Origin of the sequence: Facklamia sp. P13064, assembly GCF_050409425.1 — a bacterium.
Classification (GTDB): domain Bacteria; phylum Bacillota; class Bacilli; order Lactobacillales; family Aerococcaceae; genus Facklamia.
On the sequence record NZ_JBNUPM010000012.1, the window covers coordinates 1 to 57,671 of the forward strand.

A 57,671-nucleotide genomic window follows, 5' to 3' on the forward strand; every position below is an offset into this window, starting at 1 on the left:
ATAGCTAATGAACTCTGCGTTTATTGAACGTTGCACTTGTTATGATAATTTATCTTTTTAAAACAAACCAAGCATACAGTGCAAATCCTCCTATCATAATAATCAAAGTTAAAATTTGCTTTAACTCGTAGGGAAGAGGCGATAGATTTAAAAGATATTCTGGTAGTGTAATTAACAAAAGTGTTACGAGTAAAACCGCTGTTTTGGACCAAATTGATAATAAAATTAAGTTCAACACCATAATAGACCCAATGAGAAGGCTGACGGTGGAGTCTAATGTTATAATTGGTGTTTGAGTCATACTATCTACATAATATAAAGCAACATAGGCAGCTATAGTTACAAGTGAAATAATAGCAAATACTAAATACTTCATTTTGTCTGATAATCTAGCTGGAATAATATTTCTAAAAGCAGCAAGCACTGCAACAATAAATGCTCCAGCAATAACTAAATGACCCATAATCTCTAGAATCGAAAAAGAGAATTCGCCTCTCATCAAATTAGGTAAGATAATGAAAGAATAGGATGCAACCATAATGCCAATAATATTCTTAATAGCAGAACGGTGATCAACTAACATTTCATTGGCTATTGACCTCATATAATCTTTAGGCGACGAACCAATAATATGCTCAATCGGCTTCCCTTGGCCTTCAGCTTGTATGAGATGATCTTCTAACTCACTAACTATCTCCTCAATCTCATTCGTTTCCTTACCTTTAGAAACTAAGTATACGGTTAGATTTTCTAAAAACTCTTTACTTTGTTTCGATAGTTGAGTATTATTTTCCATTTGTTCCATCTCCTTTATCACTATCCGTGTACGACTCTCTATTTAAAACCTTGTTAACGCTACTTTGAAGGTTTTCCCAGCGCTTAATAAAATGATCCAATTCATCTGCGCCTTTTTCAGTCAGGGAATAATATTTCCTTTTGGGACCTGCAGTGGATTTTTTTAGTGTCGATGATACTAAACCCTCTCTTTTCATTCGCATTAATAAAGGATAGATCGTACCCTCACTCATCGAATGAAAACCATAACGGGATAATTTTTCTGCCAGTTCATAACCATATGCTTCTTTATTTTTTATAATCATCAGAATGCATCCATCAATGACTCCTTTTAACATTTGTGTAGAAGACAAATTACCCCTCCTTTTACAGAACGAATTCACTATCTTGTATTACATAGTATTTTAAGATTATTATACAGCTAGCTACCTTGTAATGCAAGAGTTAGTTTAAAATTCAATTACCCCTTCTTAAAGATGAGGTGACTCTTCTAATATTAAGTTTTGGTGAATTGTAAAATGAACTTAGCCATATAAATTAGAAAAAGAGCCAGTGAGTCTGCTAATCTATGTAGTAACAACACAGACATAGAATAGCAGACTCCACATGGCTCAAACCGAGCAATCGCTCGGTTACTCGGACGTTCACCTCAGACCATTCATACAAAAGTGAAACGCGGGACAGTTACTCAGAAACGCAAACAATCTGTAAACGGAAAGACTTATCTCTACTTCAGGGATGTCTATAGTGCTGCTGCGGGACAAGCGGCGTATGACCCCTTGCATGAGGGAACGGGACGACAACCTAAGTGGGTCAATAGTAAGGACTTTATCGATTGGGCGGATAAGGCTACTCAGTGAGAGGTGGAGCCCTGATGTGGTTGTTGGTTACGCTGAACGTCATAAATTGTTCTGTGAAGACTTGATCCCTTGCACAAAAACGCTTTATAACTGGATCAATAAGGGGCTCATGCGAACGAAGAACATTGATTTACCTGAAAAGGTATCACGCAAACCGCACAAGGCTTTTGAACCTGGACCCAGACGTCGCAAAATCCTGGGCAAATCGGTTGAAGAACGCCCCCAGAAAGTGGAAGACCGTGAGGAATGGGGACACTGGGAAATCGATACTGTGGTAGGTCCGCATGGTGAAGAGGACCCTGCCTTATTGACGTTGGTTGAACGACACTCACGCTTTGAGTGGCTTATTTTGATTAAGAATCAGACAAGTCAGGTCGTTTATCAAGCGATCACTCAACTCATAAACTCCCTAGGAGAGGAAGCTGAGCGACTTTTTAAGACTTTTACAAGTAATAACGGTTCAGAATTCAGCTCACTCACAAAAGCCGTCTCCTCTGTAGCTGAGGTCTACTTCGCTCACCCTTACTCATCTTGGGAGCGTGGCACCAGTGAAAACCAACACCGTCTCGTTCGACGCTATATACCAAAAGGGGAGTCTTTAGCTAGGTATACACAGGTAGATATTGATCGCATTCAACAATGGATGAATGACAGGCCCCGGAAGCTATTAGGTTACGCCACGGCTCACGAAGTGTTTGTTAAGGCGTGGAAGAATGAACAGAAAACAGCTTGACGTGATGGCTTGACAAGGAGCCTCCTTCGCCATGGTTTCCTAGCCTAAACGCCAGATAAACCGCTCAGCCCATCAGGCTACCATGGCTCAGCTCCTTATCAAACCCTCACAGAAAGATTAAACAACTACACGGATCATTGAACTCACACTTCTCATGGGCGAGGACTCCTTTGTACTAGGTGGCTAAGTTGTATTTGCAATTTATATCTAAATAACAATTATAGTACGCGTCATAAGCAACATCTCTATTTTTAGTTTGCGTCTTGGTCGCGTATAAGGAACACCAGTGTATTTTCATATTTTTATAGAAAATGTGCATTGATAGGCGTTGTGTACCCTGCATCTGCTATTAAATAAGTCGGATTAAAAGAAGGGATTTTTTCAAATAAGAAGGGGAAAGCCAATGTATCGTAGGTATTTCCTGAATGGACACTATAAGCTAATACCCATCCCCTTGCGATCGCAAGCTGTTTGAATAGTATAGGCAAAAACTTGGCCATGATCCCCTTTATGAAACCACCCTACCTCCGGATCATTGGGACTGATTGTTTGGGACTTTGTTAAGGTCTCCTTTTTTGTGTTTTTTAGCGACTTTTTTCTATGAATCATCCGATCTGCTTGAACAGCTTCCAGCATTTCATCTGCCAACCATTTGGCTTGTACCGGCACTTCTTCGTTGGTATATTTCCGGCCATTCGCACAAGCTTTGACGTGAGTACATCCATAAAAACTGCTTGGGTATCGACTGCTCCTGCCTCCAAACACTGCGTGAGTATCTGGCTAAAAATCTGTTGGGCGATACTTGTTCCTTCAAAACGCCACTTGTAATTCTTTCCAAAGGTTGAAAAATGGGGCACTGAATCCGTGAGAGATAATCCTAAGAACCAGCGATAAGCAACATTCACTTGAATTTTTTGAATGGTTTGGCGCATGCTTAGAATACCTTAGAGATGTTGAATGATGAGATTTTGATAAGCGTAATCGGATTAAAACTTGGACGTCCACTATCCAAACAATAGACATCTTCTACTAAAGCATAGTTGAATGAAAAATTTATAGGGCGATCAATTTTTCTCAGAAGATGGTCTTCAAGAACGAGTTCTTCAAGGGCATGAAAAGCGATCTGATTACGTGCTTCAAATGTTTTACTATCGGCATTAACTGACATCATGGAAATCACCCATTTTCTTTTTATTATACATAAAAAAGCCCTCTAAATCACTATAAGCTGTGATCTAGAGGGTTTTATCTACATACTGATATCTCCCTAACGGAAGATGTTTAAGTATAAATGATATTCATATAATAAAAATAGGTGCATCATTTATTTACGTTTTGGTCCCAAATATTCTGAATCATCAAAGCCTAAAATTACTGAAAAAAGTGGGAATCCGAAAAGAAGCCCGAGACCATATCCAACACCCTTTCCAAACACTTTTGCTAAGTCTAAACACTTTTGCTAAGTCTAAACAAAACATGATGATAAAATAGATATTTGCTAGCGGAACTAATAGCCATAACACTTTCCATCCATTACCGTATACAATTTTAAATTGAATATATAGTTGATAAATAGGGATCAGTGACTTCCACCCAGCTTCACCAGCCTTTTCAAAAAGTTTCCACATACCTACAATAAAAATAATTACAAATACCATGTATAGTATACTTGAAAAACCGTCTGACATATTTCCCATTTACTCACTCTCCTTCTTATATTTTTTAAGTATACTATATAAAATTAAAAATAACAAATAAAATTTAAAAACAAAAAACACCTTCCAATAAAGGAAAGTGTCTTGAATATCTGCTGTAATAATGATTGGTACTCGATTCCTGCGGAATCTCCGTCCCATAGCACATTCGTAAGGGAACAAGTTCGCAACGACTGTCCTAACGTTTTGAGAATTGAGAAGCTTTACGAGCTTTCTTAAGACCTGGTTTTTTACGTTCTACCATACGAGGGTCACGTGTTAGAAGTCCAGCTGATTTTAATGCAGGACGGAAGTCTGGATCGACGTTTAATAATGCACGTGCGATTCCGTGACGAATGGCACCTGATTGACCAGAGAAGCCTCCACCTTTTACGTTCACAATAACATCATAAGATCCTAAAGTTTCAGTAGCGTTGAATGGTTGGTTGATTACTTCGTGTAAGTGAGCAAATGGAATGTATTCTTCCAAAGGCTTACCATTCACAGTGAATTCACCAGTTCCTGGTACTAAGCGTACGCGTGCTGATGAGTTTTTACGACGACCTGTTCCTAAGTATTGTACTGTAGCCATTTAATCCCTCCTTATATTAATGTATTGATGTCTAATTTTTTAGGTTGTTGAGCGGCATGGTTATGCTCTGAACCTTCATAGACAAAAAGTTTAGTGAATTGTTTGCGACCTAAACGGTTGTCTGGTAACATTCCTTTTACTGAACGTTCGATTAAGCGTGTAGGTTTCTTGTCGCGCATTTCACCAGCTGTAGTGACACGCATTCCACCAGGATGTCCTGAGTAATTATAATATTTCTTGTCTGTTGCTTTTTTACCAGTTAAGGCAATTTTTTCAGCATTAATTACGATTACAAAGTCACCTGTATCCACGTGTGGGGTATAGGTGGGTTTATTTTTTCCGCGTAAGATTGATGCAACAACAGTTGAAAGGCGTCCCAATGGGATATCTGTGGCATCTAATAATACCCAGTTGCGTTCAACTTCGTTCTTTTTAGCCATATATGTTTGACGCACGTTGTTTTCCTCCAATATTTGTCTAGTTGTTTACGGTTACGATGAGTTTCCGGGGCTCATGTGTGGGGTAAACAATACCGTCAACTATTATATTCCTTATTAACCCCTAATGTCAAGCGATTTTCTCACACTGCTTCAAATTTATTTTGCTTTCGATCAACAGTCATTTGCCTTCATGGTATAATCATTTCAAAGGAAGTGAAATTTATGAAAGCTCAAGAAAGACGCCAAGCCATTTTAGCATTCTTAAAAGAACAAAGCGAAGCGATAACGGCCAATGAGTTAGCTAGTCGTTATCAAGTCAGTCGTCAGGTAATTGTTGGAGATATTGCTTTATTACGTGCCCATCATAAAGTAGAAATTTTAGCCACTAATCAGGGATATTTAATTCCTTCTTCCCCGATTAACAATACTGCTACTAAGGGGTATACGGGGGTGATTGTTTGTCGTCATGATGATAGTCAAATGCGGCTAGAGTTAGAAACAATATTAGCCTATCAGGGTAAAGTGCTTGATGTGCAAATAGAGCATCCGGTTTATGGTTTATTGTCTGCTGCCCTTCATATTCATTCGCAAGCTGATCTTGAAGCCTTTCTAGAACGTATGGCAACTTATGAAGGTGAAATGTTAGCATCCTTAACGGATGGTATTCATTCACATACCATACAGGTGCCTAGTCTAAAAGAATTTAAGCTAATCGAAAATGCTTTGTCACAAGAAAAAATCCTCTATGTGTAGATAGGTGTCTTGACACCATTATAGATTGTTGTTAAACTGCTTTTATAGTAAATTTTTTGGAGGTTCTTATGTCTCAAACTACTCGCTTATCTAAAACACGCCAATTGACGTTCGCTAGCTTACTCACAGCAATTGGTATTATCATACCAATGGTTATGCCACTTAAAATTGTGATTCCTCCTGCTTCTTATACTTTGGCTAGTCATGTGGCAATTTTTATGGCCATGTTTATTTCGCCTTTTACAGCTGTTTTAGTAAGTTTAGGTACTAGTCTGGGATTTCAATTAGCTGGCTTTCCTATGATTATTGTTGCAAGAGCTGCTTCGCACGTTGTATTTGCTTTTGTTGGCGCTAAAATGCTTCAACAAAAACCGCAATGGTTAGCAACAAGTCGCAATAAATGGACGTTTTCTTTCATCATCAACTTAATTCATGCAGTTGCTGAAGTATTCGTCGTCTATGTGATCACCCAAGTAGGTTTTAGCCAAGCCAGTGAAAACTTCTTATATGTTTTAATTGTTCTAGTGGGTGGAGGAACTCTTATCCACGGCATGGTTGATTATTTCTTAAGTGATTATTTCGCTAAACAATTAGCAACACGAGCTAAAATTCCTGTCTATCCAATGGTATAGTAAATTCTATATACTAAAAGGCAAGTGGAAACACTTTGCCTTTTATTTTTTTCCTATGATACAATCAAAACAAATGCCTAGCGAGGAGGAAAATGATGAATCGCCCTGATGTTATTGTTATTGGTGGAGGCACTAGCGGAATGATGGCAGCAATCCACGCTGGCATGAATGGCGCGCGTGTGCTGTTACTTGAAAAAAATTATAAATTAGGACGCAAATTAATTCTTACCGGAGGAGGCCGCTGTAATGTCACCAATCGTTCACCTCGTGAAGTATTCATTGACCATATTCCAGGTAATGGTAAGTTTCTTTATTCTGTATTAGAACAATTTGATTCACAAGATATAATCGATTTTTTTCAAACACGAGGTGTTCGCTTAAAAGAAGAAGATCATGGGCGGATGTTTCCCATTTCGAACTCTGCTCGCACCATTCGCGACTGTTTAATTAATGAGATGAGACATTATGCCATTGAAGTAATTGCTGGTGAACCTGTTGAAGAAGTTCTTTATAATCAGGAAACAGCTTCTGTTAGAGGTGTTCAAACCAGCAAAGCGACATATACTGCCAAAGCTGTCATCTTGGCCTCAGGCGGCAAGGCCTATCCTCGCACCGGTTCGACGGGAGATGGCTATCGGTGGGCCAAAGACGCTGGTCACAGTTTGACGGATTTTTATGCCACTGAAGTCCCCTTATTATCCAACGATTCCTTTATTCAAGACAAGTCATTACAAGGTATTTCATTGAGGGACGTTAATGTCAAAGTACTAGATAAAAAAGGGAAAACAATTGTTTCCCATCAAATGGATATGATTTTTACCCACTTTGGTTATTCAGGACCAGCTATTTTAAGATGCTCCGGCCATGTCAATTTATACCTTAAAGAAAGCCAAGAAAAAATTGCGAATCTAACCATTGATCTTATCCCATATATTTCATATGAAGAGCTCAAGAAACTGGCAGAAGAACAAAGAGAAAAGCAAGTTGATAACATTCTGCGCCAATGGTTACCTGACAAACTAAATGGCTTGATTCAAAAACAAGTAGGAATCCAAGAAAAGTCAGCTTATAAGCAAGTCAACCATTCTATTCAAGAAGCGCTGTGGAAACGAGTCAAAGCTTTTCCACTCACTGTTTATGGCAGTCAACCACTTGAAAAAGGTTTTGTAACGGGTGGAGGGGTTAACTTAAAAGAAATCACCCCTCAAACCATGGCGTCTAAATTAATGAAAGGCCTCTATTTCTGTGGTGAAATCATTGACATTAATGGATATACAGGTGGCTATAACATTACAGCTGCTTTTGCAACAGGTGCTGTTTCTGGACAACACGCGGCTTGGTTCAGTCTTTCTTCGTAAAGAGTTTATATTTTTCATTGCAATAAAAAACATCGCAGCCAAGGCTTGCGATGTTTTTTGTCTTTATCTATTTTTATTCAGCACTTGTTTCTTCAGTTCTCTCAGCGTCGCTATCCTTATCTTCATCTTCTAATTCAAAAGCTTTCGGATTCGATACAATTAACACGCCATTTACAACCATTGATTCAGCTGGTAAATCGTTCCACTGTCTCAATTGGTCAATACTTACTTCATACTTGTCTGCTAAAACTTCGAGTGTCTCGCCAGGAGCTACTTGATGGTAGTCTACCCATGGATTAGTGACAGCAATTTCTTCACCAATATAGACCACGTTGTCAAGTAAACCGTTCCATTCACGAAGCGCTTCAACCGAAACTTCGAATTGATTCGCTATACTTTCTAAGGAATCTTCTTCAGTCACCTTATAAATACTCGGTGCCTTTTCAGGATGGGAAAGGGTTAATTCTGTTCCTTGCTCAATTTCTTTACCTTCTTCTAATTCGCTCCATTCAATAATTTGAGCTTCTGTTACTGGGTAAACCTCTAATAAGTCTTGAATTCTTTCGTCTTCCATTAAAGTATGCTTAATTGGATAAATTTCTTCTAATGGGCGAGCTTGTTTAAAGACTGTAATCGCTTGGCTTGGATCCTTCAAGTAAAGAATATCTCCTACTTCAATCGCATCATTTAAGAGGCCGTTCCATTGGCGTAAATCATTTTCATTAATGTCATTAGCCTTTGCAATATCAGCCAATTTTTCCCCTTCAGTCACTTCATGAGTCGGCAAGTCAATACTTTCAGGATCTAGCGCCTTGGTTCTCGGATCAGTGAGTTTATCTTCATCTTTTTGTAAAGTTTTAGGTTTGCGAATATTCACTTCGCGCGGCTCCTTTTTAAGAGTCTTTGGTTTTTCATTATTAATACCTAGCCCATCGCTTTGTGGTTGAGAATCACTGGATGTATCTGGCGTGGTGGTTAATTGATTACCTGTTGAGTTATTAGAAGTTGTGTTAGTTTGACTTGGTACATAATTGGAGCCTGAGCTTGGTAAATAAATCACTTCACCAGGGTAGATCATGGTATCTGTTCGACCATTAAAAGCCATCAGTTGACGGCCAGTCATACCATAGGCTTGAGCAATAGTATCAAAGTTGTCCCCCGCCACAACCGTGTAAGCATTGGATGAGTAAGACGGTTGACTTGGACGGTTGGGATTTGTAAGATCAGTTGATCCGTTAGATGTTACTGCTAGTTTATCTCCCGGATAGATTAAATCTGAAACTAAGCCGTTCCATGCCACTAACTGATTAACAGTCACACCATATCTTAAAGCAATGGTATAAAGGCTATCGCCTTTATTAACAACATACGAACCTTGATTGTTGGATCCTTGATTAGATCCCCCAGGTGTTACAGAAGTAGTTCCTCCATCAGCTACTGCTAATAAGTCCCCTACATCAATAAAGTCGGAGGACAGCCCGTTCATAGCCTTTAACTGACTAACCGTTAAGCCGTAGGCATTAGCAATTTTATAAAGACTGTCGCCTTTTTGAACCACATAAGTGGCTGGATCTTCTTTCACTACCGGTGGCTGACTTGGTTGATCTGTTGTATTTGAACCATTTAAAGCTAAACGATCACCTACATCTATATAGTTACCTGTGAGACCATTAAAAGATCGTAATTGATCGACGGATAAACCGAATTTATTTGCAATGGAATAGAGGGTATCCCCTTTTTTTACGACATAATAACCTGCCTCCTCTTGATTACTACTTTTGTCTCCTCCATCCATACTCACAATCAATTGAGCACCTATATCGATAGTTGTACTTGATAAGCCATTTAAAGCCATTAAGTCTTGTTCAGACAAACCATATTTACGAGCTATGCTATAAATCGTATCGCCTTTTTCGACCACATGGGTGGTATTGGCTGATGCTTGAGTCAAGCCCATTAAAGTGATAACAGACAAGCAAATAGCCGATTTATTGATCAGCTGTTGAATTGTTTTCTTCATCTATGAGAACCCCCTTTTTTTTAATAGTTTTGTTTAGTAACTATAGTATAACATGACCCAATAAGCAGGCAAAGTTATTCTAGCGGAAATCATTTTAGATTCATACTTTTGTCATTAATTATTAACACGACAGTAAGATTATCTATTCAATTTATTATTTTTTTATATGAATCCTTATGCTATATAAAATTTTATATAAGTGGCTATTTTGGTTCGCCTTTCTATTGAAATAAGAATTACTATATGGTATTTTCAACTTGTTTGATAAATATTTTTTGGTGGTGATATTCTTGTCGTTAAATTTTAAGATAAGTATTAAAGTTGCTCCGTGTCATCGTCATTATTTTGCATTTCTTCATCAAGCGCTAAGTAAAGCTCATTACCTCCCATCTCATTATTCAATTATCCCCATACTCTTATGCGACTTAAGTTCAGCCCATATCAATGTTAATACTCTAATCATTGATAGCAACGGAGATTTTTGGTACTCCAACCAATCCTTAGAACAAATTTCACACAATATACTCCAAGACCAACACCTCTTCATACCTTTTAATAGTTGTTTAGATAGCCTTCTTTGGCTCAATTTACGCTATTGCTCCTATTTTAATACACTCGAAGATCATACTAATCGACAAACGGTTATCAAATACGGCTTCTTCTACTATCAATTAAATACTGATCGTAACTTATCTTTTATCTATCCCTTATCCATTCGATACCAAGCTTTATCTTTTAATAGCAATCGCCCTCATAACCCTCCTTCTATCTACTCTTTTAATCGCTTTGTAGATTTCAGCCTATAAATAGGCATAAACTTTTTAGTTAGAAAATAAAAAAACTTGATTGTCGCTACTAAACGACAATCAAGTTTTTTAAAAGAGTCCAAAGAATCTTTTTTTCTTTTTTCTTATTGATTTTGAGCGTTTAGCTTCTAACTTATGAATGGGATCTCCGTTAAAGATATCCCGAGCATTTTGTAAGAAATAGTCGACCTTTGCCTGACCAAAATCTTGTTCTAGTTGATTAAATGCAGCCTTCATATTAAATGGTCGAAAATCCACATGGTGGACGTCAGAAGCAATAACATGTGCTAAATTAAGTTCAATCATTTCTCTTGCTGTTTTTTGAAATTTTTCACCATATAAGCCCACATAAGAAGAAGAAGTGATTTGTGATAAACATCCCATCTGAATTAAGTCATATAAATCCTCATAATTTTCAGCTAATTGATGATTTCTTTCTGGATGCGCAATTAAAGGTGTTATTCCCATATCAATTAACTGCAATAGCATTTTAGGCGCAAATTCTGGGACTTTAGCAGTTGGAAATTCAATCAAATAATATTTATCCGATCCATCTAGAGATAATAAATCACCATTATAATAATCTTCCATAAATTGCTTGGTTAAGCGTATTTCTTGACCGGGATACACTTTAACTTGTAGGCCAGCTCTTTCGTAATCAGCAGATAATTTGTCCGTAAATTTTATAACATCCTCTTTATGATTAATAAATTGACCATTACGATGGTGGGGGGTTAAAACAATATGTTGGACCCCTTCTTCTTGACCCATTTTAGCTAGGTAAATAGAATCTTCTAGCGTTTGCGCCCCATCGTCTACTCCGGGTATAAGATGTGAATGTAAATCAACAATCATTTTTATTACTCACCCTTGCTATCTTTTTCGGAATCATGACCGTAACCATAACCATAATATGAATAATAGCCTGATCCTTCTTCACGCGGAACACCATTCATAACATATCCTAAAATATTCGCATTGACATTATCTAAGATTTCTTTCGCTTGGCGTACTTCCTCACGACGAACATAGCCATAACGTAATACCATCAAAATACCATCCACACGTGTTGCTAAAATTTGTGGATCAGCCACAGCAGTAATAGGTGGCGTATCATAGATTATCAAATCAAAATATTGATTCAACTCATGCATAATGGATGTCATACGAGCTGAACCGAGTAATTCTGAAGGGTTCGGCGGAATAGGTCCACACGGCAATAAGTAAAGACCTGTTTCGGGATTATGTTGAACTACCTGATTAAATTTGACCTCAGGATTGGCAATTAAGGTTGACAGTCCTTCTTTATTATCGATTCTAAAAGTTCGATGAAGGGTTGGCTTACGCATATCCGCATCAACAATCAAAACCTTTTTCTCTGTTTGAGCCATAACAACCGCTAAGTTTGCTGAAACGGTCGACTTGCCTTCAGCCGGAATACAAGAAGAAATTAGTAAACTCTTAAGCTTCCGATCGACTTGAGCAAATTCAATATTCGTACGGATGGCACGAAATTGCTCCGCATTAATAGATTGAGGAGATGTATAAGTAATTAAAGAGGTTCCAAATTCTTGATCTTTTAATAATTTGCTTTCTTTTTTCTTTCGAGTATTAAACATGCTAAACCTTCTTTCTAGTCCGTTTTTGTGATTTACTACTTGCTATACGAGAACTTTTCATTTCTTTATTTGAAAGTTGATAAATATGTCCTAAATCATTCATTCCTAGACTTGCCATAAATTCATCATCTTTGACGGTTGTGTCAGAAATTTCGGATAATATAATAATTAAGATGGCTATCGCCAGACCCATTAGGGCCCCAATAATTGAATAAATTGGCAAACTAGGAGAAACTCGGTTTGGGTTAAAAGAAGCTGGAGAAAGAATAAAAATGTTGGTATCTTCTCCCCCATAAATATCGCTGACTGTTTCTTCAAAAACTGTAATCACATTATAAAGAACATTTTGAGCAGCTTGAGGAGACTCAAGCTGAACGGAAACATAAAAAGCTTGTGAGTTTGGTGATTGTTCCACCGTAATAGCATCTTTTAAATCTCCTACCGAATAAGCCTTATTGGCATCATCGCTCACTCGATTAAGAACACTGTCACCCGTGATAATATCGCGGTAAGTATTAATCAACTGTGAGTTAGCTTGTAATTCACTGTATTGGATAGGCGATTGTCCCATTCGCTCTTCTGATTGATTCACTAAAAGCTGAGCCGTTGAGCGGTAATTAGGTGTTACAAATAAAATCATAAAAGCAATCGCCAAAATAATCCCTAAGAGTATTAAACTAAATATTTTAAAAGCATGCTTAGTAAATAATTTCCATAAATCTTTTAAGCTAATTTCTTCTTGTTGCATGTTAACCTCCGTATTGTGTGCTATCATTAGCAAATTTTATTATCTTTTCTTTCATAATTTTAGGCTGATGAACCGACTCTTTCAAACTTTCGACAAATTCCAAAGTCTCTTGTAGTGGAATTGGTACAACTTTTCCAACAAATATTTGATCATTTAATTGATTTTCAACAAGTTCTGATCCGGTCAATAATTCTTCATAAAGCTTCTCACCTGGTCGAATACCTGACTCTCGAATACCGATTTCTTCAACTGTATGCCCGGAAAGGAGAATCATTTTCTTGGCTAAATCAAGAATTTTAACAGGTTCCCCCATGTCAAGGATAAAAACTTCACCATCTTGGGCAAAAGTTCCAGCAAAAACAACTAATTGGCTGGCTTCTGGAATAGTCATAAAATAGCGAATCATTCTAAAATCTGTAACTAACACAGGACCTCCAGCGGCTATTTGCTTTTTAAAAGCAGGAACAACACTGCCTCGACTGCCCAGTACATTTCCAAAACGAACTGCACAATAAAGGGATGCTGACTGCTTGTTCATGCCAGTGATAATTAACTCAGCTACTCGTTTAGTCGCTCCCATAATATTAGGGGGATTGACCGCTTTATCCGTAGATATCATTACCATTTTAGACACTCTAGCTTGATCGACAGCTCGTGCGACATTGTATGTGCCCAAAATATTATTTTTATAAGCTTCGACCGGGTTAGCTTCCATTAAAGGTACGTGTTTGTGAGCAGCCGCGTGATAGATAATATCAGGTTGATATTCTTTAAATATTTCTAATAGACGGTCATAGTCTTGGATATCCGCAATAACCGGAATATATTGAATCATACGTTCGTTATAAGTTTTAATCATCTCATGATAGATAAGATAGATAGAGTTCTCCCCATGCCCTAATAAAATAACTTTTGCTGGATTATGTTTAGAAATTTGACGGGTTATTTCAGATCCGATAGACCCTCCTGCTCCCGTTATTAGAATGGTTTTCCCTTCTAATTCCTTTCTCATAGCAGTTTCGTCTAGTTCGATTTCCTGACGGCCCAAAAGGTCTGAAATCTTAATTTCACGCATGGATTCTTTTGGTTGATGGATTCCTAATAAAACGTCTTCAACTTTTGGCATATTATAAACGCGCACACCTAATTCGTTACAATAACGAAGTATTTCTTCATATTTTTCTGGTTTCAGGGAAGGAATAGCAATGACAGCTTTTACGATATTGTACTGCTTAGTTAATTCCGTAAGTTGTTCTAAGCCCCCTACTACCTCGACGCCTCCTATATTCATACCAATTTTAGAGTGGTCTTCATCTAGGATAGCAACCACTTTTTCGTTTCTTGGATGACGTTGGTAAGCATTCATAAAAAGTGATCCACCGTCTCCTGCTCCAATTAATACAATATTTTCTCTATTTTTGTTATCGATATTAGTGACTCTGTTTTTAGTGTGATAAATATATTGCCATAATATTCGTAAAGCACTGATTGCAACTCCTGCTAGACCTGCTACTATAATTAAATAGCGAAAAGAGAGCCATTTAAGCACTATAGATAAAATCAACCCAGAAATTAAATTGGCAAAAATAACAATTAAAAATAAAAGCGAAAAGTCGACCATAGTCGCATAGCGCTTTATACGTGAATCGACTTTAAAATGCTTAGAGACTGCATAATATAAACCAAAGGACAATAATAAATGTCCCACATAAAACTGCATTGGGACTTTGAATATACCTAAAAAAATGACTAAAGCAACAATTGTTGCTAGACAAAAAGCTAAAAGGTCACTGACTGCCCATATCAATCGTTTGTGGGCAAAAGGTAGGTTTTCTACCCATTGAACGAAACGAAGTGATAACGTCTCTTGGTTTCTTAACATGCTTTCATTCCTCACTATAATCTATTAGCTATATAGAACATTATCTTTCTCTAGTACGTCCTAATTTTGATAGCCATATTATCTCTATCATTTTACCGATATTATTAGGCACTTTCAATGTGTTTAAGGACAAATTTCATTAAAACTATCTAATTATAGTCAGGAAAATAAAAAAAGCAAACGATTTAAGGTTAAAACCACCTTAAATCGTTTGCCTAATCAATTTATTTAATTGACTTACATCATACCCATACCTGGTTGGGCAGGCATTTCAGGTTCGTCTTTAGGAATTTCAGCTACGACAGCTTCAGTTGTTAATAATAAAGCGGCTACTGATGCAGCATTTTGTAAGGCTGAACGAGTTACCTTAGTTGGATCAACAATACCAGATTGAATCATATCTTCAAACTGATCCGTTGTTGCATTATAACCTGTTCCTTCTTTTGAAGAAATAATTTTATTGACGATCACTGAGCCTTCACGACCTGCATTTTCAGCAATTTGACGAACAGGTTCTTCTAAAGCACGAACCACAATCTTCACCCCAGTTGCTTCATCATCAGTTTCTGTTTCTGTGGCAGCTACTTGATCTTTAATGATTAAGTAAGCTGCTCCTCCACCCGCTACGATTCCCTCTTCAACAGCAGCGCGAGTGGCATTTAATGCATCTTCAATACGTAATTTAACTTCTTTTTGTTCGGTTTCAGTTGCTGCTCCGACTTTAATGACTGCTACACCACCAGCTAATTTGGCTAAACGTTCTTGTAATTTTTCTTTGTCATAGCTTGAAGTAGTTTCTTCTGCTTGGTGACGAATTAAAGCTACACGTTCTTTAATAGCTTCGGATGAACCAGCACCTTCAACAATCGTTGTGTCATCTTTAGTCACAGTCACTTTTCCAGCTGAACCTAAGTGGTCGATGGTTGCATCTTTTAATTCAAAGCCTAATTCTTCAGAAATTACAGTAGCTCCAGTAAGAATCGCAACATCTTCTAACATCGCTTTACGACGGTCTCCAAATCCTGGTGCTTTAACTGCAGCTACATTTAAAGTTCCGCGTAATTTATTTAAAACTAAAGTTGGTAAAGCTTCCCCTTCAACATCTTCAGCAATAATCAATAACGGACGGCCAGATTGCATTACTGCTTCTAATACTGGAAGCGCATCTTGAATGTTAGAAATCTTGCGGTCTGTAATTAAGATATATGGATTTTCTAAATCTGAAATCATTTTTTCATTATCGGTTACCATATATTGTGATAAGTAACCACGATCGAATTGCATACCTTCTACAACTGATAATTCAGTCTCAATGGTTTGAGAATCTTCAATAGTGATTACACCATCGTTGCCGACTTTTTCCATAGCATCAGCAATCAATTCGCCAACCTTTTGGTCTCCTGATGATACAGCTGCTACTTGTGCAATCGCTTCTTTAGAAGATACAGGTTGTGATAATTCTTTTAAAGCTGCTACAGCTGTCTTAGTTGCTTTATCAATTCCACGACGAATACCAACTGGGTTAGCACCTGCTGTAACGTTCTTCATTCCTTCACGTGCAATTGCTTGAGTTAAAACAGTGGCAGTCGTTGTTCCGTCTCCAGCTATATCATTGGTTTTTGAAGCTACTTCTTGCACTAATTGAGCACCCATATTTTCATAACGGTCTTCCAATTCTATTTCACGCGCAATGGTTACCCCGTCGTTTGTAATAAGTGGAGAACCGTAAGTCTTATCTAAGACAACGTTACGTCCCTTAGGGCCCATTGTTGTTTTAACCGTATCTGCTAATAAGTCTACCCCGCGCAATAAAGCTGCACGTGCGTCTTCTGAGAATTTCAATTCTTTTGCCATTTATACCGCTCCTTTATATCTTTTTCTATTGAGTTCTTTATTAAATATCTTTTATTCAATAATTGCTAAAGCTTCTTTTAATTCGATAATAATAAATTTTTCACCTTGGTCTTCAATCTCGGTCGCTGAATAAGATTTATAGATAACTTGATCGCCAACTTTAATTCCGTCTTCTGATTCTATTTCAGGACCAACCGATACTACTTCACCAATTTGTTGTTTTTCTTGAGCAGAGCTAGGTAACACAAAGCCGCTTGCTGTTGTTTCTTCGACTTCCTTTGGTTTTAGAACAATACGTTTTGCTAAAGGTTTCAACATGAAAATCCCTCCAAATTTTATTATTTAGCACTCTGTTGATATAAGTGCTAATCACAATTAATATATTAGACCATCTTTGATTAAAAAGCAAGAAATAGATATAAAAATCTCATTATTTTTTCCTAAAACCATAAAAAAACTTCTCACTATAAATAGTAAGAAGTCCAATCATTTTCTATTCTCTTGCTAACTGATCAGCAATTTCTTCTTGGTTAATGAAATAAATCAAGGTCTGCAGTTCATTGGTTAAATCAACATTTTGTACGCGAACACTTTCAGGTACTTCAAAACGTAATGGGGTAAAGTTCAAAACTCCCTTTATACCAGCAGCTATTAATCGTTCCATTATTTCGTCTGCATATTCTTGAGGAACAGTTAAGATAGCCACATCGATTGCTTGGATTTCTAATTGCTCTTCTAACTCATCAATCGAATAGATAGGAATGCCCGAATGGACAGTTCCAATCAAATCAGGATTGACATCAAAACCGGCACCAATTCTGACATTATTAGATTTTCTAAAGTTATAGTTTAATAAGGCATTCCCTAATGATCCAACTCCGATCAAGGCAGTGGTTGTTAGACGATCTTGATTGAGTGTCTTCCCAAAAAACTGAAGCAAATATTCCACATCATAACCATAGCCTCTTTTCCCAAGGGCTCCAAAATAAGAAAAATCACGCCGAATGGTCGCACTGTCAACTTTAACAGCATCACTGAGTTCGGTTGATGAAATGCGCGTCTTACCAGCATTGTATAAGTATCGCAAATAACGATGATAAATTGGCAAACGCTTGGCCGTCGCTCGTGGGATTTCTTTCACCATTCTACTTCCTCCGTTCATCCTAACTTTCACTTGTTTGTGTGTTTTCTCACAATTTGATAAGTCTAGTATATCATCAAACGAAGATAATGCCAATCAGTAGAGAGTCTTTTTTAAAAAAAATTCACAAACTTTTTAAAAAGCCAGTTGAATCGAAACTAGTGAGAGTTTAATAAGCGTGCTATAATGGGAGAGATTGAACAAAGGGGGATGGCCCGTGATTTTACTACAAGCAAACAATATCAGTCGTCGTTTTGCCGATGTGACTTTATACGAAGACGTTAACTTTTCGATTCAAGAACGTGACCGAATTGCATTGGTCGGACGTAATGGAACGGGTAAGTCAACTCTAATTAAACAAATCATTGGTGATGAACCCATCAATGATGGTCAATTTAGTCGTGCTAAAAAGCTAAACATCGGTTACTTAGAACAACATATAGCAGTAGATTCTCTTTTAACTGTTTGGGATGAAATGCTGTCTCTTTTTTCTAAAAAATTAGTTATGAGAGACCAAGCCCAAGAAATTGCTGACAAACTAGCGAATCTAGCTGATCAAGGTGATACTCAATCTATTTTATATCAAGAGACCTTGGCCCAATATGATCAAATTCAAATGGAATTACAAGCAAAAAATGTCTATCAAATCGAATCTACTATTCGAACTGTTCTTCATGGGTTTGGTTTTTATCCGGAGGATTATGATCAACCTATTCAAAGTCTATCTGGAGGCCAAAAGACTCGTATCGCCTTAGCCAGACTCTTATTACAAGACTATGACTTATTAATTCTGGATGAGCCTACCAACCATTTAGACATGCAGACTTTAAGCTGGTTAGAAAAGTTTTTAACCACCTATCAAGGCGCACTTTTAATCGTTTCTCACGATCGCTATTTTTTAGATAAAGTCGCAACTCAAATCTATGAAATTCGCGACCACCATCTACATCATTATCAAGGTAATTATTCTTTTTATGTCCAAGAAAAAGCAGCTCGCATGGAACACGCTCAAAAACAATATCTCAAACAGCAAGCTGAGATTAATCGTTTAGAAGAATTTGTCCAAAAAAACATTGCCCGTGCTTCCACTACTAAAAGAGCCCAAAGCCGACGCAAACAGTTAGAAAAGATGGACCGCATTGAAGCACCTAAACAAGATGCTAAGGCTCCTCGTATTCAATTTTCAATTGCCAAAGAATCGGGTGAAAAAGTTATTCAGGCAGAAAATTTGAGTATTGGTTATTCTCCTACAGATGTTCTTTGTCAAAACATCAACCTTGACCTGACCAAGCAAAATGCTATCGCTATTGTTGGTCCTAATGGAATTGGGAAAACAACTCTTCTAAAAACTCTTTTAGGCTATCTTCCAGTTATCGATGGTACAATTAAGAAGGGAACCAATGTCCAAATTGGCTACTACGACCAAAACGTCAACCATCTGTCTGGCGACGTTACCGTACTCGAGACCCTTTGGCGTGCTCATGATACAACAGATGAGTGGAAAATCCGTTCCATTTTAGGCTCTTTTCTTTTTAGTGGAGAAACGGTGGAAAAGAAAGTCAGTCTGCTCAGTGGTGGTGAAAAAGCTCGTTTAGCCTTAGCTCTTTTAGCGGCTGATCACGATAATACCCTATTGTTGGATGAGCCAACCAACCACTTAGATATTGATTCGAAAGAAGTCTTAGAAGAAGCACTCATTAACTTTAACGGAACGCTGCTATTTGTTTCTCATGATCGTTACTTTATTAATCGGATTGCTACTCATGTTTTAGAAATAGCTGCTGACAAGAGCCAGCTTTATCTTGGCGATTATGATTACTATTTAGCTAAAAAAGAAGAATTTGAAGCCTTTGAAGCAGCTGAGGAAAATAAGAATGGGCAAAAAGAAGAACTTATCTCTGCTGGTCAGCTGTCTTATGAAGAAAATAAAAAAATAAAAAGTGAACTAAGAAGACTACAGAAATTAGCAGACGAAGCTTGGACTGATAACGAAGCTCTTGAAGAAATGATCGAAAAAGATAAAGAAATGATGCTCGAAGCAGCAAATGCTAACGATCATCAAGCATTAATTGCTATTGATCAGAAAATAAAAGAAAAGCAAGAAACTAGTAATCAGTTAGTTACACAATGGGAAGAATACAGTCTGGCTATTGAAGACTATCTTGAAAAATACCCCGATTTAAAATAAATTTAAAAACACACACTGAAAATTTCAGTGTGTGTGTTCTTTATAGAGTCATACCTGGTCTGGCATTGGCTGCTAAATCCGTATATTCTTCCTTTAATAACTTTGGATAGGCAGCTGCTCCAATCATGGCTGCATTATCTCCGCATAATGCTAAAGGTGGAATTAAAAGTTCTACATTAGGGTAGTGAGCTTCAAACAGGCTTTGTATGCTTGCTCTCAATTCACTATTGGCGGCTACTCCGCCGGCTAAAACAAATTGCTTAATCTCTGGACGATTTTCCAAAGCCTTGCTAACTTTTCCCGTTAAAACATCCACACAGGCACGTTGAAAACTCGCTGCTAAATCAACTGGCTGGATGCTTTCTCCTCTTTGGTTAGCGTTGTGAACCAGGTTCATCACCGCACTCTTCATACCTGAAAATGAAAAATCTAAGTTATTCTCATTTAACATGGCACGAGGGATTGAATAAATTTCTGGGTTTCCTTCTTTAGCCATTTGATCAAGATACTTACCTGCTGGATAAGGTAAGTCTAGCAAGCGGCCTACCTTATCATAAGCCTCTCCTACCGCATCATCTTGCGTTTCACCAATGACTTGATAATTATTCGCCGACTTCATAACCACCAACTCAGTATGTCCACCACTGACAATTAAAGCCATTAATGGAAACTCTAAGTTTTTAATAAAGCGGCTGGCATAAATATGTCCAGCTAAATGGTTGACAGCAATTAAAGGCTTTTTATATAAATAGGACAATGTCTTAGCTGCAGTAACTCCAATTAATAGAGGGCCAACTAGCCCAGGACCTTGGGTCACTGCGATCGCATCTACCTGATCAATCGATTCTAGTTGGGCTTCTTCTAATGCTAACTTCAAAACTTGACTGATTTGTTCGACATGGTGACGACTAGCTACCTCAGGGACAACACCGCCAAATCGCATATGACTCTTTACCTGGGAGGCAACAATATTCGCTTTAATATGACAGCCATTTTCTATCAAGGCTACACTCGTCTCATCACAAGACGATTCAATGGCTAATATTAAATTTTCTTCTTGCATTGGCTATTCCTCCTACTCAAATGTTAACTGCATAACCCAGCCATCTTCAACCGGATCATGATAATAGTTAGGCCGTTCATCAATTATCTTAAATCCCACTGCTTGATATACGGCAATAGCCACCTGATTACTGACTCGAACTTCCAAGTTAACTTTTTCTACTTTATTTTCTTGAAATTGATCTAGAAGAGCTCTTAAAAAAGCTTTTCCCCTCCCTTTGCCTCTGTATAGAGGACCAACCCAAAAATAATGTATGCTTGCTTCTTCAAAAAGGACTTGTCCGCCACAACAAGCCACTAACTCTTGGGCGTCGGTCCAAATCCATAATCTAGCATAAGGACTCTGCCATTCTTGAATGGTGGCATCCGCTGACCAATTAAAACTTTGAGCAATGGCTAAGATTTGCTGAAGTAAAGCAGGTTCTTTATCTGCTTTTGCGATTTCTTTAAGCATCATTTCTTTATCTCCTTACAAATGACAGCGGAGAAAGAGAGCCGTTTCGCCATTATCTTCATAGTAGAAAGGGTTTTTGTTCTCAAGGACAAAGCCTTGTTGATAATAGATTTTTTGGGCATGCGTATTGCTTTCTCTTACTTCTAAAGTTACCGACTTTCTATCCAATTCACGACTGATTTGAAGCCAAATCTTTAATAAATAAGAACCCAAACCGTGTGATTGCCACTCAGGATCAATGACTAATTGGCTAATATGGGTATTATTAATTAAACACCTACCCGTAATCATTCCAATAATTTTTGACTTATCAGTTGCTAAGTCTTTTGCTTCAATAACTAAGTATAAAATCTGTGGATTTTTATGCCAATCCCTTTCAAAATCAGATAAATCCCAAGCAATATAACCTGCGTAACCTTTTTGCTCTAACTGCACTAAAGCTTGTAAGTCAGTCTTTTTGGCTAATCTTACTCTGCATTGGATGTTTTTTTGTTTTTTTTGCCTTATTAGCGCTAAAGAATCAATATAAGGGCTAATTTGAGTCATTGCTTTATGTCTTACTTTAGTTTTCTCTTTAAAAGGATTAAATACTCGTTTCATTAGTTTGCTCAACATAACTTTCATTCTTTTCTTGGATTTGATTAGTTTGTTTGGCTGCCCATTCTTGTTCTGCTAAAGTCAAATGTGCATAGAAAGGCTCAAAAATATCTACATCTTCAACATGCTTTCGTTCAATGTAAGGCACTTTACCAACCTTTGGCCAAGCATATTGACCTGTTACAAATCGATGCTGAATACTTTGCTGAGAAAGGCTTTCTTTAACAAAGTTAGTAAGATTATTTTCATGGGCACTCAGGAATATTAACTGCTTAAGGTCTGTCTCGTTAAATTGTGGCAAGAGTTTCTCTTGAATCCAATCTTGCCAGTCAACATGATCATCTTTAATTTTATTTTTCAATAAACCATCTTGCCAGTGATAGGCCGCTGTGTAGGCTGTCCCTCTTCGCGCATCCATAATAGGAATAATCCAAGTTTTCCCACCATCATCGGCCACTTGACCTGCCATAATCGCTAGACTGGAAAAACTCTCTAAATGACTTTTTTTGGTGGAAGTCCAAACCTTCGCCATTGTTGCTCCAATCCTCAAGCCTGTATATGAACCAGGACCTCTCCCTAACCAAATTTGGTCAATGGTTTCCCTCTCCCACTTAACAGCAAGTAATAGCTGTTCCACCAAGGGTAGAAGGAAGGCCCCGTGTTGCTTGGAGACATTCGAATTGACTTCGATGATCAATTGATCCTCTTCAAAAAGAGCTAGAGATAAAACATCGGATGAGGTATCTAATGCTAAACTTCTCATCATGGTCTCCTTTCAACCTATTGGTTATTTTTTAATACGCTCTTGCAATCCAAACTGTTTCTTTAGCTGGCTTCCCAGATACAAGGCATTTATCTTTCTTAACCAGAGCATTTTCACCTGCAAAATAATTTTCAAATGGTAAATTACGTGTTGTAAAGCCTGTTAATTCCTTAATCTTAGCTTCTGATTCCTCACTACCATCCCAGCCAACTAATACCCAACCTGGGGTTTCATTGGCTGCCTTTTTATTTTCAATATGGTCAATCAATTCATCTAGAGTATCAATATGAGTATACATATTGGCCTGATTGCGTTGGCGAGCTTTTTCTAAAAGACGATTTTGCATTAAGGCTAAAGCTTGATGAACTTGTTCAGCCAAGCCATCCATTGTGATGGCATTTTTTTCATCTTCATCTCTGGCTTTCATAATCACTTGATTATTTTCAATGTCTCTTGGACCCACTTCTATACGAATAGCCGCTCCACGCAACTCCCACTCATTAAACTTATAACCTGCTGAGTTATCTGAATCATCAATATAAGTTCTAACACCTGCTGCTTTTAATTGAGCGTCTAAGTCTTTTACTTTTTCAAGCACTTGGTCTAATTTTTTCTTAGGTCCAACGGGAATGAAAACAACCTGCTGAGGAGCTATGGCTGGTGGTAGAACCAATCCTTGATCATCTGAATGGGTCATAATCATTGAACCGATTAAGCGGGTCGAAACACCCCAAGAAGTGGTATGGGCATAAACGTGCTCATTATCTTTATTTAAATAACGAATATTAAAAGCTTCTGCAAATTTAGTTCCCATATAATGAGAAGTTCCTGCTTGCACAGCTTTACCATCTTGCATCATGGCTTCAACTGAAAATGTTTGCACCGCTCCGGCAAAGCGCTCCGAAGGAGTCTTCTCACCTTTGAAGACCGGTACTGCTAATAATTCTTCTAATAATTCAGCATAGATTTCTAGCATACGCATGGTTCTATGACGAGCATCTTCCTCATCAGCATGAGCAGTATGTCCTTCCTGCCATAAAAACTCAGAAGTTCTTAAAAAAGGCAAAGTGCGTTTTTCCCAACGGAAAACATTGGCCCACTGATTAATTTCATAAGGTAAATCACGGTAGGAATTAATCCAATTAGAAAACGCATCGCCTATCATGGTTTCTGAAGTCGGTCTTAAGGCCAATCTTTCTTCCAAAACTTCACCAGCTGCTTCAGTTACCCATGGCAGTTCTGGACTAAATCCTTCAATATGATCTTTTTCACGAGTAAAGAAAGACTCAGGAATAAGCATTGGGAAGTAGGCATTGCGAATACCTTCTTCTTTTAAACGCTTATTAAAATATTCTTGAATATGTTCCCAGATTTCATAACCATTTGGTTTAAAGATTATACAGCCTCTGACTGGTGAATAATCCATTAAATCTGCTTGTTGAATTGTTTGTAAATACCATTTCGAAAAATCTTCTTTACGAGTAACCATTATTTTCCTCCTATAAATAAAAAATAACTGCCTTCATCCTATCAAGGACGAAGCACAGTCAGTCTCCGCGGTACCACCTTATTTGCATCTTAAAAATGCCCACTCAAGGCGATAAAGGAGCCACCTGATTTCAATAAGATAGTAGGTTCATTTGCTGAGTGGGGAGACACTTCCATCCTCTGCCTCTTGCTGGGGACCATCTACAAATTACTAGTCTATTTTCACTTCTTATTATAAAGAATCAAGGAATAAAAACAAGCCTAAGTTATTCTAAAACAATAGCATCACCTTGAGAATTGAGATCGTAATCAGGCAATTTACCAAAATTCTTTAGTGGCCAATAAATAAAAGTAGCTTTACCAATTACCGAATCAGAGTCTATCAAGCCAAAAGTTCGTCCATCAACAGAATTTTGCCGATTATCCCCCATTACAAAAAACTTGCCTTCAGGAACTACATCTTCACCTGTATATTTATACATTTCAAAATCTTCGGTAAAGTTTCCACCACCATTCGCTTGATACTCTTGCGCCTTTTCATCTAAGTAAAACTCATCCACCCTCTGTCCATTAATTATCAGCTGATCATCTTGATAAGCAATTTTATCGCCAGGAACTCCAATCACACGCTTCACATAAAGCTTGGGTTCTTTACCGGGTAGTGGATTAGGTTGAGGGAAAATCACAACATCAAAACGCTCGATATCTGATAGTTTCCACATCCAAACCTTTTCGCCATCTTCCAAAGTATGTTCCATTGAGGAACCATCTACCGAAAAGGGTTGTGCAACATAATGATAAAAGGTAAATAATACAGCTAACCAAATAGCCATATACATTAACCAAGAAAAAATCTCTTTAAAAAATCGTTTTGTCTTCTCCATAAGTCACCTCTAAACTTTCTGTTTCTTATTTTATAACTTTTCCACCAAAAATGCATCTTGTATTGGTATTCTTGTAAAAAAATATGCTATTATGATTTTAATTCGAAAATTATGAATTAAGTGTGTTATTTGAGCTGTTTTATTTTATTTGACATTCAAAAATGTTAAAATAAGTTTAATTACTTTGTTGATAGTATTGGAGGAATAAATAATGAATCGTAAACCTAACCCTGGCCCTTCGCGTAGCCGGATGCACCAAAAAAGAAAACGTCGTTTTTCTTTTTCAACTCTTATCGGTGTTCTATTAATTATTGTGGCACTAGGGCTTTTATTAGTGAACCCCTTAAAGAACTACCTCATTCAAAATAAAACCAATGATATTCAAATTTCTAATATGACTCGTGATCAAATTCTAGCTAACCAACAAAAAGATGTCACTTTTGACTTCGAGGATATTCAACAAGTAGATCCTTTTACCGTTATTTCTAGTAGTGTGAATCCTAAGGACCTACCCGTTATTGGCGGAATTTCAATCCCTGAATTAAAGATTAACTTACCAATTAATAAAGGAACATCTAATGAAGGCATGTTCTTCGGAGCAGGAACGCTCTCGGCTGATCAAAAAATGGGTGAATCCAATTATGCCCTAGCTAGCCATCACATGTATGATCAATCTTTACTTTTTTCTCCACTTAAAGACGCAAAAAAAGGACAGAAAATTTATATGACTGATTTAGATAATATCTATGTTTATGAAATTTCTTCCATTTTAGTAGTAGACCCTTCAGCCGTTGAAGTGCTAAACCCTTCATCTGAACCAATTGTTACCTTGGTTACTTGTACTCAGGATTTTGTTAACCGAATCATCGTGCAAGGAAAACTAAAGGAAAAAGTTCCAATTGACGATGCAAGTAATGAAATGATGAACGCTTTTAAAATTGAAAGAAAAATAGCTAACAATACTTAAGCAATAATTAAACTGCCTATTCACTTTATAAATGGAGTGAGCAGGCAGTTTTTATTAATTAGAATCTAAGTCCATTGCTAAATCGATGGCTAAAATAGTTGCTAAAACCAAAACTGTATCTACACTTTCAGCTAGGATGTCCATTTCAAAGGTATCTGACCAAGAAAGAAACTTTTTCTTTATACGAGCTATTGGCTGTCTTTTAGAGTCTTTAATCATGTAATCATGTTGAAAAATACTGCCATCAACTACCCAATCTACCCCTTTTACCACATACTGAGGCTTAAAGAAGGTAAATTTTTTATGAATTCTACAAAAGAATTTACCCTCTTGGATGACATCGACTGTCGGTAAAAGTGATAAAACTTTTTGATTAACTTCACATAAAACTTTTCCTGATTGAACATCAAGAATTTTTGTTTTTCGACCGATTGAAATTAATTTACTATCTACTCGATATATTGGGCTTTTATTTTGATCATAAATATCAAAATCTTGTTTAAATGACCACATTTTTTGTTTCATATAGAGCTTCATAAAATCCCTCCTCCTATTCTTATTTTATCACACGGACCTAGTTCTGCTCACCTAATTAGACATAATCAAAAAAACAGTAGGTCTTTTAAGACCTACTGAATCTTTCTGCTCTAAGTAAAAATAATTAATTTAAGTATACAGTTGAACCGGTTTCTAAATATAAAACATGTTCACAGATATTGGTAATATAATCACCTATACGTTCTAAACTAGATACTAAATCAATCGTAAAGATTCCTGCTGGAATACAATCTTCGTTGGTAGCCATTCTTAAAGTAACTTCTTCAAAAACAAGATCATACTGTTTGTCAATTTGGCTATCCATAAGGGCAATCTGACTAGCCTCTTGAATATCACCATTTTCGATGATACCTGCTAATGGTTCAAACATTAACTGTAAACGTTCTACCATTTGATTCACAATAATCATCACGTCTTGATAATTTGAAAAATCAGGCTTATTTCGCTTGATACGTTTAGCAATTGTAGTAGTATGTTCTGCAATACGCTTCAGTTCAACACTAGTATTTAGCAATGCAAATATGTAACGAAGATCTGCTGCAACGGGTTGCTGTAAAGCGACTATAAGATAGGCATCTTTTTCTAATTCAACAGATAATTCATTAATTTTCTCATTCATTTCAAGCGTTGAAACTGCAAGCTCATTATCTGAGGCAATAACTGCTTGATGGGTGTTATCAAAAATACTTTGCGTTAAATCAAACATTTGGTTAATTTTTTTAAACAAACCTTGTAATTCTTGTATATAAATTTTCCGCATATTTTGTCCTCCCTTCTAGAATTTATTTTATCATCTACTTATTATAACAACATTGTAAGCGCTTGTCAAACTGCCTAAATTGTTTTTAAAATAAAAAGTTCTCACCATTAATTATAGCGAGAACTTTAATTATCAATTAGTTATTAAATGAGACATGTACGTGGTCATAATGGTTTTGTGTCACACTACCACGATCTTCCATTTGTTGCCATTGGCCGCCTGTCCAATGGCCATAGATTTGTTGTTTCCAGATAACATAAGCGATATTACTATTACCCATATTAGCTACTGCATCTGCAGCGATTTGGTCGCCTAAAGCTGAACCTACGGGCACCATAAAGTCAACAGCTAATCCTTTACCATGGTCTCCGCTATCTCCAGGTCTTAGCCCGTATGCAGCAACTCCATATTGATTAGCAATTCGACTACCATAATTAGCCGCTGATTGTGATACACCAGCTAAGGTCGATGGTGTCGTATAATCATTACTTACTTCTTCAATGACTTCCTCTACAACTTTCTCAGTAACAGGCACTTCTTCTACTATTACTACTTCTTCAGTGACCTCTTGAATAGCTGTTGTTGTTTTTGTCAACTCTTCTGACGCTAGTGGTTGTTCAACTTCCTCAATAACACTTTCTATTTCAACAGCACTAGATTGTGTTGTCTCAACTTCAAGCTCTTCAGCTTCAATAACTTCCTCTTCACTTACAGGGTTTACTGTAATTTCTCCAGTAGTTGAAACTTCCTCAATAGTCCTGTCCACGACTTCGTCAGTTAAGACTTCTTCTACTAGAGGGAGCTCGTTTAATAACTCTTCAGATGATTCAGCAACTTCTTCTAATTGGACTGTTTCTTCAGCTATTGCTAACTCTTCTTCCACTTCAAAATCATCTGCTTCATTGACATTTAAAATGATCTCTTCAACTACAACTTCTTCTTCAAGAACAACTGCTTGATCTTCAGTTTCAACTTCTGGAGTTAGACTGACTGGAATGTCCATTTCAAATGTTTCCCCAGCGGATGTTTCAACGTTTAACTTTTCAGCTTTATGATTAATATCATATTGAGCGACTAGTTTTGTTTCTGGGTAAATAAGGTTAACATTTTCAATTTGGTTAGCTTCAGCAAGAAAAGCTAAATCAATATCCATCGCTTCAGCAATTGCTCCAAGGGTGTCTCCATATTTAACAATGTAAGTCATTTGATTATCTTCATCTACCATTAGTTCAGCACTTATTTCTTCAACCGTGCGCGCATTCCAATTCTGAGCAGATGTAATCGCCACAGGCGTAAGCATCAGCATTAGAGAAGCACCTAAACTCACTTTCTTATTAAATTTCATTTATATACACCTCAATAGTTTATTTTCTTAAGTAATTGTAGTTTAAATCAACTACTTTTCTTAAACAAGCTTTGAACAATCAAATCAAAGAATTGATTTGGATCTGTAACCTCTCAAACATATTAGGCCGTTTTATGTAATCTGTTTGTAAAATTTCACCTTTCTTTCAAATTTTTATGCTAGAATTATTTCAACAAATCAATAAAGGAGGGTTATTATGGCTAGAATTAAATCGTTTGATGGTATTAAAGGAATTGCAATTCTTTTTATTATTCTCTATCATTTATGGCCAACTATTTTCCCCGGTGGATTTTTGGCAGTCAATCTTTTTCTCGTTTTAGGAGGTTATTTTTTAACTATAAAACTTTACCAAGATAAAAGGGTAGAGTCTTGGCAATCATTATTCTTTCTTTTCAAAAAAACAGTCCAACGCTTGTTCTTTCCGATGATGTGGTTAATTATATTAATTTTATTTTTCCTTCAAATTTTTAACCCTCTCATACTTAAGTCTATGCGCAACGAACTGTTTGCTAGTCTCCTTTTTGCCAATAATTACTTTCAAATTCTAAACGGTCGCTCTTACTTTACGGATATGGCTGTAACTTCTTATTTAACACACTTATGGTATGTAGCCGTTTATCTCCAATCCTTTTTAATAACTGGACTCTTAGTCTTCTTAAGCAAAAAAATAAAAGTACCTGCTATCTATTTAGGCCTATTTTGGCTCTTTATCTTTAGTCTATGTACTTTCTTAACTGCAAATGGTTATTCCTATCAAAAGGATCCCTCAAACATTTATTATAGTTTTCAAACGCGGTATGCTTCTTTTGCGATAGGGATAGCGACTTATTACCTTATTCTAGTAATCCAAGAAACAGTTGAAGAACTTCAAAGACGACAATTAAGGATCCATTACTTCTTTATCGTGATAATAGCTCTAATTCTATTGCTTATTCAGTTTCTTTCTCAATCCGATCAAGAAGCAGCAGGCTATTTATTAGGACTTCCTTATTCTAATTTATTTACTGCCCTATTTATTTTAGGTGCTGGGCAGAAATTCATCGTTTTTGAAAAGTTATTAGGTAACAAAATTTTCACTTGGTTAGGTAGAAGATCTTATAGTATATATCTTTGCTATTATCCTTTATTAGTTGTCACTTTTAGTTTTCAACGTTTATTTGCTAATCACATGAATATTTTAAAATTAATCGGCCTATGCTCAATTATCCTTTTTTCTTCTATTTTTTATTATATTTTTGAGTCTAATCGTTTCCATATACTCTTCTCAAACAAAATCAGCCTAAGAAGGAAGCTCTACTGGGTTAAAAGATATTTACATTTCCCAAATAGCAACAAAAAAGATTTTGCCTTTGCAACAAGCTATCTTTTTTTAATAATTTCTAGTTTGATTGGCCTGCTTCGAAGTGATAATCATATACCACTAGCTTTATTTGATCTCCAATATGGAATCTACGCTACCAATCCCAATCCATTTAGTCCTTATTATAAAGTGGATCAGTCATTTAAAAAATCTCAAAAACGTTTAAATGATTTTGATCAACTAGCAGCTAGTAATTTTTCATATTCCATCAACCAAACAACACTAGCGGATAAAGTCATACAATCTATCCAAAAAGACTCTATCTTAAATCAGATTGCCAGTCTTTCTCAAGAAAAAAGACAAAGATTCGAAGAAATTCAACAGCAATTTCCTAAGCTGGCAACTATCCTCAGCCCGCAAGAAATACTCTATGCTAATGACCTTCCAGTCACATTATTCGGTGATTCAGTGGCTCAATTTATTGGAGCTAATATTAACACATTTTTTGATCAGGCTAATGCATTTGGTTATGTTAGTTTAAACATTTGGACATCTTACGATAAATTCCAAGCGCTTATAGACCAGGGTTTAGTGAAGGAAAACTTAGTCGTTAACTTAGGAACTAACGGGGGGTTGGATGTTCCGGCCGTTGAAAAATTGATAAAGATGGCTGGTGAGCGAGAAATATACTTAGTTAACTCAAACTCTGACATCGAATTTTTAGATCAAATTGATCAAGTGATTCAAACACTTACTCAAAAATACTCTAATGTTCATTTAGTTGATTGGCGAGCTATCTCAACAGGTCATCCGGAATATTTTCGAGAAGACGCTATTCACCCAAGTGTGGAAGGTGCGGAGTTTTATCTTTTAGAATTGGCTAAAACAGTCTATCAAAATCGTCTTTAATACATTCAACCTCAGATGGAAACTAGCCATCTGAGGTTTTTTGTACTTATTTATGATAGGCATGATTGTTTAAAATGCGGAAAGCTCGATAGATTTGTTCAATTAAAACTAGTCGTATCAACTGATGAGGAAGCGTTATTCTACCAAATGAGATAGCTTTATCACTTGTTTTTTTTAATCGTTCAGCCAATCCTAAAGACCCGCCAATAATAAAACTAATGTGCGAGTGTCCATAAGTAGCAAATTGATTGATTGATTCAGCTAAATCCTCTGATGATATTAAGTCTCCCTCAATAGCTAAAACAAAAACTTTACTTTGTTTATTTAATTTCTTCTCTATGCGCTCAGCCTCTTGTTCTAAAAGCTGTTCAACCTCCGTGTCAGTCATTTGCTCTTTAGTTGATTCATCGGCTACTTCATGAATTGAAACCTTTGCATAAGCTGACAATCTTTTGAGATATTCAGACATTCCTGCTTTAATGTATTTTTCTTTGACTTTGCCCACACAGATTATATCAACACGTATCATTCCTTACTCCTTTCATTAGGTGGATAACTGTTAATAAAACAAAGACTTATCCACAGTTTATTTTAAATGCTGTGGATAAGCCTGTATGTTTGTGGATAAACTAGTAAGGAACTGCACTATTCGATTCTTCAGACTCTTCTTCGGATGGGAAAGGCTGAATTTCTGTCGGGTTTTCAACCGCTGCTTCTAAAGTGATTTCTATCTCCATGTCTTCTTTAGCACGGCGGATAGATAATTTCACTTTATCGCCAACTTTATATTCATAAAGGAATTTTTTCAAGTCATTAATCGTCTCTATTTCCTTGCCATCAATAGCACGTATCAAGTCGTACTCTTTAAGACCAGCTTTAGCAGCAGACCCTTCAGGTTCTACTTCACGGATAAAGGCCCCCTTTACATCTTCATCATTCAAGCCCATTACTTGGGTGCGATAATCTGGATGGACTAATCTCAAGCTAGTATAACGGATGCCCAATACAGGTCTAACGACTTCGCCGTTTTTCTCAAGTTGGCCAATAATATCCACTACATCTGAAGATGGAATGGCAAAGCCCATTCCTTCGACATCGGTCGCTGATAGTTTGCTTGAATTAATTCCAATTAATTGGCCGGCAGAATTTAAAAGGGCTCCTCCTGAATTACCAGGGTTGATGGCCGCATCCGTTTGCAGTAAACTCATATCCCAGTCTGGTACACCATCGCCATTTAAATCCACTGGCACAGATCGATCTAAACCAGAAACAATCCCTTTAGTTACTGATGTTGCAAACTCACTACCTAAGGGTGAACCAATTGCAATAGCGACTTGTCCAACTTGAACATTATCAGAATCAGCAAATTCTAAGGATTTACTTGCTGCAGAAGCATCAATTGTTATTACAGCTAAATCACTTAAGGCATCACTTCCAATAATTTCTGCTTTGACAGTTTCACCATTTTTTAAACGAACTTCTAAAGCATCTGCTCCTTCAATTACATGATGATTGGTAACAATGTATGCTTTATCGCCATCTATGCGATAGACAACTCCTGACCCTTCTCCAATCACTTGCAAATCTTGATCTTCTTCATCTGGTATGAAGTATTGGTTATATTGATATTCCCAAAAAGGATCTAATCCTTGATAACTTTTTTGCATGTTTGCAATGGACACCACTGCCTCACTTGCCTGATCCACTGTGTCTACCATATTCTGTTCATTTTCTGGTAGTTGAACAGAGTCGGCAGTTTTAATGGTGCTTTCCACCTGAGAGGGTTCTTGTGAAAAGGCCGAAAAATCATTATTAAAACTCAAACTACCTGCCAATAATAATGATAGAGTCATGCCTGAAAGACCCACAAATATTTTACGCCAACGTTTTGTGCCATCATTTTGATTATATTCTTCTCTCATTTTACTATACGTCCTTTCTATTATACTTACAGAATGAACTATAACACTGTTTTTTTAAGAAAGTATGAATTATCATCGTTAATTTTAAAGTGAATTGTAGAAATTTGAGATCTGTTTATATTTTTTTAATAGGTGTGGCCTTAATTGGATCTGTCATATGAAGTTTTAAATCCCTTACAGTATCCACATCATAAGCTTGTAAAGTGTCTTCCATCGTTAACATGGCTAATTCTTTGGTATTATTATCCTGACTTAAATGTCCGAGGTAGATATCTTTGGTTTTGGATCCCATTAAGTCTCGGATAGCTAGTGCTCCATCTTGATTAGATAAATGACCTTTATCACTAAGAATACGTTGTTTTACAGACCAAGGATAAGGACCATATCTCAAAAGTTCAATTTCATGATTAGCCTCTATTAAATAGGCATCCGCATTCCTAAGTTGACTGCGCAATCGATCGGAAACATAACCTGTATCCGTCAACATTACAAATTGTTTATTGCCTTTTTGAAAGGCATAAAACTGTGGTTGGGCTGCATCGTGACTCACATTATAACTCACAATATCAATATCACCCAATTGTAACATGGTCTCCGGTTCAATATACTGTTTGTTTTCTGGAGCAATCTCACCAATCATTCGATCCATGGCCTTCCAAGTTTCTCTATTAGCATATATAGGAAGATTGTACCGTCGAGAAAGAACTCCCACCCCATGAATATGATCTTTGTGCTCATGAGTGACGAAGATAGCATCGATTAGATTAATGTCTCGATCGATTTGTTTAAATAAAGCCTCAATTTTTTTCCCACTTAAGCCTGCATCAACTAGAAATCTTTTTTGGCCCGATTCAATATAAGTGCAATTGCCAGTTGAGCCACTTGCTAAAATTGAGAAGCTTAAATCAGTCCGTTGAGCTGAAATATCTTCTATCTTTTCTTTAGCCGTTTGACTTTGATAGTTGGTATATAATTGTTGCTCAAATTTTAACTTTGCTTCTTTCATTTGCGTTCACTCCTGTTCCGTTCTACACACTTACCTAAAATCCTCCAGAGAAAGTTCCACCGCCGGAGCCACCCATCGATCCACCAGAGAAACCACCTCCGAATCCACCCTTATTATTCCCTGCAAAACCACCTTGAGCTGTTGTTTGAGGGGAAACAGAATGAATAGTTTGAGTCACTTGATTGCGGAATAAAGACCCATAGAGGTATGGGTGCGCCAATGTATAGGGCCTGTGCTCTTGGGCATGAATTTCACTCGGCTTAAACTCCATTTCAATCGCTTTAACAACCCTGTCCGCTACTCCTAAACTAGTTGCAAAGACCAAATATTCTTCCCAAAGAGGTAAAGAGGCAATTTCTCTAACATTAAAACGCCCAATATCTTTTAACATCTTGCTGAAAGCACGCCATTTATCCCTCATTTCTTGTTGTTCGGTGGTCATAAGTGGTCGTTTTTTCATGATTATTCGCATATAGATGTATAGTCCAACTGATAAGACTGTTCCAATTCCGATAATCACCCCGATAAGTTTCATTGGTAATAACCGAGCGATATCCAAACTATATAGAAAGAGTAAATTAATAATAATTCCACCAATTATTAAAATAAGAGCTGTATTATTGGCCATTTCAATCTTTCGTGTTTCAGCTAAGGCTTGGCCTAAAAATTGTTCACCTTCTACTGCTAATTTATTTTTAAATCGTAACCAATAACGATATTGTTTCTTACGAAATGAAGGATTATCTTCAGCTAACTGGTCTAATTGTGCTAAAGTAACACCCGCTCCTTCATTTGCTTGAGTAAAGTAATCCCAAACAAATTTCTCATGCTCTAATATACCCTCAGGATAATCCGGACCCCAGTAAAGAGGAATAATCTTTACAGTCTCAGCAGACTGTTTCTTACCTGGTAGGGCCTCTATTTTCAACCAACCTTTTTGAACTAAGTGTAAAAGGGTCGCAACAAAGTCATCTTCATTTGGCCATTCACGAAGATATTTAGTTGCCATCTGACCAGGTGTGGTAGCTTCAGGTAGATCATAAAAATAATCTGGTACATAAACGGGGTGAGGATTTAACTGCTTCGATTGATGACGATATTTCATTAAACTAATTAAAAGCAATAAAGGCGGTCCGACTGACCCAAGTATAGCCATTATATAGGCAATCATTTTCATTTGATTTACATTTTGAGCATCTTTTTCGACTTGAGCTTGGGCAGCTGCTAAGAGTTGGTCTAATCGCTTTTCATCGATCTTATTCGAGTTAAGGGAGGTCCACTCCTTAGGAAACACAATCTGTCCTTCAACAAACTGACTGGCAGTGCGCTGAGGAACGTCTAGATAGACAACTGTTTTTTGGTCTTCTTCAACAATTTTCACTTCCCCTTGAGGAGCCCCATAACCCCATGCACGAACCTCTTCTTTAGTTTCAGCTTTTTGTGGCAGTTCAATGCGAATTTGAACATCTGTTGTAAAATCTGAGCGCCCAAATTTTCTAAGGAACTCTGCAGTGTCCTGATAATTGGTGACTAATTGTTCGAGGGTATATTGAAAAACAAAATACCTGCCTTCTTTTTCTAAGGGATAAAAGATCTTACTTGTAAGTCTACCGTTTTCTTCATGCATTTGATAGGTCCCTTTATTTTCATTGTCTGCTATGTCTAAAATCTCAATAGAGCTTTCTCTATCCTCACTAACGCCAACCGAAAAGTTTGAAAGTTGATAGCCCTCATGATCTAAATCAAATAAGACACCGTTCATAAAATTTGCATCATAATATTGATAATCTGTAAATTCAACGCTTCCATCTTCCATTACCTTGGCATTAATGAATTGCTCAGTAATTGAAAAATCAACTTCTTGTGCACTTATTATTGGGTTTAATGGACAAGCGAAAATACAAAGCGGTGTGACTACAAAAACCAAGATTTTTTGAAGGAAATGCTTAAACATTAAAATACCTCCCCTTTTACTAGTCACCTTCTGAAAAGCGACGTAACCAGTTGCCTTTAGGATCAATTAATTCAATCCATTCTTTAATAGCTGGTTGTAATATATTCGCAACGGACCCTCGGACACGATAAAAATCAGCATTTTGACTTCTACTAACTTTCTCTAAGTCTGCCATATCAAAGTGATGGGTAAAGGCTTGTTGAATGGTTGTTGTTTCATCTAAACAGACAGCATAGATCACTATTTTCTCCCACTGATCAATAGTTGAAAATCGCCTTAAATCAATTTGATTGATGTTACGTAAGTCTTGCTTAAATAAATTCCAAACGAGTCTTTGTTGATTATTTGATTTTTGATGTTTTTTTTGCTTGCTTAATAAGAAAAGAAAGACCAATTGAATAATGAGCATACTTGCAAGCGCTAATAAAATCCAAACTAACCATTGACTTCTTTGCTGATTAAACATGTCGTAAGAAATTCCTATAGCAAAGAGGACTGTCAAAACATTACTGGCAATTGCTAAAAGAGGTGAAAAATTTTTGTGTTTATTTTTTAAATGATCCGCTGAAACACTTTTCACTTCAATGGCATCAGTATATTTTTTCCACAAATCTTGATATTTCTTCTTTATTTGTTTTTGTTGGCGAATTTTTACAATAATTTCTTCTAAAGTTATGACTGCTCCTTCCTTCATACTTAAGCTAATTAACTCTAATGCATAGCGTTCATGGCTCGGAAGGTGGGTGTATCTTGATCGGTCTTCTAACAATTGAAAAGCCAGAGTGTAACCGCTTCTTATTCGACTGTGACTCCTATTTTTCATTCTAACCGGAAGAATCTTCAAATACCCTTTTCTTCCTAATTCTAACAGACTAGCCGCTAACTCATTAGACCCAGGGGCTTGATCATAAACAACCGCATTAATCAAACAAACATCCATCGGTTCAGGTATCATTCCTAATCTAGTCTTCTCAACCATGGGAATTGTGTCGTTCTTTTTATTTAATTGGTAGCTACGATAAAGAAAGAGGGTCGCAATAAGAGGAATAAGAATGGCTAAGAAGGTTCTTAATAATAATTGATACTCCTTTTGTTTAACTTGATCAGCGATATCTTTTTGAATTTGAGCTTCTCTAATTTCAATCGATTGTTTCCCTTTAATATCGATTATATTGGTATTATTAGGAGTAACCGATTTAGGGAAAAACATATGAAGAGAAAGAAGGTCATTATTCTCTGTCGGGTGATTGATGAAAAGATTCAAAGTAAAAGTGGTTTGACCTTCTTGATTAAGCATTTCGCTGTTTTCTACTTTTCCTCCTTGTAACCAATAAGAAAGTGCTTCCTCCTCAATCAAGCCAGCAAAAGACATCATCAACTTCAGTTGGCTTTTTCTTTCTTTGGCTGTATCGACTAAAGGAATCCAGCTTCCTTCAAAATAAGCACCATCTTGGTAGTTAGTCACTGATTGCTCCAAATCATATTCAATAATATACTCCACTGTATCATTGACAACCGGATAGCTTATAATCAGCCTTGCTTCTTGTGGGGTTTGAGTCATTTGATAGCTTCCTGCTACTCCACTAGAAGTTTCAGCAAGATAATTAATGGATTGATCTTTTTCGATCATTCCCATTCGATAAGACGATAAATTCTGATTTTCAGTAGGAATACTTAATTCTAATTGATTCAGATACTCAGCCTGGATTTGATAATATAGACGTACTTGGATCCTACCTTTAGCATCTATTGTCGCTTCAATGCTTTGTTCTTTGACTTCATAGGCATTTTCTTGAGCAATTACTGTTTGATGCAAAGCTCCTCCAATTAGAAAAACAGAAAGAATGATGCTATAAATTATGTGTTTTTGTAATGTCTGCAAACAAAAATAAGTCTTCATATCTCACACCTTTACTCTTTCACTACTAATTTTTAAAAAGTTATCTTTTAATTTTTGGGTTTTTTGTTAACAACATTACCCTTAATAGCATCCACTAATACTGAGATCGTCTGACCACTCTCTTTACGATAGTAGATTAATTCCCAAGCGGGTAAATATAAATTAAATTGCTTGGTTTCAACTGAACGAAAATAGCCTAAAGTCATTGAAACTATTTCAGCATCGTTGGGCAAGGTGGTATCAATTCGGTTTTCTACAACAGCAATTACCTCATTGGTTGAGATTAATTGTCTTTGATCTTCTAAACGTACAAAAGGCTCTTGATAGGTCTGCATATAAGAAATCATGTCATAATTTTCATCTAATAAAATACGAATCTCTGCTGTTCCATCAGAAATTGGTACTGCCGATTTCATGGAAGAATCTTCTAAACTTCCCCCTTTTTTAGTCACCATCCGAATGATAATCATTCGCTCTTGCGGAGAATACCAATGATTTAAATAAAATTCTCCATTAATAAAGTAAGTAGGGTCTTTTAAAATATTTTCATGAATCCATGCAAAATCTTCATTAGTTAAACTGTATGTTTCCTCTCCAAGAGAAATGTCTAATTCGACCGGACTTGAGAATTCACTAACCAAGACGCCATCTGGATCAAGTGAAACAATTTGATTTTGTAATTGTTGTCTTTTACTCCACAATTCATTGTTAGGGGTGTTTTTTAACACTGCCAATTCAGGAGCATTATCGTTCAATTCAACAGCATCCTTGAATTTAATTCCCCGATCTTTCATTTCCTGAACGGGATTAATTTGAGCTGTCGGGTCTTGAAAGTTGAGGCCAAATGCTCCGCGCTCTACTAGGAGATAGGCTAAAAACATATCAAAAATTACAAAGAAAACAAGCAATATAATTTGTATCCTTTTGAAATCCATTTTTTCTCCCTTCTATCCTCAGTCAGCTAAGCATTGGTCCTGGCGTCTCTTTGCTGCAGCATAATGCGTAGACTGCCATCTTTTAATTGATCAATCGAATAGACTTGAGTCCCTACTACAAAAAACCACTTTGGTACCAAATTCACTTTCTTGAAGTTTTCCATATCTTTTTGCCATTCGAAGCCTAAAATAATTTGATTAAATTTCGAGAATTTGAGATTCTGTTCTTCTAAAAGCTCAGCAATTTCTGCTCCTGATTCAACAAGCTGAGGTGAAGATAAATCTGAAATGTTTACACCTAAAATCACTAAAGACATTTGTAACTTTTCTAATTTTAATTGACTGCGTTGCGAAGTGAATCTCAATTTGCTTGCTCCATAATCCGGTAAAGTAGGATCTGAAAAGATAGGCATCCCTGCTAAAAAGCGACGCAAAACCAACTGGTTATTTTGCTCAGAAAAGACTCTTACATCTTCCCCCCAATAATTAAACCGCTCAGCTAATTCTAAGCTTTTTTGCAATAAATCCTTTTGCGTTACTAAATCCTTTTGCGTTACTAAATCCTCTTCACTCCTTAAAAGACCGTTAATTTGATTATTATGATGGTTTACAGTCATAATATTGGTGTCATCATCAATCATCAAACTACTATTATAAGTATGATAAGAACGCACATTATTTAAGTCGGGTTGAGTAATATCAAAGTTAGCTCCTTCAAATACTGGATCAATAAAATTATTTTCAGGTACTTTTTCAAGAGAATACACTTGACTTGGAGAAGCTAAGGATTCTTTAGGCAGATACACTGTGTCTCGATTAATCTCATATTCAGCCATTTCAATTCGATCAGCAGATCCTGTAGCAATAGCGGCAAACAATTGCTCAATATCTATCGATCGTCTAATTCTCCCTTCCAAGAAGGATTTATTGACAGAATCTACAAAATAAACTTTTCCTGGCTTTTCAACGGGAAGGATGACACGGTTGACCTTGAATTGAGTAGATGCACCCTCTGGTATTTCGACCATATCTTCTAATAAAAGTAGCGAAATTTTTGTCAAATAGATAAATTGGATATGATCTTCGCCCATGATCTCATCCAATTGAATCGGATCAATTTGTGGTTGATTATCCACTAGCACAGTGATGGGCTCATCAGTTAATTTATGAACTTCTTGAAGAACTTGAGATTGATAAGCATGATAGTACTTACCTTCATTTTTAATAATAAGTTGGTAAGGGGCGACCAAGTCGGTAAGTTCTAACTGATGCGTTTGAAAATAGGGTTGATCAATCGTTACCTCACCTATCTGCATATCTGACTTAGGTAAATCAGCATATTTTTGATAAAGCATTTTAAAAGCTTGATTATTAATTAGAAAATAAGAAAAAACAATATTAATGAGAATAGCCACTATTAAAGAAACTGAAATCCAAATTCGTTTATTCATTAGGCATCCTCCCAATCATCTTCGAACTCAAGCTCAGTATATGGAAGAGAGAAAAGGAATATTGAACCTTTATTCTCTTCACTTTTAACCCAAATTTTACCGCCATGAAGTTCAATTACTTCTTTAGAAATGGCTAACCCCAATCCAGTACCTCCCTGTTGGCGCGAACGTGCTTTGTCTACTCGGTAAAAACGATCAAACAGATAGGGAAGATCTTTTTGCGGAATTCCTAGGCCTGAGTCTTTCACACTAAATACAACATGGTCACGATAATCCGCCAAGGTTACAATTATCTTACTACCATCAGGGGAGTATTTCATCGCATTATTCATTAAGTTATCAATCACTTGAGTAATACGGTCTTGATCTATTTCTACATAAATTTCTTTTGAGGTTAAATGACGAACAATTTGGTACTTAGGTTTATCTTCACTTTCTAAGGTAAACTCTGCCCGGTCTAGGATATAGTTAACTAAACGCTTAAAATCAATATATTCAAAGTTTGGCTTCACTTGACCGCCATCTAGCTTAGACAAATCTAGCAAATTACCAATCATCCGAATCATGCGATTAGATTCTGATTGTATAACCTCAAGAAACTCCGGAGCAAGCATTTCATCTTTCCAAGCTCCATCCACTAGGGCTTCCGAATAAGACTTGATACTTGTCAGCGGGGTCCTTAATTCATGAGAAACATTGGAAACAAAGTCACGACGTTCTTGTTCATTTTTCTCTTGTTCAGTAACGTCTTGAATCACACAAACTAGGCCCGTTACAAAGCCTGTTTCTCGCCTGATCACTGAAAACTCACATTTTAAAACCGTCTTCATCCCATCGACGAAGCGATTAACCAAAACCTCATGATCCCCTTTTAAAAACTTAGCTAAGGTATAATTTTCATTAATGCCTAGAGTTTCTAAAATCGGCTGACCTACAGCTTCGTTTTGATACATGTCTAATAAGAGTAAGGCTCGATCATTTACTAAGAGAATATTTCCTCGACGATCGGTACCAATTACGCCATCAGTCATATGTCTTAAAACACCATCTAAGCGTTGCTTTTCCGATTCAGTCGATTCTTGCGCATCTCTAACTTTTACAGCTAGGTCATTAATGGTTACAGCAAGGTCTCCTATTTCATCATGTCCAAAGACTTCAGCCGGAAAATCATATATTCCTTCCGAAATGCGTAAAGCTTGTTGCCGCATATTTTCAATCGGGGTAGTAATCCCTTGCGAAAGCACAAAGGCTAAAATAAAACCAGCTAAAATGGCAATTAAAATGGCTCTTAAAAAGAGATCTGTTACCTTCTCTCTTTGTTCATTTATCCGGTCCATTTCTGTTTGCACAGCAATAGCCCCTAGCATGACGGTTCGATCTCCCTTGTTCGAAAGAATCGGCTTCACCACATGATAAGGTTGTTGAAAACGAATGAAATAATCATCCTCTAAGGGACGTTGGTTAATTAAAACATTACGGACTAATTCATCATTCGTGCGAGTTCCAATCGAAGAACGCTCAGCCAAGTCATTAGTAGCTAATAGATAGTCTTGTGAATTAACAATTTGAATTTTAGTGGAATAGGTTGAACTGAAAGAATCCAGCGCCTGTTCTAGGCGCTGGTTACGGTCTTCAGTCGTCAATTGTTGATCTTCTAAAATGGGGACAACATTATTGGTAAGAAAATCGATTTGCGTATTTATCTGTTCCTTCATTGCAGTAACGGTCTGTGTTTCCAACTGATCAATAAAATAGATACTGACAAACTGAAAAACGATTACTAAAATCACTACAAATAGCAAGGGAATTTTCACATAAATCGATTGTATCCATAAAAACGAACGATTCATTAAACTGCTCCCTACTCTTGATCTGGGTTCTTAAGAAAATAGCCAACCCCTCTTCTGGTGATAATATAGGTCGGATGACTTGGTAAATCTTCAATTTTTTCACGTAAACGTCTTACAGTAACATCCACTGTTCGAACATCACCAAAGTAATCATAGCCCCAAACAGTTTCTAATAAATGTTCACGCGTCATCACTTGGCCAATATGTAAAGAAAGGTAATGTAACAATTCAAATTCTCGGTGAGTTAGCTCGATTTCAACTCCATTTTTTGAAACAATATAGGCATCTTGATGAATAATCAAGTCTCCCACTTCGATGTCATTATTTTGAGCAGCTTCTAGTTCTTCTTCTCTTACAGTATTTCGACGTAAATTAGCTTTAACACGAGCAACCAACTCACGGTTTGAAAAAGGTTTTGTCACATAATCATCTGCACCTAACTCTAGGCCTAAAACCTTATCGATTTCAGAGTCTTTAGCGGTTAACATAATAATTGGCACAGAACTGGTTTTTCGAATCTCACGGCACACCTCGAGTCCCTCAATTTTAGGGAGCATTAGATCTAACAAAATGAGATCAGGTGATTTTTCAGCAAACTTTTCAAGAGCTTCTTCACCATCATAAGCTGTCTCTACTTCAAATCCTTCATTTTTTAAATTAAATGTAATGATGTCTGAGATTGGTTTCTCATCGTCCACAACAAGAATTAATTTCACGCTGTTTCACTCCTTATCTCCTTCTCATAAAAAAATTAACGAGGAAGGGTTTATTATTGAGCTTGCGACTCCTTTTTTCTTCTATGCATATTATACCTTTATCATGTAAATAGTCAAAATACGACACTTTTAATTGCTTTGTTTTTGGCTTTAAAAATCAATCTTATCTGATTCTTTACGAATCATTAGCAAACCATCTCCTAAAGGAATTAAACAAGAACGGTGCTCTTTGGAAGTTAAAACTACTTGATGCAACTCATTGAGTTTACGATGAATTTTACGAACCCGTTTGGGAATCTTTTTTTCGTCGTGTAAAATGGTTCCTCCTTGAAAAACATCGTCAATAATCAAGATCCCTCCAAGTCGCAAAAGACGCATACACTCAGGTAAAAATTCGATATATTTTGCCTTGGCGGAATCCATAAATATAAGATCATAAGCCTCATCTAGCTGGGGCAATAAGTCTGCTGCATCTCCTTCAAGAAGTTCAATACGATTATTTAGCCCTTGTTTAGCAAAATTTTCTTTTGCCCTTTCATACATATCAGGGTAGCGGTCAATGGTGGTTAAGTGTCCATCATTTCGTAAGTGCTGAGCCATTAAGCTAGCAGAAAAACCAATAGCTGTTCCGATTTCTAAAATGCGCTGGGGTTGAAGACTTGCACATAAAAAATCAATAAACTTTGCTGTTTCATGAGGAATGACGGGTATTCCTCTCTCGTTAGCATAGGCTTCTATCTCTGCAACTTGTCCTTCAAAAGGCAATTGACCCTCTCGCATAAATTGAACGATGGATTCCATCACTACCGGTCGATGCATCATTTCATTTAACATACTTTCATCTCCTTATAAATAAAGAGTGAACGAGAAGGTCTTTTGACTCACTCGTTCACTGCGGTTTGTTTTATTTTTTTTCAGTATCTAAACCATAGTCATTATCCCGACGATCGCTATCGTGCTCAAATTCATAGAGACTATAATCTGTTTCTAAAGCATAGGCTGAATCATGAGTGACTTGAATACCACGGATTCTTCCATTTTCAACATTACTGGTCGTTAAGACATAGTCATTCATTCTGACTGATGTACGCTCGTCATCATCTGGTACATAGCCAATCACTTGAATCATCAAACCAGCGATAGTATCTACTTCCTCTGAGTCTAAGTGCTCATCAAAATAATGATTGAACTTTTCTAAGGTCATAACGCCATTAATGTAATAATTCATATCATCGATCTTGCGAACGACAGAAGCGGTAATATCGGACTCATCATTGATATCACCTACTATTTCTTCAATTAAATCTTCAAGAGTAACGATTCCCTCGACACCACCATACTCATCTCGTAAGATAGCCATATGGGTCTCTTCTCGACGGAATTCCAACAGCAAGTCATCAATATAGGCCGTAGAAGGGACAAATAGAGGATCGTTAGCAATTTCTAAAAAATCAATCTGATCAAAACCTTGTTGACTGGCCGTTTTTAATAATTGCTTAACATGGAGCACACCAATGACATTATCTTTACTTTCTTCATAAATAGGCAAACGTGAAAAAGGACTATTTAAAATAGTTGTGAGAATTTCATCGTACTCATCTTCTATATCAACCATTTGTGTGTCGGTCCGTGGAACCATGACCTCTCTTGCAAGCTTAGAGTCAAGCGACAGGACTCCTTCAAGCATTGAATACTCCGCTAAATCGATTGTTCCTTCTTGTTGGCTTTGGGTTAGAATAGCCACCATTTCTTCACGGGTAAACTGGTCGTTATCAGCATTGAAATCAATAGGTGTTAACCGCTTTAAAAAGCCAGTAGAAACCGATAATAAGGCAACAAATGGAGTGAATAGTTTTTGAACCCATTCAACAATGGCGCTAGTAGCCATAGCTACTTTGTCAGGCATTTGTAAAGCGATTTGTTTAGGGTAAAGCTCACCCAAGACCAAGGTCACATAAGAAAGCAAGACCGTTACTATCACTATTGAAAGTGACTTCGCACCCGGAAAAAATGGTATCCATCTTACTATATAATCTGCAAAACTTGTTGCAGCTGACGCAGATGAAAGGAAACCTGCCAAAGTAATTGCTACTTGGATGGTCGCTAAAAAATCATCTGCATTATCGATTAATCTCAGCACTCGTTGTGCTTTTTTGTTCTGCTCTTCTTCCGCTAACGTTCTCATTCTCGATTGGTTAATTGAAACAAAAGCAATTTCTGCTGCAGCGAAAAAAGCGTTAATTGCGGTTAAACATAAAATTAAGACTAATTGCGCTATCAGTGAATTCTCCGAAGAGTCCATAGTTAAGTTCATTTCTCCTTTATGCATCTAAAAATTTCGACTACTTTTATAATAGGTAATTTCAATATAAAAAGCAACACTTTATCTGGATAGAAACTAGCAAATTATTAAAAAACTATGAGAGAACGATTGCGCATTTTAATTACTATGATAAAATAGGAGAGTAGATGCCAACTTTTACCTAAATAATTAGTAAAGAATTGGAGAAACTAATGATTGAAGACTTAATGACACCCAAAAATGCCCTTCTCACTCTACCGGAAACATGCACTTGTCTAGAAGCTATTGAATTATTAGAAAAAAATAATCTTCGTTGCGCCCCGGTGGTAGATGATAGCCAATCCATTTTCCGTGGTAACATTTACCGCTTCCATATTTATCAATATAAATTTCATCATCCTGACGCTGATCTTAGTTCTTTACCCGTGACCCGCTTTTTAAAAAACACCACCAAAATTATCCGTATTCACCATTCAATTTTGGAATTGTTTTTTGCCATAAAAGACCTACCCTATGTTGCTGTCTTAAGTAAGGAACATACCTTTTTAGGGATTGTGGAACACACAAACTTTCTGAGCTTTTTAAATCAAGCTTGGGATATGCCGGTCGTAGGCTATATATTAAAAGTAGAAGCCCTCGGTAAAAAGGGCAATCTCACTAAGATTGCCCGTCTAGTTAACCGTTATTGCGATATTTCTTCCTCAATGACCATTGATAAGACCGATTTTAACAACCGTTCCTATATCCTCTTTCAAATCCACCAAGATACTAGCCGTCTTACCTTTCAAAACCTCGTTCAAGATTTGCAACGCCGTAAATACACGGTTGAATTCTGGTACATTTAAAATATTTATCCCCGCTAATCTCTATTCGAAGAAGAGTTAACGGGGATTTTATAATTATTTAGGAAAATAAGGATTATTCTGGCGCTCTTGGGCTACAAACGTTGGGTTGCCATGTCCAGGGTACAACTGATAATTATCACTCAAAGGTAAAATTTCGCGTTGAATACTTTCCATTAATTGTTGATGACTAGCATTCGGTAAATCCGTACGTCCAACACTGCCTGCAAAAACAAGGTCACCAGATATCACAAATTCATCCTCATCAAATAGATAAATCACATGACCTGGACTGTGTCCGGGTGTATGCTTCACTTCAAACTTAAAAGAAGCGATTGAAACTTCCCCCATACTTTCCCAAAGATGATCAGCTTTACGCTGAATAATCGGTTGAGTAAGCATTGTAGACAAGTTTAAGGCTGGATCACCGAGGAAATCAGCTTCTAATGTATGTACATAGACTGGAACGTGATAATAATCTCTCAATTGGTCTAAACCACCAATATGATCAAAATGGCAATGGGTTTGAAGAATAGCTTTCGGTTTCCAGCCTTGACCATCAATCCATTCAATCAATTTATCCGCTTCTGCACCCGGATCAAAAAGGATGACCTCTTGATTGGGATGAATCACTACATAAGTATTTTCCTGCATAGGACCCACTGTTTTCATAGCTACTTCTAACATATTATCCTCCTATATATAAATTCGAGGAACTCTTTCACTAATACATGATAATATTTCATAGGAAATAGTTCCTGCCATATGTGCCAACAAAGAGGGGTGATTATAATATTTACCATCTTGACCGATTATTGTCACTTCCGTTCCCACAGGGAATTCCTTGGGTAAACGAATCATTAATTGATCCATATTAATCACACCTAAAACAGGGCATGCATATCCTTCTACCAAAATAGGAATTTTAGCATAAGCGCGAAGCCAACCATCGGCATAGCCAATCGGAATAGTACCAATCCATTCATCCTCTGGACTTTCATAGCTTGCTCCATAAGAAATACGCGTTCCTTTTTCAACTTTCTTCACATAGGACAATTCAGACAACAATTGAAATGCTGGCTTCAAATTAAGTTCATTTGTAGAATTTTTACTGCGTAAACCCTCTTTATCTAAATGATAATCAGTAATTTGCTGGTCCGTCACTAAATCTTCAGGGACACAGTCTCTACTATTGAGACCATACATGGAAATACCTAAGCGTATAATATCTGATCGGTCGCCAATTGCAGGATAAAGTCCCATGGCTGAATTATCAAAGTGTCTTAAAGACACAAAATCAGGAATATAAGAAATTAAAGCTTGCCAACGCTCCCATTGATAGTCAATATAACTTAAGGGGCCACCACCAGCCGTTGCAAAATGAGTGAAAACCCCTTGCCAATTTAGCCACGAATAAGCTTTAACGCCTTCAACAAAGGCTAGTACTTCTTCTTTGGTCCTTAACCCCACTCGTGACATCCCCGTATCCAGCTTCAAATGAAATTTTAATGGATTCTCTTTCAACAGATTCTCTTGCTGATTCTTTTTAAGCTGGTGGAAAGACTGGTCAAAAAAGCTTAAATCTGAAACAGTAATCGTTAAATCATAATATAAAATCTCGGCTATTCCATAGGGTAATGTTAAGCCCATTACTAAAATTGGTATTTTAGTCAGACCCAGCTTGCGGAGTTGGATGGCTTCATCTACTGTGGCAACGCACAATCCATTCACACCTGCTTCAATGGCTGCCTTAGCAATTGGAATTGCTCCATGTCCATAAGCGTTGGCTTTAACTACTGCATATATTTGTTGATGTGAAGCTTTCTTATCTTGGTATAGCTTGATATTATGTTTAATGTTTTCTAAACTAATGACTGCTTGCGTTGGGCGGTGCTCACTTGCTCGATACATTTTTTGACTCCTTACGACTTGTTTATAAATTTTTGATAGGCTTGGTCAATCGTTTGCTGATCACAGTCCATTACAACCATAGCCGTTGCGTAATCTTGACCATGACTAATCGATACTTTGGCATGTTTTATTATTGGACCTGCTGTAATCTTAGGTCGTCCTCTCTCGTCATTGATAATTGAAATATCAGAAAACTTCAAGTGTCCAATCCCTGTACCCATAGCTTTAACATAAGCCTCTTTAGCACAAAAGCGGCCAGCCAAATAAATGAGCTGCCGCTGAGAGGAATATTTATCAAATACTCGTAGTTCTTGATCTGATAATATTTTATTTGGAAAAGCTTTGTGTCTAGCTAGGGCCTTAGCAATCCGATCAATTTCTACAATATCAATTCCTATCTCCATTATAATACCTCAAATATTAACGCTCTTTTTTCTTCATCTTAAAATTTTTCTTGTTAGACTTTGAATAGTTGCCTTTATTACCACCGGAATATTTATTGCGGTTTGATTTGCCAGACTTTTTGCGATAGTTGTCACGATTATTCCGTTTTTTGCGGTCTGCATTTGGTAATGGTTTTTGCGGTGAAATCGAAACGGCAATTTCACGGCTTTCTGAAACAATTTGTCCTAAAAGGGCTGCTACTAAATCTTCCGCTTCATAGTTAGCTAAAAGTAGTTTAGCATTTTGCCGACTATGATTAACCTGGTCGCCTTCTAATTGCTCATTAATCTGTTCGATAATTTGGTGGATTTGTCCTTGCTGTGCTTCTTGAATGGTTGGTGGTTTCATCGGTTGCATTTGTTTACCGACTAATTTTTCGATGGTTCTTAAATAAGGCATTTCAGTCGGTAAGACAAAGGTTAATGACAAACCTTCATTGCCTGCACGCCCTGTACGCCCGATACGGTGAACATAAGACTCAGGATCTTGCGTAATATCATAGTTATAGACGTGAGTAACGCCTGTAATATCTAATCCTCTGGCGGCAACATCAGTTGCGACTAAGAGTTCTACATTGCCTTTTTTGAAGGCGTTAATCACGCTAGACCGTTTCTGTTGAGTAATATCACCATGGATCACTTCTGCATTGTAACCTCTTAGGTTTAGACCACGGCCGACTTCATCGACACGCTTTTTAGTCCGACAGAAGATAATCGCTTGCTTAGGCATTTGAACGTCAAGAAAACGTGATAAGGCATCAAATTTCTCATCGTCACGGCACTTAGCATAAAATTGCTCAATCAAGTCTGCTGTTACATGTTTTGTTTCAATATGTACATGAGCTGGTGATTTAAGAAATTGATCTGCTAAGTTTCGAATTGCTGGTGGCATAGTCGCTGAGAAGAGTAACGTTTGTCTTGCTTGAGGTGTTTTAGAAACAATTGACTTAATATCTTCAATAAAACCCATATTTAGCATTTCGTCGGCTTCATCTAAAACCAAAGTTTGTACATGCTCTAATTTCAAAACTTTTCGATTGATTAAGTCTAGTAGTCGTCCTGGAGTCCCCACAATAACTTGTGGTTTATTACGTTTAATACGCTCAATTTGCTTACCGATTGGTGAGCCACCATAGACCACATAAATACGCGAACGAACGCCTTTTCCTAAACGAAATAACTCTTCCTGAACTTGGATAGCGAGTTCTCTTGTTGGAGCTACCACTAAACTTTGAATATTATCATGGTTGGTTTCCAGTTTATTTAATAAAGGCAGACCAAAGGCTGCTGTTTTTCCTGTTCCTGTTTGCGCTTGACCGATTAAGTCACGGCCCTCCAGTGCTACAGGTATTGCTTTTTGCTGGATGGGAGTTGGCTCTTCAAAACCTAACTCATCAAGTGTTTTAACTAATCGTTCATCTAATTGTAAATCTTTAAATTTCAAATAATTCTTCCTTTTCTTCTATTGATAAGAATTTCAACAAGGGACTGGGTATTTACCCCAGCCCCACTATCATCTGTTTATAAAGTTTTTAAACCTTATGGTTGATCATTGTGTTTTGATTCCAGTTAACGCCGTCACAACGCTCAGTAAGTCAACACCGAAGCTAGACTTAACTAGGATGACATCTTCATTTGATGTCTCTATACTAAGAGCGTCTATCAAACGTTGATGATCTGCTTTTTCATAAAACAACTGTTCCTTTGCAAAAGTTTTTTGCAATTCATCGTATAAATAAGCCATCTGGTCGCCAAACAAGTATACCTTATCTAACACGCTTACGTCCAGTGAATCTTTTAAACTACGATGATATTCTTCACTTTTGGCTCCTAACTCCCTAATATCACCCAAAACAGCAATTTTACGGCCCGCACCTTCTACTTCAACATCAGCCAAAGTATTTAAAACAGCTCGCATGGAAGTTGGACTGGCATTGTAAGCATCATTTAAAAGTCTAGCGCCATTTTTAGTGGTTAACCATTGTACCCGATTGGCTGTCAGTTTAAATTGTGATAATTGGAAAATAGCTTGTTCGGTAGGAACTTCTAATAGTTTAGCAATGCTTAGAGCAATTAAAGCATTAGTAACATTATAGGCTCCAATGATTGGAATCGAACATAGCACATTTTCATCAATATTCGTGCGGAAAAAAGTTTTATTATATTCTTGATTAATAGCGTAAGCATAAAAATCATCACTTTTTTCAAAACCAAAGCAGTAACTTTTAATTTTAACCTGTTTTTTTTGCAACTCTGCTTCAATTAAAGGCTCATTGCCAGGGTATAAGAAAATACCATTGGAAGTGAGACCATCTAATATTTCTAATTTTGCTTGTGTAATACCTTGCCGACTCCCTAAAAATTCTAAGTGGCTCTCTCCGATAATAGTCACTACAGCAATATCAGGCTCAGCGATTTTACTTAATCGACTAATTTCTCCAAAGTCACTCATCCCCATCTCTAAGACACATACCTGCGTATCTTCAGGCATTTGCAATAGTGTATAAGGCATACCAATTTCGTTATTATAATTCCCTTGGGTTTTATGGACACTATATTTTGAAGTTAAACTCATGGCTGTCATGTCTTTAGCAGTTGTTTTACCATTACTCCCTGTGATACCTATCACAATAGGCTGAATAAGATGACGATAATAATTTGCTAATTGATGAAAGGCCGCTAATGTATCTTCAACCTTGATAACAATTAATTGTTCAGAGGGTGCTTCTTCTATAGGACGTGACCAAAAACAAGCGATGGCACCATTATCTATTGCATTTTGAATATAGTCATGACCATCCGTAGTACCCCCTACTAATGGCACAAAAAGACTAGCCTTTTTGACCTTACGTGAGTCAAACTCTACACTAGTAATTTCTTGACCTAAGACTGGCTGATAATTAAACGGATTTAGTTTTAAAGTCTTGATGATTTCGTTAATTTGAATTGCTTTCAAAGACTCGCTCCCTAACTTTTATAACTTTTCATTTGAGACCTTGTTTTATGTCGGCTCAACCCTAATTGAATGAGTTCTTCAATTAAGTCCCGATATTCTAAGCCTGTTGCTTTCCAAAGACTTGGATACATCGAGTATTGGGTGAATCCTGGCATGGTATTTAGCTCATTAATGTAAATATCATGGTTAGCAGTGACAAAAAAGTCGGCCCTTGCTAATCCAGAACCATCAATCACCCGATAAGCTTTTTTCGCATAGTTTTGAATTTCTTCAGATAGACTTTCAGGTAAATCAGCTGGAATTTCCATTTCAACCGTATTATTAATATATTTTTCGGAATAATCGTAGAAATCTTGGGTTTTTACCAATCGTCCCACACAAGACACGTGAATATCTTCATTACCTAAAACGGCTACTTCACACTCATCAGCACTAATTCCTTGCTCAACCACAATGCGACGGTCATACTTCAAAGCTTCATTAACTGCTTCAATTAGCTGATATTTATCTTGAGCCTTAGAAATCCCAACACTCGATCCCATATTAGCTGGCTTGACAAACATTGGGTACAGTAATGTTCCTTCAGCTTTAATAATTAAGTTTTCTTGCTGATTTTTCCACTCTACATCATCAAAGGAAACATAGGGAACTTGAGGAATGCCTGCTTGGGTAAATAAAGATTTAGAAATGATTTTATCCATACCATTTGCTGAAGCGGTAATCCCTGCTCCAACATATGGCATATCTAAAACTTCTACAAAGCCTTGAATAGTGCCATCTTCACCATTAGGACCGTGTAAAACAGGAAAGACTATGGCATCCTCCTCTTGAATCTCTCCCGGTTTTATAACCACTCCTTTTGAAGGTGTATTTGTGGTTGACCACTTTGCATGAGCTGATTCATTAAATATTAATTGCTGATCACCTAAAGAAGGTTCATTCATTTCCGGCCCTTGAATCCATTGCCCATCTTTGGTGATATAAATCGGCTGCACTGTATATAAATTGTACATAATTGCTTGCGAAATATTATGAGCTGAAATAATAGAGATCTCATGCTCAGCACTTTGCCCACCATATAGTAATATTATTTTCATTGAGTTCCCTCCGTCTTGTCTTCCAACTGTTGGCTTAAGTCTTCGATGCGCCATTGACTGGTTGATTCTTGGTAAATTATCTGTCCAACAGCATCTTTACGATCGAAATTACGTGTTAAATAAGTTAATTCATCCTCAATTATATATAGAGGGATACTCCAAGTATCATTTTCTTTAATGGCTTGTTTTAAATCAATTTTTAACCCATTCATAAATAGGGGGCTTAATTCCTCTACTAGTCTAACAGGCATTGGTGCTATTACTTTTTTCCGTCTTGTAAACCACCCAACATTTTCATTGATTATGTTAGACAGATGTTCACTTAGAGCCCGAGCAAAGCGCCCATAAAAGTGAGACATATGCCGATAATATGTTTTATTTAAGCCGTTTGACATGGTTAAATAAACATAGTTATTTTGCAACTTATAAAAGAAAGGTGATCTCAAGGCTTTATTAGCGTGAAAAAGGTAGAGTAGTTCTGAAATTTCAACGGGGGTTAATTGGTGCATCAATTCCATACTATCGAAATCAATCCAATTAGACATTCGACGCCCTTCTTTTTGACAAAGTTCAAAATAGTTTAAAACTTCTGTCTGATTGCGTAGAATTTTAAAATCCGTTTGAACGTCAAAACGACCGAATTCTTCCGGTGCATTCGCTAAAATAATATTTTGTGGTAAATATTGACGATTGAAATCCATTATTTTTAGACTTATTCCTCGCGTCATAAAATAATTAGTAACGGCATCATAATGCACATAAAGATTAATCCGATTCATTCTCTACCTCCTTTCTTTTAAAGATCGGCAACTCACATTCTACTCTCTTTGATTTCCAATGCAAAGCCTAATTTTAAAGAAGGCATAAAATTATTAGTCAAAAGAGACTTGAGGTGCTTGACGAGCAGCTTCTGGAGCTTCTAAATAAGTTTTCTCGCCAAATCCATGGACTCCCGCTACCACATTGTTAGGAAAAACTTGAACCTTCTCATTATAGGTTTGTACACTTGAATTATAAAGTTGGCGAGAAACTGCAATCTTGTTTTCTGTATCTTCAAGTGATCTTTGTAATTCTTGAAAATTAGCGTTCGCTTTTAGATCAGGATATTGTTCCGCTACGACAAGCAAACGTGATAATGCTGAAGTTAAGCTGTTAGATTTGCTATTGATCATTTCTGGACTTGCATCAGCAGGTAGATTAACTAACTGCTGACGCGCTTTGGTCACATTTTCTAGTGTTTGGCGTTCGTGCTCAGCATATCCTTTAACTGTTTCAACCACATTCGGTATCAGATCGTTTCTTCTTTGAAGTTGAACGTCAATTTGACTAAAAGAACCTTCTACCCCGTTACGAGCTTTAATTAAATTGTTATAAACACCTACCCAAAAAAGAGCGATTATACCTATTACACCTAACAAAATATACATAAACATATCCTTAGCACATCCTTTCATATAAATCTATTATAAGCGATTGCAATAAAAGAGTGAATATAAAGCTATTATCTTTAACACTTAATATCAGCGAAGATGAAGCACCATTATTTATTCTTAGACTTTAACGAGTCAATGAGGATGCCGCTTCTCTATCTAAGAGTACGTAAACATTCCGATGCTTTTGTAAAACACTAGCCGGTAAGTCTGATGTAATAGGGCCTTCAATCATACCTCGTACAGCTTGAGCCTTTTGACTACCAAAGGCCATAATTATTATTTTTTTAGCTTTTATAATAGCTCCCACACCCATCGTAATTGCTTTGGTAGGCGTTTCTTCTTTAGAACCAAAAAAACGTTGATTATCATCAATTGTAGATTGCGTCAGACTCACTAGGGATGTGCCAGCTTCTAAATCGGACCCAGGTTCGTTAAACCCTATGTGGCCATTCGAACCCAAGCCTAATAGTTGCAAATCAACCGGATTGTCTTTAATTACTTGATCGTATCGAGCTAACTCAGCATCGATATCTTTAGCCTGTCCATTCGGAATAAAAGAGCCTTTAAAGGGTTTGTTTTTGAAGAGATGGTCATTCATATAGAAAGCATAACTTTGAGGATTCTCGTCATCTAATCCAACGTATTCATCCAAATTAATTGCAACAGCCTGACTGAAGTCCATATCCGACTGACTTAAAAGCTCATATAATCTTTCCGGGGTCGATCCAGTCGCCATACCATATACATCAGCCCCCTCTTGCTGACTAAGCTTGAATATTTCTAAAGCTCTTAATGATGCCTCTTCTGAACTGTTATAGATTTCAACTCTCATAATAAATCCTCCTTAAGTATTAGGCTTTTTTCTTTTAAATAGTTTATCATTAAATATATATTTAACAAAGCAACATTAAATGACATTCTTCTCAAGCTGGCAACATTCAGGTAACAAACCACATAAATTAAATAATTAATGATAAACTAGTATTAACAAATCATTAGGGAGGAGAGCATAAAAGTGTGTGAGAAAAACAAGCTAAAATTAAACCATTCAAAGACTATTCTATGCTTTATAATGTTGATGTGTTTTTTTATCATCAGCATCAAATCTCCCTATATTGAAACGCAAGCTTCAGGCTTCCACAGGCTATCCAGTCCAGTTGAGACTAATCCCGTTAAAAACCCAAGCAACAAACAAACCACCAGCGTTGAAAAACCCGAGGATGAATCAACAACTACCACCCAGGAAGTGATTGCTCCTACTCCACCGATTACTTTCGATCCGAATGAAAGTACTCAAACAAGTCGTCAAGCTAGTAAAGATGAGTCAACAATCACAAGCAATCAATTAACAACCGTCACTAACGATCAAGAAGATAATGATAATCATAATCAAGAAAAAATAACGACAACTCAGGAAAAATCCGAAACCTCTGAGCTGTCCGAGCAAACTACCACTTCTAAAGAAGTGGCCTTCGAAGCTGGTAAATTAACAGTTATTAAAAAAGATACCGTCCCATTGGCGTATATTCTCACTGAATTCGCCACCACTCTTTATGAAAATTCCGATTTTATTCAATCAATCTATTATCAAGGGGCCTTTCTAATTCGCCATCTATTAATTATTCCCGATGCAGACATCTTGACATTATTTGATCATAAAATTATTCGCTGGCTCAATCTTTATGCAGAGTATTTTATGCAAAATAAAACGACTCCATAATCCTTGAAGCGCTACTAAATAAAAGAATATTTTTTCTTTTAACAGTTGATTTTAAAGGATTTTATTAGTATCTTATTTCTATTTTAAATAACCCTTATTGTCCATCTATTCCATTTTTTTGATTATATAAGATTTTCTTATTGTTTTAATAAGTTTTTCAAATGATTTCTCATTAAGTTTAAAAAAATTTATATCACAAAGCTTAATCTTATATGGTTAAGCTTCTTTTTATTAATAAAATATCATATAAAATTTTTAATACTCTAACTATACCAATCGGAATAAAATTAGTGTATAATATTGTTAAAATGATATATTGTAGGGAAGATATAAAATAAGGAGGGTCGCTATGTATATTTCTAATATTAATTCAGCTTCTGTTAAACTAGACAGTATTCAATCCGAAAAAATCACATCCAGTCAAAGATTCACAGTCCAATCTTCAGATAAATTGGTTTTAATTTATGTTCATAAAGGGGCAGCTGATTTCATCTCTGAAGAGAAAATAGGTGGTTTTAAGAAACGTGATATCATCATCCTAAATCCTAACCATTCGATTGAAATCCAACCAATCCGTAAATTAGAATGGTTTCGTGTTGAAATTTCCGGAATTTTGTTTACTTCATCTGCTGAAATTGAATCAATGGATAATATTTTTATCGTTTGCGATCAATCGCAGACCATTAAAAATTACTTAGATCTTGCCCTTATCGAATATAAACAACCCTTTAGAGGGTCTGAACTTGTTTTAAGAAAACTAATTGAGTGTGTCATGGTTCATGTGCTGAGGCACCATGAACTGTCCATTAAAGACTCCTCTATTCAAGTGCGTCACCAAGAAATCGAAATAATCAAAAACTATATTCGTGAACATTTTTCTGAAAAAGTAACTCTTGAACAGCTTTCTGATATTGTTGATATCAATAAATACTATATGATTAGACTGTTTAAACAACAAACAGGACTTTCTCCCATTGATTATTTAATTCATGTGCGACTGTCTGAAGCAGAAAAACTGTTAGCTCAAACGTCTATTACGATTTCAAAAATTTCTGATATAGTTGGCTTTCATTCTCCTTCACACTTTTCAAAAACATTTAAGGAAAGTAATCATATGACCCCTTCAGCTTATCGACGAAAGTTTTCTAGTTTAGCTTAATAAAACAAAGCGCTCCATGAAAATTCTATTTCATGAAGCGCTTATTTTATTCAATCCCTCTAACTTGGCGAATAACATCTGCAATTTTATGCACATACTTATCCACTAATTCGTCGGTCGGAGCTTCGGCCATTACTCGCAGTAATGGTTCCGTTCCACTTGGGCGAACTAAAATTCTTCCTTCACCGGCCATTTCTTTTTCAACCGATTCAATGACTTGTTGAACTTTTGCTTCTTCTAAAACAGTATGTTTATCTCTAACTCGAACATTGACTAACTTTTGCGGATAGATGATGACCTCTTCTGCTAATTCCGATAGTTTCTTCCCCGTTTCACTCATAACAGCCATTAATTGTACGGCTGTTAATAGACCGTCTCCTGTTGTGTTTAAATTTAAGAAGACGATATGTCCAGATTGTTCACCACCTAAGGTATAACCACCTTCACGCATAGCTTCTACAACATAGCGATCTCCAACATTCGTTTTTATTGCAACCATTTCATTGGCTTCTAAAGCTTTATGGAAACCTATATTACTCATAACCGTTGAGACAATCGTATTATCATTTAATCGTCCTTTTTGCTTCAGATGATTTCCACAAATAAAGAGTATCTTATCTCCATCAACTAGATTTCCCTTTTCATCAACTGCAATTAAACGATCTCCATCACCGTCAAAGGCTAATCCTAGATCCACTTCTTTTTCCTTAACTAGCTCTTGCAAAGCTTTTGGATGAGTTGATCCAACCTGATCATTAATGTTTATCCCATTAGGTCGATCACCCATGGTGTAAAAATCAGTGTCTAAATCAGCAAATAATTGATTGATTAAGGGTGAAGTGGCTCCATTT

Annotated in this window: 56 protein-coding genes and 3 pseudogenes (1 of these 59 running past the window's edge); 12 read left to right on the forward strand and 47 right to left on the reverse strand. The window is 36.7% G+C overall.

Annotated elements, in window-relative coordinates; all coding sequences use genetic code 11:
* Positions 1-49 precede the first annotated feature (49 nt).
* Together ACQV2S_RS06100 and ACQV2S_RS06105 are read right to left on the reverse strand one after the other, a co-directional pair.
* Positions 50-796 carry an HAAS domain-containing protein gene (locus ACQV2S_RS06100; protein WP_428882416.1) on the reverse strand — a complete coding sequence of 249 codons (747 nt, stop codon included), beginning with the start codon at positions 794-796 and terminating at the stop codon, positions 50-52.
* On the reverse strand, positions 786-1,148 hold the full coding sequence (locus ACQV2S_RS06105) for a PadR family transcriptional regulator (protein ID WP_428882418.1): 363 nt from the start codon (positions 1,146-1,148) through the stop codon (positions 786-788). Before ACQV2S_RS06105 ends, ACQV2S_RS06100 begins: the two co-directional genes overlap by 11 nt.
* 258 nt (positions 1,149-1,406) lie before the next feature.
* Here ACQV2S_RS06105 and ACQV2S_RS06110 point away from each other — a divergent pair.
* Positions 1,407-1,568, forward strand: a pseudogene (locus tag ACQV2S_RS06110) (helix-turn-helix domain-containing protein); the annotation flags it as partial.
* Between the two features lie 10 nt (positions 1,569-1,578).
* A complete protein-coding gene (locus ACQV2S_RS06115; RefSeq protein ID WP_428885212.1) occupies positions 1,579-2,388 on the forward strand; it encodes an IS30 family transposase in 810 nt (269 codons plus the stop codon).
* 432 nt (positions 2,389-2,820) lie between these two features.
* On the opposite strand, the gene ACQV2S_RS06120 is transcribed toward ACQV2S_RS06115, so the two are convergent.
* The 7 genes and pseudogenes from ACQV2S_RS06120 to rplM all read right to left on the reverse strand — a co-directional run bounded on the left by ACQV2S_RS06120 (position 2,821) and on the right by rplM (position 5,129).
* Positions 2,821-3,153, reverse strand: coding sequence for a hypothetical protein (locus ACQV2S_RS06120; protein ID WP_428874027.1), 333 nt, complete (start codon positions 3,151-3,153; stop codon positions 2,821-2,823).
* 68 nt (positions 3,154-3,221) lie between these two features.
* Positions 3,222-3,320: pseudogene (locus tag ACQV2S_RS06125) on the reverse strand (transposase); the annotation flags it as partial.
* Positions 3,321-3,322: 2 nt separating this feature from the next.
* Entirely contained in the window at positions 3,323-3,559 is a 237-nt protein-coding gene (locus ACQV2S_RS06130; RefSeq protein ID WP_428874020.1) for a hypothetical protein, read from the reverse strand.
* Between the two features lie 153 nt (positions 3,560-3,712).
* Positions 3,713-3,823, reverse strand: a complete 111-nt coding sequence (locus ACQV2S_RS06135; RefSeq protein WP_428885214.1) for a hypothetical protein — start codon at positions 3,821-3,823, stop codon at positions 3,713-3,715.
* A 10-nt stretch (positions 3,824-3,833) separates the two neighbouring features.
* A pseudogene (locus ACQV2S_RS06140) lies at positions 3,834-4,085 on the reverse strand (DUF5684 domain-containing protein); the annotation flags it as partial.
* A 196-nt stretch (positions 4,086-4,281) separates the two neighbouring features.
* Positions 4,282-4,674, reverse strand: a complete 393-nt coding sequence (gene rpsI, locus ACQV2S_RS06145) for a 30S ribosomal protein S9 (RefSeq protein ID WP_090289633.1) — start codon at positions 4,672-4,674, stop codon at positions 4,282-4,284.
* A gap of 11 nt (positions 4,675-4,685) precedes the next feature.
* Positions 4,686-5,129 (reverse strand): 50S ribosomal protein L13, encoded by a 444-nt coding sequence (rplM, locus tag ACQV2S_RS06150; RefSeq protein WP_428874018.1) that lies wholly within the window; start codon positions 5,127-5,129, stop codon positions 4,686-4,688.
* A 207-nt stretch (positions 5,130-5,336) separates the two neighbouring features.
* Between rplM and ACQV2S_RS06155 the strand changes: the two genes are divergently transcribed.
* The 3 genes from ACQV2S_RS06155 (at position 5,337) to ACQV2S_RS06165 (ending at position 7,857) form a co-directional block, all read left to right on the forward strand.
* On the forward strand, positions 5,337-5,867 hold the full coding sequence (locus ACQV2S_RS06155; protein WP_428874017.1) for a 3H domain-containing protein: 531 nt from the start codon (positions 5,337-5,339) through the stop codon (positions 5,865-5,867).
* A 68-nt stretch (positions 5,868-5,935) separates the two neighbouring features.
* A complete protein-coding gene (locus tag ACQV2S_RS06160) occupies positions 5,936-6,499 on the forward strand; it encodes a hypothetical protein (protein ID WP_428874016.1) in 564 nt (187 codons plus the stop codon).
* A 95-nt stretch (positions 6,500-6,594) separates the two neighbouring features.
* A complete protein-coding gene (locus ACQV2S_RS06165) occupies positions 6,595-7,857 on the forward strand; it encodes an NAD(P)/FAD-dependent oxidoreductase (RefSeq protein ID WP_428874014.1) in 1,263 nt (420 codons plus the stop codon).
* 73 nt (positions 7,858-7,930) lie between these two features.
* Here ACQV2S_RS06165 and ACQV2S_RS06170 read toward each other — a convergent pair whose 3' ends face one another.
* Positions 7,931-9,877 carry a LysM peptidoglycan-binding domain-containing protein gene (locus tag ACQV2S_RS06170; protein ID WP_428874013.1) on the reverse strand — a complete coding sequence of 649 codons (1,947 nt, stop codon included), beginning with the start codon at positions 9,875-9,877 and terminating at the stop codon, positions 7,931-7,933.
* Positions 9,878-10,167: 290 nt separating this feature from the next.
* Here ACQV2S_RS06170 and ACQV2S_RS06175 point away from each other — a divergent pair, with 290 nt between their 5' ends.
* Positions 10,168-10,683 (forward strand): hypothetical protein, encoded by a 516-nt coding sequence (locus ACQV2S_RS06175; protein ID WP_428874012.1) that lies wholly within the window; start codon positions 10,168-10,170, stop codon positions 10,681-10,683.
* Between the two features lie 69 nt (positions 10,684-10,752).
* Here ACQV2S_RS06175 and ACQV2S_RS06180 read toward each other — a convergent pair whose 3' ends face one another.
* The 7 genes from ACQV2S_RS06180 to ACQV2S_RS06210 form a co-directional block, all read right to left on the reverse strand.
* On the reverse strand, positions 10,753-11,538 hold the full coding sequence (locus ACQV2S_RS06180) for a tyrosine-protein phosphatase (RefSeq protein ID WP_428882424.1): 786 nt from the start codon (positions 11,536-11,538) through the stop codon (positions 10,753-10,755).
* Positions 11,539-11,543: 5 nt separating this feature from the next.
* A complete protein-coding gene (locus ACQV2S_RS06185) occupies positions 11,544-12,302 on the reverse strand; it encodes a CpsD/CapB family tyrosine-protein kinase (RefSeq protein ID WP_428874009.1) in 759 nt (252 codons plus the stop codon).
* A 1-nt stretch (position 12,303) separates the two neighbouring features.
* Positions 12,304-13,050, reverse strand: a complete 747-nt coding sequence (locus tag ACQV2S_RS06190) for a YveK family protein (protein WP_428882425.1) — start codon at positions 13,048-13,050, stop codon at positions 12,304-12,306.
* A 1-nt stretch (position 13,051) separates the two neighbouring features.
* Entirely contained in the window at positions 13,052-14,932 is a 1,881-nt protein-coding gene (locus ACQV2S_RS06195) for a polysaccharide biosynthesis protein (RefSeq protein WP_428882426.1), read from the reverse strand.
* Positions 14,933-15,169: 237 nt separating this feature from the next.
* Positions 15,170-16,786, reverse strand: a complete 1,617-nt coding sequence (gene groL / locus ACQV2S_RS06200) for a chaperonin GroEL (RefSeq protein WP_428874006.1) — start codon at positions 16,784-16,786, stop codon at positions 15,170-15,172.
* Positions 16,787-16,837: 51 nt separating this feature from the next.
* Entirely contained in the window at positions 16,838-17,104 is a 267-nt protein-coding gene (locus ACQV2S_RS06205) for a co-chaperone GroES (RefSeq protein WP_428874005.1), read from the reverse strand.
* 175 nt (positions 17,105-17,279) lie between these two features.
* The gene (locus tag ACQV2S_RS06210; RefSeq protein ID WP_428874003.1) at positions 17,280-17,930 is read right to left on the reverse strand and encodes a redox-sensing transcriptional repressor Rex; all 651 of its coding nucleotides are present in this window, start codon (positions 17,928-17,930) and stop codon (positions 17,280-17,282) included.
* Positions 17,931-18,144: 214 nt separating this feature from the next.
* Here ACQV2S_RS06210 and ACQV2S_RS06215 point away from each other — a divergent pair, with 214 nt between their 5' ends.
* Positions 18,145-20,115: an ABC-F family ATP-binding cassette domain-containing protein gene (locus ACQV2S_RS06215; RefSeq protein ID WP_428874002.1), complete on the forward strand. Its 1,971-nt coding sequence runs from the start codon at positions 18,145-18,147 to the stop codon at positions 20,113-20,115.
* Between the two features lie 40 nt (positions 20,116-20,155).
* Here ACQV2S_RS06215 and tsaD read toward each other — a convergent pair whose 3' ends face one another.
* From tsaD to lepB, 6 genes are all read right to left on the reverse strand, one after another.
* Complete coding sequence (gene tsaD / locus ACQV2S_RS06220) at positions 20,156-21,178, reverse strand: tRNA (adenosine(37)-N6)-threonylcarbamoyltransferase complex transferase subunit TsaD (protein WP_428874001.1); 1,023 nt, start codon at positions 21,176-21,178, stop codon at positions 20,156-20,158.
* Between the two features lie 12 nt (positions 21,179-21,190).
* Positions 21,191-21,634 carry a ribosomal protein S18-alanine N-acetyltransferase gene (gene rimI, locus ACQV2S_RS06225; protein WP_428873999.1) on the reverse strand — a complete coding sequence of 148 codons (444 nt, stop codon included), beginning with the start codon at positions 21,632-21,634 and terminating at the stop codon, positions 21,191-21,193.
* A 12-nt stretch (positions 21,635-21,646) separates the two neighbouring features.
* Positions 21,647-22,231 (reverse strand): GNAT family N-acetyltransferase, encoded by a 585-nt coding sequence (locus ACQV2S_RS06230; protein WP_428885216.1) that lies wholly within the window; start codon positions 22,229-22,231, stop codon positions 21,647-21,649.
* Positions 22,215-22,991, reverse strand: coding sequence for a tRNA (adenosine(37)-N6)-threonylcarbamoyltransferase complex dimerization subunit type 1 TsaB (gene tsaB / locus ACQV2S_RS06235; RefSeq protein ID WP_428873997.1), 777 nt, complete (start codon positions 22,989-22,991; stop codon positions 22,215-22,217). The genes ACQV2S_RS06230 and tsaB overlap by 17 nt, the downstream gene beginning before the upstream one ends.
* A gap of 31 nt (positions 22,992-23,022) precedes the next feature.
* Entirely contained in the window at positions 23,023-24,480 is a 1,458-nt protein-coding gene (proS, locus tag ACQV2S_RS06240) for a proline--tRNA ligase (RefSeq protein WP_428873996.1), read from the reverse strand.
* A gap of 265 nt (positions 24,481-24,745) precedes the next feature.
* Positions 24,746-25,363: a signal peptidase I gene (gene lepB, locus ACQV2S_RS06245; protein ID WP_428875128.1), complete on the reverse strand. Its 618-nt coding sequence runs from the start codon at positions 25,361-25,363 to the stop codon at positions 24,746-24,748.
* Between the two features lie 211 nt (positions 25,364-25,574).
* On the opposite strand from lepB, the gene ACQV2S_RS06250 reads away from it, so the two are divergent.
* Positions 25,575-26,330, forward strand: coding sequence for a class A sortase (locus ACQV2S_RS06250; protein ID WP_428873994.1), 756 nt, complete (start codon positions 25,575-25,577; stop codon positions 26,328-26,330).
* A 54-nt stretch (positions 26,331-26,384) separates the two neighbouring features.
* Here ACQV2S_RS06250 and ACQV2S_RS06255 read toward each other — a convergent pair whose 3' ends face one another.
* The 3 genes from ACQV2S_RS06255 to ACQV2S_RS06265 all read right to left on the reverse strand — a co-directional run bounded on the left by ACQV2S_RS06255 (position 26,385) and on the right by ACQV2S_RS06265 (position 28,993).
* On the reverse strand, positions 26,385-26,867 hold the full coding sequence (locus tag ACQV2S_RS06255; protein ID WP_428873993.1) for an LURP-one-related/scramblase family protein: 483 nt from the start codon (positions 26,865-26,867) through the stop codon (positions 26,385-26,387).
* A gap of 124 nt (positions 26,868-26,991) precedes the next feature.
* Positions 26,992-27,648 (reverse strand): phosphate signaling complex protein PhoU, encoded by a 657-nt coding sequence (gene phoU, locus ACQV2S_RS06260; RefSeq protein ID WP_428873991.1) that lies wholly within the window; start codon positions 27,646-27,648, stop codon positions 26,992-26,994.
* Between the two features lie 136 nt (positions 27,649-27,784).
* Positions 27,785-28,993, reverse strand: coding sequence for a LysM peptidoglycan-binding domain-containing protein (locus ACQV2S_RS06265; RefSeq protein WP_428882429.1), 1,209 nt, complete (start codon positions 28,991-28,993; stop codon positions 27,785-27,787).
* A 217-nt stretch (positions 28,994-29,210) separates the two neighbouring features.
* On the opposite strand from ACQV2S_RS06265, the gene ACQV2S_RS06270 reads away from it, so the two are divergent.
* Positions 29,211-31,223: an acyltransferase family protein gene (locus tag ACQV2S_RS06270; protein WP_428873989.1), complete on the forward strand. Its 2,013-nt coding sequence runs from the start codon at positions 29,211-29,213 to the stop codon at positions 31,221-31,223.
* A gap of 46 nt (positions 31,224-31,269) precedes the next feature.
* Here ACQV2S_RS06270 and rlmH read toward each other — a convergent pair whose 3' ends face one another.
* The 11 genes from rlmH to ACQV2S_RS06325 all read right to left on the reverse strand — a co-directional run bounded on the left by rlmH (position 31,270) and on the right by ACQV2S_RS06325 (position 45,259).
* On the reverse strand, positions 31,270-31,749 hold the full coding sequence (gene rlmH / locus ACQV2S_RS06275) for a 23S rRNA (pseudouridine(1915)-N(3))-methyltransferase RlmH (RefSeq protein WP_428874024.1): 480 nt from the start codon (positions 31,747-31,749) through the stop codon (positions 31,270-31,272).
* Between the two features lie 103 nt (positions 31,750-31,852).
* A complete protein-coding gene (locus ACQV2S_RS06280) occupies positions 31,853-33,145 on the reverse strand; it encodes a S1C family serine protease (RefSeq protein WP_428873988.1) in 1,293 nt (430 codons plus the stop codon).
* 115 nt (positions 33,146-33,260) lie between these two features.
* Positions 33,261-34,151: an MBL fold metallo-hydrolase gene (locus ACQV2S_RS06285; RefSeq protein ID WP_428873987.1), complete on the reverse strand. Its 891-nt coding sequence runs from the start codon at positions 34,149-34,151 to the stop codon at positions 33,261-33,263.
* Between the two features lie 34 nt (positions 34,152-34,185).
* A complete protein-coding gene (locus ACQV2S_RS06290; RefSeq protein ID WP_428885218.1) occupies positions 34,186-36,105 on the reverse strand; it encodes a DUF2207 family protein in 1,920 nt (639 codons plus the stop codon).
* Positions 36,106-36,124: 19 nt separating this feature from the next.
* On the reverse strand, positions 36,125-37,921 hold the full coding sequence (locus tag ACQV2S_RS06295; protein WP_428885220.1) for a DUF2207 family protein: 1,797 nt from the start codon (positions 37,919-37,921) through the stop codon (positions 36,125-36,127).
* Positions 37,922-38,052: 131 nt separating this feature from the next.
* Positions 38,053-38,940: a two-component system regulatory protein YycI gene (gene yycI, locus ACQV2S_RS06300; protein ID WP_428873984.1), complete on the reverse strand. Its 888-nt coding sequence runs from the start codon at positions 38,938-38,940 to the stop codon at positions 38,053-38,055.
* A 26-nt stretch (positions 38,941-38,966) separates the two neighbouring features.
* The gene (locus ACQV2S_RS06305; RefSeq protein WP_428885222.1) at positions 38,967-40,391 is read right to left on the reverse strand and encodes a two-component system activity regulator YycH; all 1,425 of its coding nucleotides are present in this window, start codon (positions 40,389-40,391) and stop codon (positions 38,967-38,969) included.
* Positions 40,391-42,241: an ATP-binding protein gene (locus ACQV2S_RS06310; RefSeq protein WP_428873981.1), complete on the reverse strand. Its 1,851-nt coding sequence runs from the start codon at positions 42,239-42,241 to the stop codon at positions 40,391-40,393. Before ACQV2S_RS06310 ends, ACQV2S_RS06305 begins: the two co-directional genes overlap by 1 nt.
* Before the next feature lie 11 nt (positions 42,242-42,252).
* Positions 42,253-42,957, reverse strand: a complete 705-nt coding sequence (yycF, locus tag ACQV2S_RS06315; protein ID WP_428873980.1) for a response regulator YycF — start codon at positions 42,955-42,957, stop codon at positions 42,253-42,255.
* Positions 42,958-43,107: 150 nt separating this feature from the next.
* Positions 43,108-43,791 (reverse strand): O-methyltransferase, encoded by a 684-nt coding sequence (locus ACQV2S_RS06320; RefSeq protein ID WP_428885224.1) that lies wholly within the window; start codon positions 43,789-43,791, stop codon positions 43,108-43,110.
* Between the two features lie 70 nt (positions 43,792-43,861).
* Positions 43,862-45,259, reverse strand: coding sequence for a hemolysin family protein (locus ACQV2S_RS06325; protein ID WP_428874023.1), 1,398 nt, complete (start codon positions 45,257-45,259; stop codon positions 43,862-43,864).
* A 212-nt stretch (positions 45,260-45,471) separates the two neighbouring features.
* Here ACQV2S_RS06325 and cbpA point away from each other — a divergent pair, with 212 nt between their 5' ends.
* Positions 45,472-46,104 (forward strand): cyclic di-AMP binding protein CbpA, encoded by a 633-nt coding sequence (gene cbpA / locus ACQV2S_RS06330; RefSeq protein WP_428875121.1) that lies wholly within the window; start codon positions 45,472-45,474, stop codon positions 46,102-46,104.
* A gap of 54 nt (positions 46,105-46,158) precedes the next feature.
* Here the strand turns inward: cbpA and ACQV2S_RS06335 are convergent, their stop codons facing one another.
* The 9 genes from ACQV2S_RS06335 to ACQV2S_RS06375 form a co-directional block, all read right to left on the reverse strand.
* Positions 46,159-46,788 (reverse strand): MBL fold metallo-hydrolase, encoded by a 630-nt coding sequence (locus tag ACQV2S_RS06335; RefSeq protein ID WP_428875120.1) that lies wholly within the window; start codon positions 46,786-46,788, stop codon positions 46,159-46,161.
* Positions 46,789-46,797: 9 nt separating this feature from the next.
* The gene (gene alr, locus ACQV2S_RS06340; RefSeq protein ID WP_428873976.1) at positions 46,798-48,012 is read right to left on the reverse strand and encodes an alanine racemase; all 1,215 of its coding nucleotides are present in this window, start codon (positions 48,010-48,012) and stop codon (positions 46,798-46,800) included.
* Between the two features lie 11 nt (positions 48,013-48,023).
* Positions 48,024-48,416 (reverse strand): holo-ACP synthase, encoded by a 393-nt coding sequence (gene acpS, locus ACQV2S_RS06345; RefSeq protein WP_428873975.1) that lies wholly within the window; start codon positions 48,414-48,416, stop codon positions 48,024-48,026.
* A 16-nt stretch (positions 48,417-48,432) separates the two neighbouring features.
* Positions 48,433-49,899, reverse strand: coding sequence for a DEAD/DEAH box helicase (locus ACQV2S_RS06350; RefSeq protein ID WP_428873974.1), 1,467 nt, complete (start codon positions 49,897-49,899; stop codon positions 48,433-48,435).
* 105 nt (positions 49,900-50,004) lie between these two features.
* A complete protein-coding gene (locus ACQV2S_RS06355; RefSeq protein ID WP_428873972.1) occupies positions 50,005-51,411 on the reverse strand; it encodes a UDP-N-acetylmuramoyl-tripeptide--D-alanyl-D-alanine ligase in 1,407 nt (468 codons plus the stop codon).
* A gap of 11 nt (positions 51,412-51,422) precedes the next feature.
* Positions 51,423-52,508 carry a D-alanine--D-alanine ligase gene (locus tag ACQV2S_RS06360; RefSeq protein WP_428885226.1) on the reverse strand — a complete coding sequence of 362 codons (1,086 nt, stop codon included), beginning with the start codon at positions 52,506-52,508 and terminating at the stop codon, positions 51,423-51,425.
* The gene (locus tag ACQV2S_RS06365; protein WP_428876574.1) at positions 52,505-53,287 is read right to left on the reverse strand and encodes a hypothetical protein; all 783 of its coding nucleotides are present in this window, start codon (positions 53,285-53,287) and stop codon (positions 52,505-52,507) included. The genes ACQV2S_RS06360 and ACQV2S_RS06365 overlap by 4 nt, the downstream gene beginning before the upstream one ends.
* Positions 53,288-53,380: 93 nt before the next feature.
* On the reverse strand, positions 53,381-53,941 hold the full coding sequence (locus ACQV2S_RS06370; protein WP_428873969.1) for a LemA family protein: 561 nt from the start codon (positions 53,939-53,941) through the stop codon (positions 53,381-53,383).
* A gap of 124 nt (positions 53,942-54,065) precedes the next feature.
* The gene (locus ACQV2S_RS06375; RefSeq protein ID WP_428875116.1) at positions 54,066-54,773 is read right to left on the reverse strand and encodes a glucosamine-6-phosphate deaminase; all 708 of its coding nucleotides are present in this window, start codon (positions 54,771-54,773) and stop codon (positions 54,066-54,068) included.
* 183 nt (positions 54,774-54,956) lie between these two features.
* On the opposite strand from ACQV2S_RS06375, the gene ACQV2S_RS06380 reads away from it, so the two are divergent.
* Entirely contained in the window at positions 54,957-55,661 is a 705-nt protein-coding gene (locus tag ACQV2S_RS06380) for a hypothetical protein (RefSeq protein ID WP_428875115.1), read from the forward strand.
* A 349-nt stretch (positions 55,662-56,010) separates the two neighbouring features.
* A complete protein-coding gene (locus tag ACQV2S_RS06385; RefSeq protein WP_428873965.1) occupies positions 56,011-56,820 on the forward strand; it encodes a helix-turn-helix domain-containing protein in 810 nt (269 codons plus the stop codon).
* 46 nt (positions 56,821-56,866) lie between these two features.
* Here ACQV2S_RS06385 and glmM read toward each other — a convergent pair whose 3' ends face one another.
* Positions 56,867-57,671, reverse strand: partial view of a phosphoglucosamine mutase gene (glmM, locus tag ACQV2S_RS06390; protein WP_428875113.1) — the 3' portion only. 551 nt of this gene lie beyond the right edge of the window; the window shows 805 of its 1,356 coding nt (coding positions 552-1,356); its start codon lies off the right edge, out of view — the gene reads right to left on this strand; the stop codon is at positions 56,867-56,869.

Coding starts and splice junctions, on each gene's coding strand:
- ACQV2S_RS06100 (WP_428882416.1), bottom strand. CDS start 796: ATGGAAAATAATACTCAACTATCGAAACAAAGTAAAGAGTTTTTAGAA.
- ACQV2S_RS06115 (WP_428885212.1), top strand. CDS start 1,579: ATGAGGGAACGGGACGACAACCTAAGTGGGTCAATAGTAAGGACTTTA.
- ACQV2S_RS06130 (WP_428874020.1), bottom strand. CDS start 3,559: ATGATGTCAGTTAATGCCGATAGTAAAACATTTGAAGCACGTAATCAG.
- rpsI (WP_090289633.1), bottom strand. CDS start 4,674: ATGGCTACAGTACAATACTTAGGAACAGGTCGTCGTAAAAACTCATCA.
- ACQV2S_RS06155 (WP_428874017.1), top strand. CDS start 5,337: ATGAAAGCTCAAGAAAGACGCCAAGCCATTTTAGCATTCTTAAAAGAA.
- ACQV2S_RS06160 (WP_428874016.1), top strand. CDS start 5,936: ATGTCTCAAACTACTCGCTTATCTAAAACACGCCAATTGACGTTCGCT.
- ACQV2S_RS06165 (WP_428874014.1), top strand. CDS start 6,595: ATGAATCGCCCTGATGTTATTGTTATTGGTGGAGGCACTAGCGGAATG.
- ACQV2S_RS06170 (WP_428874013.1), bottom strand. CDS start 9,877: ATGAAGAAAACAATTCAACAGCTGATCAATAAATCGGCTATTTGCTTG.
- ACQV2S_RS06180 (WP_428882424.1), bottom strand. CDS start 11,538: ATGATTGTTGATTTACATTCACATCTTATACCCGGAGTAGACGATGGG.
- ACQV2S_RS06185 (WP_428874009.1), bottom strand. CDS start 12,302: ATGTTTAATACTCGAAAGAAAAAAGAAAGCAAATTATTAAAAGATCAA.
- ACQV2S_RS06190 (WP_428882425.1), bottom strand. CDS start 13,050: ATGCAACAAGAAGAAATTAGCTTAAAAGATTTATGGAAATTATTTACT.
- ACQV2S_RS06195 (WP_428882426.1), bottom strand. CDS start 14,932: ATGTTAAGAAACCAAGAGACGTTATCACTTCGTTTCGTTCAATGGGTA.
- groL (WP_428874006.1), bottom strand. CDS start 16,786: ATGGCAAAAGAATTGAAATTCTCAGAAGACGCACGTGCAGCTTTATTG.
- ACQV2S_RS06205 (WP_428874005.1), bottom strand. CDS start 17,104: ATGTTGAAACCTTTAGCAAAACGTATTGTTCTAAAACCAAAGGAAGTC.
- ACQV2S_RS06210 (WP_428874003.1), bottom strand. CDS start 17,930: ATGGTGAAAGAAATCCCACGAGCGACGGCCAAGCGTTTGCCAATTTAT.
- tsaD (WP_428874001.1), bottom strand. CDS start 21,178: ATGCAAGAAGAAAATTTAATATTAGCCATTGAATCGTCTTGTGATGAG.
- rimI (WP_428873999.1), bottom strand. CDS start 21,634: ATGATGCTTAAAGAAATCGCAAAAGCAGATAAAGAACCTGCTTTACTT.
- ACQV2S_RS06230 (WP_428885216.1), bottom strand. CDS start 22,231: ATGAAACGAGTATTTAATCCTTTTAAAGAGAAAACTAAAGTAAGACAT.
- tsaB (WP_428873997.1), bottom strand. CDS start 22,991: ATGAGAAGTTTAGCATTAGATACCTCATCCGATGTTTTATCTCTAGCT.
- proS (WP_428873996.1), bottom strand. CDS start 24,480: ATGGTTACTCGTAAAGAAGATTTTTCGAAATGGTATTTACAAACAATT.
- lepB (WP_428875128.1), bottom strand. CDS start 25,363: ATGGAGAAGACAAAACGATTTTTTAAAGAGATTTTTTCTTGGTTAATG.
- ACQV2S_RS06250 (WP_428873994.1), top strand. CDS start 25,575: ATGAATCGTAAACCTAACCCTGGCCCTTCGCGTAGCCGGATGCACCAA.
- ACQV2S_RS06255 (WP_428873993.1), bottom strand. CDS start 26,867: ATGAAGCTCTATATGAAACAAAAAATGTGGTCATTTAAACAAGATTTT.
- phoU (WP_428873991.1), bottom strand. CDS start 27,648: ATGCGGAAAATTTATATACAAGAATTACAAGGTTTGTTTAAAAAAATT.
- ACQV2S_RS06265 (WP_428882429.1), bottom strand. CDS start 28,993: ATGAAATTTAATAAGAAAGTGAGTTTAGGTGCTTCTCTAATGCTGATG.
- ACQV2S_RS06270 (WP_428873989.1), top strand. CDS start 29,211: ATGGCTAGAATTAAATCGTTTGATGGTATTAAAGGAATTGCAATTCTT.
- ACQV2S_RS06280 (WP_428873988.1), bottom strand. CDS start 33,145: ATGAGAGAAGAATATAATCAAAATGATGGCACAAAACGTTGGCGTAAA.
- ACQV2S_RS06285 (WP_428873987.1), bottom strand. CDS start 34,151: ATGAAAGAAGCAAAGTTAAAATTTGAGCAACAATTATATACCAACTAT.
- ACQV2S_RS06290 (WP_428885218.1), bottom strand. CDS start 36,105: ATGTTTAAGCATTTCCTTCAAAAAATCTTGGTTTTTGTAGTCACACCG.
- yycI (WP_428873984.1), bottom strand. CDS start 38,940: ATGGATTTCAAAAGGATACAAATTATATTGCTTGTTTTCTTTGTAATT.
- ACQV2S_RS06305 (WP_428885222.1), bottom strand. CDS start 40,391: ATGAATAAACGAATTTGGATTTCAGTTTCTTTAATAGTGGCTATTCTC.
- ACQV2S_RS06310 (WP_428873981.1), bottom strand. CDS start 42,241: ATGAATCGTTCGTTTTTATGGATACAATCGATTTATGTGAAAATTCCC.
- ACQV2S_RS06320 (WP_428885224.1), bottom strand. CDS start 43,791: ATGTTAAATGAAATGATGCATCGACCGGTAGTGATGGAATCCATCGTT.
- ACQV2S_RS06325 (WP_428874023.1), bottom strand. CDS start 45,259: ATGGACTCTTCGGAGAATTCACTGATAGCGCAATTAGTCTTAATTTTA.
- cbpA (WP_428875121.1), top strand. CDS start 45,472: ATGATTGAAGACTTAATGACACCCAAAAATGCCCTTCTCACTCTACCG.
- ACQV2S_RS06335 (WP_428875120.1), bottom strand. CDS start 46,788: ATGTTAGAAGTAGCTATGAAAACAGTGGGTCCTATGCAGGAAAATACT.
- alr (WP_428873976.1), bottom strand. CDS start 48,012: ATGTATCGAGCAAGTGAGCACCGCCCAACGCAAGCAGTCATTAGTTTA.
- acpS (WP_428873975.1), bottom strand. CDS start 48,416: ATGGAGATAGGAATTGATATTGTAGAAATTGATCGGATTGCTAAGGCC.
- ACQV2S_RS06360 (WP_428885226.1), bottom strand. CDS start 52,508: ATGAAAATAATATTACTATATGGTGGGCAAAGTGCTGAGCATGAGATC.
- ACQV2S_RS06365 (WP_428876574.1), bottom strand. CDS start 53,287: ATGAATCGGATTAATCTTTATGTGCATTATGATGCCGTTACTAATTAT.
- ACQV2S_RS06370 (WP_428873969.1), bottom strand. CDS start 53,941: ATGTTTATGTATATTTTGTTAGGTGTAATAGGTATAATCGCTCTTTTT.
- ACQV2S_RS06375 (WP_428875116.1), bottom strand. CDS start 54,773: ATGAGAGTTGAAATCTATAACAGTTCAGAAGAGGCATCATTAAGAGCT.
- ACQV2S_RS06385 (WP_428873965.1), top strand. CDS start 56,011: ATGTATATTTCTAATATTAATTCAGCTTCTGTTAAACTAGACAGTATT.